Consider the following 57,671-nt stretch of genomic DNA (forward strand, 5'->3'; position numbering starts at 1 on the left):
CAACCTTTATTGGCGCGCCTTACTTCGTCTATTTGTTACGTAAACAGAGCAATTAAGCCTTTTATCAGGCGCAGAGAAGACTCGTGCTCTGCGCCAAGTCCTGCCATTTTATAGGGGTATTATACCCTCAGGAAATTATTCTAACCTGACGTAAATTCACCGTTGAAAACTCGGCTAACTCACCGTATTTATTCGTGATTTTCTGTCGCGATCGCATTTTGAAAAGCCTGTTAATAATTTATTTGTGAATGGAAATTATTTGTATTAGTGTTTACGCGTTTTTACACTCCGTCATAACTTCCTTCGCGGTACGCTAATGAAAAATAATCGTCAGAAGTTGTTCACAGAAACTGTTGTTATCGCCACGGCACTGCTGAGTGGCAGTGCTTATGCCGCCGCTGAGACTAACGCCGATACTATGGTGATCTCCGCCAGTCGCACTAATAAAACCGTGGCGAATATTGCCCAGACCACCTGGATTATCGATAACCAGCAGATCTCCGAGCAGGCCGGCGGCGGAAAAGATATCAAAGAAATTCTGGCGCAATTGGTACCGGGTATGGACGTCAGCAGTCAAGGGCGTACTAACTTCGGCATGAATATGCGTGGCCGCGAAATGATGGTGCTCATCGACGGAGTGAGGATGAATACCTCCCGTGCCGGTAGTCGTCAGTTGGATTCTATCGATCCCTTCAATATAGAACGCGTAGAAGTGCTTTCCGGCGCCAGCGCGCTGTACGGCGGCGGCAGTATTGGCGGTTTGGTCAATATCATTACCAAAAAAGGTAAGCCGGGTTCCGAGTTTGAATTCGCAACCGGCGCTAAAAGCGGTTTCAATAATAGCGATGATATGGATAACAACTTTGGCGCGGCGTGGAGCGGCGGCAATGAACATATTGACGGACGCCTTTCTGCTTCTTATCGTCGGTTTGGCGGCGGGTACGATGGCAAAGGCGATCCTATCACCATGGACATCACCCAGACCGGTTTACAGTATTCCGACCGTCTGGATCTGATGGCCAATGGCGGTATTAATCTGGATACTAATCGCCGTATCGAAGTGCTGGCGCAGTATTACAAAAGCGCCGGTGATGGCGATCACGCGCTGTATTTAGGGAAGGATTTCTCCGTTGTGACCGGCAAAGGCGGAAACGCAGAAAACCGCAGCGGTATGTATTCGGACCGCATTCCCGGCACGCAGCGTAACTTGCTGAATTTCACTTATACCGATAAAGATTTCTTCGGTCAGGAATTGTTGGCTCAAACTTATTATCGTAACGAAAAGCTGGATTTCCATCCCTTCCCGCGGCTGAGCGCCAATAAAACCCAAGTCGATAGTTATTCCACTTCGCAGCAAAATACCCGTCAATACGGTGCAACGGTAGCCATGACCAGTCAATTGACCGACAGGTGGAATCTGACTTACGGCGCGGATATTGATCGGGAGGAGTTTGATGCTAATCAGATGAGCTTCGATATGGCGAAAGCCAATGCCAGTGGCGGCATGAATATGAGCAGCATTTATCAGATTGGCCGCTATCCGGGCTACAGCGTGACTAATAGCGCACTGTTTATGCAAACGGACTATGCGTTAACGGAAATGTTCACGCTGAACGGCGGTGTGCGCTATCAATATGCGAAAAACACCATCAACGACTTTGTGGGAACCACTCAGCAGGAAGCCGTTGCCTCTGGTCAGGCTAAAAGCGCCGATGCTATTCCCGGCGGCACAACCAGCTACGATAATCTGTTATTCAACGCTGGCGTATTGGCACATTTGACTGAAAATCAGCAAATGTGGCTGAACTTCTCTCAGGCGTTCCAATTGCCAGACATCGGTAAATATTACGGTCAGGGCAACTACGTCAAAGTGGGCGACCACTATCAGCTAAAAGACAGCATTAACGTAGCGGATTCTCGCCTGCAAGGGATTAAAACCAACTCCTATGAGTTAGGCTGGCGCTACCTGGGCGATAACGTCACGACCCAATTGGCGGCCTATTACACGCAGTCGGATAAATCGATTAACTACAATAAATCCACGTTAAATATTGATGTGGTGGATAGCAAACGTCGTATTTACGGGATTGAAGGGCAAGTTGATTACAGTCTGCCAATGCCAGAATGGACTACCGGTGCCTCTTTCAACCTGATTCGCTCTGAAAACCAGACAAAAACGGGCTGGAGCAAAGTGACTATCACTGAAGCCAGCCCGTCAAAACTGACCGCTTATGTAGGCTGGACGCCGGGAGACTGGAATTTGCGAGTACAAACTCAGCAGGCGTTCGACGTGACCGACGGCGCGGGAATGAAACTGGATGGCTACAATACTGTGGATATGTTGGGTTCTTACAGTCTGCCGGTGGGCAAGGTTTCTTTCTCTATCGAAAATCTGCTGGATACGGAATACACCACGATTTGGGGCCAACGGGCGCAGGTCTTCTACAGCCCGCTTTATGGGCCGGCCTCGCTGTATGATTTCAAAGGGCGCGGACGAACCTTTAATCTCGGTTATTCTGTGACTTTCTGATAGCCCGCAGGGAATAAAAAAACCCGCTTAAAAGGCGGGTTTTTTTACGTTTAACGTCAGGTGAACATTACAGCTTGGCGAAACAGCGGCGAGCGGCATCCACGGTTTTCTGAATGTCTTCTGCGCTGTGCGCTACGGACATAAAGCCAGCCTCAAAGGCGGACGGCGCCAGATAAACCGCTTCTTCCAGCATCAGATGGAAGAAGCGTTTGAAACGTTCCACGTCGCAAGCCATGACGTCCTGATAGCAAGTCACTGATTTAGCGTCGGTAAAGAAAAAGCCGAACATGCCGCCAACGTGGTTAACCACCAGCGGGATATTCTCCTCTTTTGCCGCATGCAGCAGGCCCGCGGCCAGAGTGTCGGTCAGCTCGGTCAGAGTTTCATGTACGCCAACCTGCGATACTTCCGTCAGACAGGCATAACCGGCGGCCATGGCAATCGGGTTACCGGACAAAGTCCCCGCCTGATAAACCGGGCCGGTCGGCGCCAGCGCTTCCATGATTTCCTGACGGCCACCAAAGGCACCCACCGGCATACCGCCACCAATGATTTTACCCAGACAGGTCAGATCCGGCTCTACATTGTAATAGCTTTGCGCACCTGCCAATGCCACGCGGAAACCGGTCATGACTTCATCGATAATCAGCAGTGCGCCGAACTCGTCACACAGCGCGCGCAGGCCTGGCATGAATTCTGGCAGCGGCGGTACGCAGTTCATATTGCCGGCAACCGGCTCGACAATGATGCAGGCAATGTCCTGCGGATATTGTTCGAAAGCGGCGCGAACGGAGGCCAAATCGTTGTAAGTACAGGTCAGGGTGTGCTTGGCGAAATCAGCCGGAACGCCCGGAGAGTTAGGCTGCCCAAGGGTCAGAGCGCCGGAACCGGCTTTAACCAGAAGGCAATCGGCGTGACCGTGATAACACCCTTCAAACTTGATGATTTTGTCGCGATGAGTATAGCCGCGCGCCAGACGGATGGCACTCATGGTAGCCTCAGTACCGGAGTTAACCATCCGCACCATATCCATGGTTGGCACCAGATTGGTGACCAACTCAGCCATTTTCACTTCCATCTCTGTTGGAGCGCCGAAGCTCAGGCCGCGCTCAACCGCTTCAATCACTGCATTGCGCACCGCCGGATGATTATGGCCGAGCACCATTGGCCCCCAAGAACCAACATAATCGATATAGGCTTTGCCATCGACGTCGAAAAGGTAAGCGCCATCAGCCCGATGGATAAAGAGTGGTACGCCACCGACACCGGTAAATGCACGCACCGGAGAGTTAACCCCACCGGGGATCAACTGTTGCGCTTGGGCATACAAACTTTCGGACTTATTCATTAACTGGCTCCTGAATTGGGCTTGGCAAGGAATTAATCCGTTCATTCTAAAGTACTGACGGCGGTTATCAAATAATTGGGCATCTTTCGTGTAGGAATGCGGGCTATAAACTGCTTTCTCATTAAGGAAGAGAGATCGCCAATTAGCGGCATCCTGCGCCAGATCATGCGTCTTCGGATTTTATGCAGGCGAATAGATCGGTTGTGCGCTAAAATCTGCACACCGTCTATTTGTATTACTTATTGGTTCAACTGATAAATAACTTCACTATGACTGATTCAATGCAACAAACACCTAACGTTGGCGCCTTACGGATTAGACGTGGCCATTTCATTCGAACCCTGATTAATCGCGATAAAACGCCGATTGTTATTTTGGTCATGGCGGGCGTGGTTGGTGTCATTACCGGTTTGCTCGGCGTCGCTTTCGATCGTGGCGTCGATTGGGTCCAACAGCAACGCTTTGCGGCGATAGGGCAGGTTGCAGATTACGCCATTTTGGTGTGGCCGCTGGCTTTCATCCTATCTGCAGTGTTGGCAATGGTCGGTTACTTTTTGGTTCGCCGCTTTGCCCCAGAAGCCGGTGGCTCTGGCATTCCTGAAATCGAAGGCGCGCTGGAGGAAATGCGCCCGGTTCGCTGGTGGCGGGTGATTCCGGTAAAATTTATCGGTGGTCTGGGTACTTTGGGCGCTGGCATGGTGCTGGGGCGTGAAGGGCCAATGGTGCAGATGGGGGGCAACACCGGGCGAATGGTGGTGGATATTTTCCGACTCCGTAGCCCGGAAGCGAGACATTCTTTATTGGCAACCGGCGCCGCAGCCGGGTTATCCGCCGCGTTTAATGCACCGCTGGCGGGGATTCTGTTTGTTATCGAAGAGATGCGCTCTCAGTTCCGCTACAGCCTGGTTTCGATTAAGGCGGTATTTGTCGGCGTGATTATGTCGACCATTGTTTACCGCTATTTTAACGGTGAAAAGGCGCTGATAGACGTTGGCCGTCTCGGCGATGCGCCGTTGAATACCCTTTGGCTGTATCTGACACTGGGGGTTTTGTTTGGTGCGGTGGGTGTAGCGTTCAATGCTTTGGTATTCCGTACTCAGGATATGTTTATGCGTTTCCACGGCGGAGACTGGCGTAAACTGCTGATGATTGGCGGGCTACTGGGCGGTATGTGCGGGCTGCTGGGGGTCATTCAAGCTGAAACCGTCGGCGGCGGCTTCTCGCTAATTCCTATCGCGGCAGCGGGAAATTACACCATCGGTATGCTGCTGTTTATCTTTATCGCTCGAACGATCACCACTTTGTTGTGTTTCGGCTCTGGTGCGCCGGGCGGCATTTTCGCACCGATGCTAGCATTGGGCACCATGTTAGGTACCGCTTTTGGTCTATCTTGCGGCCACTTTTTCCCAGAATATAATATTGAAGCAGGGACTTTTGCTATCGCTGGAATGGGGGCATTATTTGCCGCATCCGTCCGTGCGCCCCTGACCGGCATCGTTTTGGTGTTGGAAATGACCGATAACTACCAACTTATTTTACCGATGATAGTGACCTGTCTGGGGGCGACGCTAATTGCCCAATTTATGGGCGGTAAGCCATTGTATTCTGCCATTTTAGCCCGTACCTTACAGCGTCAGGAACAGGCGGCAGAAGCGGCAAAAGCCAGTGAAACGGCGGTTGAAACAGGTAAATAAAATATATCATTTACCGTGAATACTTGAACCCATTACTCAGGTATTAGATAATTGCCACATAGATCAGGCTGCCATTGTAGTGACCTGCAACTCGAACACCGGTTGGGAGTACAGAGTATGAGCGACGAAACAGTATTGCCCCTGCAGTTTACCGAGGCAGCGGCAAAAAAAGTAAAACTGCTGATTTCAGATGAAGAAAATCCGAATATGAAACTGCGGGTCTACATTACCGGCGGTGGTTGTAGCGGATTCCAGTACGGTTTTACGTTCGACGACCAGATCAATGACGGCGATATGACCATTGAAAAAGAAGGGGTTGAGCTGGTGGTTGACCCAATGAGCCTGCAATATCTGGTGGGGGGCGCGGTGGATTACACCGAAGGTCTGGAAGGCTCACGTTTTATCGTGACTAACCCGAATGCCAAATCAACCTGCGGCTGCGGTTCTTCCTTTAGTATCTGATAGTTATCGCATCGATTTATTAATAGCGAAAAAAACCGCCTGCCTTTCGGTAAGCGGTTTTTTTATGTCCGACGTTCATCACTTTCGATTAGCGCTCTCTCGATCACCACTCTAACGTAATCAATTGAACAGGAATCTGCACATCGTTTGTGACCTCAGCATTCCGCAGTGTTACAGCGTCAGAACGCGTAATTTTGGGGGCATAACTGGCGTCTTTTGGGCAATTGACCTGCGGGTTTGGCCCGTCAGGGGTATGATTGGTCTCTGGTGAAATCTGGCATGCTGCGTACAGCTTCAGGCTGACAAAGATACTGCCATTCTGACTTTTTGCCAGTCCGGGCATAGCGAATAGCGCTAGCCAGGAAGTAAAAAAAAGTCGTTTCATAAAAAATTTATAGTTCGTTGGCCATCTTTTCGTTCAGACGGAAAGCACATTGAGTATCAGGTATCGGTCTGCTGCGAAGAAACTTGATGGCTGAAATCTGAATATAACTTAATCAGTGCTATGGGTCGTGATAATAAAAGCAGGTTAGGCAAAATCGTCGTAATGAAAAAGTAATATGTCATCACAGTATATGTTTAATTATCATGGTGTAAAAACCTGAAAAAACAAAGTGATAAATTAACCTAAAACGCTACGCGGAATACTATTTTTTATGACATGCCTGCATTTATCAGCCAAAGATTATAGCGCAATCGTAATATTAAAGCCCTATATAAATAAGCGTTGTAATGTAACTTTATCTCAAGTGATAGGAGGATATTATGAACATAGCTTTAACTATTGGTACACGTTCGGTTTTAGTTAGTGAAAGTCGCCTTGAACGAATGATTTCACAAGATAAAGACCATGCAACGCAGCTGGGATTATGGGATAAAATCATGGATTATTTCCGCCCAGAAAAAAAACAGGATGCAATGAATGAACTTTACAGGTTAACCCATGCTCATGGCACATCTGCCAGCATAACTCTACGAGATAGGGTAGAGATTTTTAATAAAATAAAATTGATGTCTGAGCCAGTATATAGAGATTTATTTAGAGTAGAGGACCACCCGAATAAAGATAATATTACTTTTTTTATTGGCGAGCAGGATATATATAGTCAAGACCGTCACTCTCTACTACTAGAAGAGCAACAGTTTCTTTCATATTTTAATATGAATAAAATCAATGCCGACCAGGATTTGAAAATAGATTTCATTGCAGCAATAAAAAGATATATTTCTGGTGATTTAAGAGTGCAGTGGAATAATGGTGGAGCTAAACAGATTTTTAAAGATATATGCAGAGGAACATATAATGTAGACGGGTTTAGAATGTCCGTTACTGATACCATTAGCTCAGAAGTAAAAGAAGCTCATCTGAAAAAATTTATTAATAAATTAACGGAAAAACAGGAAGAGGTTTTCAATATCGTGGGATCGCAAATTGGGCAAATTGCGCTGATTGATACCTTATTATCCTCTAAAAAACAGTTTTTTTTTCTTGGGAATCCGGACAAGCAAGCTGAGTTTCGCTTTGATGCAGAGAGTGGTGAGATTGAAGTCAGCCATCTTATTCAGCAGAATGTAAGTCATGAACATTTTATGGTGTTACGTGAACATTACTTTCAAGAAAACGCGCATTGGTATGATGGACTTAGTCTTAAAGCCACTTTTACTATTGCGGGGGATGGATCTGTCGATTGCACTAACTTCCATTTTTACAGTAAAGAATATGATGGAAACACTGATAGTCATCGTTCTGAGTAATCGGTCGAATATGCGTTTAAAAGCCACTGTATTTATGTGAGTTGATATGGTCAAAGTGGGAAGAGTATTTTCTGCCCTTTATGAGCCGGGGCAGGGGTAGATATTCGGAACTTTAAGACCGTTACTGCAAATGGAAGTCGTCCAGCATCAACGGGAGTTTTCGCGTGTTCTCGTTAATGCTGGGCTGAATGGATATTAATCTATTCAATCTCAAAGGTGGGCAATTTCAAGCGCCAGCGAATGGCAGCTAGCCGGATAGCCAGCGTGATCGCCATACCTAGCATCATAGCCTGTTGCAGCGGCATACCAAAAGTATGGTAGGCCGTGGCATGCGCAATGCCGCCAATAATACAGGCGGTGGCGTAGATTTCGGTGCGTAGAATCATCGGTATTTCCCGCGCCAATACATCGCGAATGATTCCTCCGCCCACGCCGGTAATCACGCCCATACAAATCGCCACCAGCGGACTGGCTCCGGCGGCAAAGGCTTTATTCACGCCGATGCCCACAAACACCGCCAATCCAATGGCATCCAGCACTGGTAGAATCCACTTTGGCGTCCGGCGCGGTTGGCGCACCAGCAAAATAGTCGCCAGACAGGTGATCATCGCTACCACCAGATCGGTGGGATCTTTTACCCAAAAAACCGGGCCATTAGCCAGCGCCATATCGCGAATGGTTCCGCCTCCGACAGCGGTCACCACGCCCAAGACCAATACGCCAAAAGGGTCCATCCGTAGTTTGCCCGCCAAGAGTACGCCGGATATGGCAAATACCGCCGTACCTAAAATATCCAGCCAGTAGACCAGCATTTGAGATTACTCCGCGACAGGGGATGAAATGCTGGCCAGTTGCTGGCACAGCTGTTGAGCGGCGAGCAGGATACGCGGGCTGGCGCGATTAAACCAGTCTTCATTGACGGCAATAACCGGGATATCGAGCTGCGGCTGCCAGAAGGCGCGAACCGACTTGATTTGCTCATCGCCACCGGCGATAACGATAGCCTTTGGCTGGCGGTTAAGTACCTGTTCACGGCTGATTTGCGGCCAGGGTACGCGGCTATCGGCAAAAATATTTTCGCCGCCGCACAACGCGACGACTTCACTTTGTAAGGTATGGCCGGACGTGGTGAACAGCGGCTGGGTGCCAAATTGCAGCAATACCTTCAGAGGCTGATTTTTTCCATAATGTTTTGCCAGCTCTGCTCTGCGTAGCCGAATTTGCTGCGCTGCCTGATGGGCTTTTTGCGGTTCAGGGCTGTATCCCGCCAGTTTATCCAGATCGTCGGCGATCTGCTCAATAGTGGTGGGATCGGAATAAAAAATGGGAATCCCGAATGATGCCAACTGGTCGAGCGGACGTTGGGCATTACCGCCGCGCCAGGCCAGAATCAGATCTGGCTTAAGCGCCAGTATTTTTTCAACATTAATCCCTTGCCAGGAAGCCACGTGCTCCAACTTTTTGGCCGCTTCAGGATAGTCGGAGTAATCGCTGACGGCGACCAGCTTATCTCCCAAACCGGCGGCGTAGGCCAGTTCGGTTGTGCTAGGAGCCAGACTGATGATCCGTTCGGCTCCCAAGGCGGGTATCGTCATTCCCAGGATCAAAAAGCCGCAGAATATGGCTCTGCGGCAGAATGTCGGTATTGAGCCTGATTTCATACTTACGCGCGCTGGGACAGCATTTTGAGCATAGCTTCAATCATCAGCGTCGATTGCTGAGCGGCTACCACCAAGAACTCATCGAAGCTCAGATGAGATTCTTTATCGGCAACGTCAGAAATCGCGCGCACCACTACAAATGGGATATTGAAGGCGTGACAAACGTGGCCGATAGCGGCGGCTTCCATTTCTACGGCAGCTACGCTCGGGAAGGTTTTACGGATACGAGCCAAAGGCTCTGCGCCATTGATAAAGGCATCGCCGCTGCAAATCAGACCGCGTACAGCATTAAGATTCAATTGCCTGATGCAGGTTTCAGCCAGTTCGATTAGGGCGTTATCTGCGGTAAAGGCCGCGGGGCAACCGGCCATTTGGCCAGCTTCATAGCCAAAGGCGGTGACGTCCGCGTCGTGGTAACGCACTTCTTCGGAAACCACAATGTCACCCACGTTCAGCGAGGCCGCCAGACCGCCAGCAGAGCCGGTATTAATGATGACGTCAGGCTGGCAATGTTCCAGCAATAATGTGGTGCCCATTGCCGCAGAGACTTTACCGATGCCGGATTTCAGCAGGGCAACCTCTACTCCATACAACTGGCCGGTGTAGATCTCACAGCCTGCGCGTGACAATGTCTGGCGGTTTTCGATCTTGTCGCGTAGCAGAGTAACCTCTTGTTCCATCGCGCCAATAATTCCTACTTTCATTTTGAATACTCGCTAATTTTTAAAAGGGGATAACCATGTTTTTCTCTGTCAGTAGGTTATCATTGTAGTGAGCTACAGGTAATGTGCAATGGCGTTGCGTCGCAGGTGAATGAAGGGTGCTACCGAAGGTGCAACCGTCAGGGGGAATGATGTCCGGGATCGACTTTAAGCAGAAAATCAGTTTTCAGCGTCCGTTTAGTCAAACGATTACCGCTGAAGATGAATATGACATTGTGCGCCAGTTTGAGAGCGATCGCGGGCGCATCGTCAATTCGGCAGCTATTCGGCGTTTACAGCAAAAGACCCAGGTTTTTCCGTTAGAACGTAATGCGGCGGTTCGCAGTCGCTTAACCCACTCGCTAGAGGTTCAGCAGGTTGGGCGGCACATTGCTAAAGAAATACTGAATCGCTTTAAACAAGATAAACGGATCGACGAATTAGGTCTGGATAAGCTACTCGATCCTTTTGAAAGTATTGTAGAAATGGCCTGCCTGATGCATGACATCGGCAACCCACCCTTTGGACATTTTGGCGAATCTGCAATCAATAATTGGTTTTCCCGCCGTATGGATCCCGCTAGCTGCGGATCAGAGCCGCAAACGCAGGATCGCTGCGAGGTTAGTTTTCTGCGATTGTCAGAAGGACAGCAGGAATTGAACCGGCTGCGCAGCCGTATTCGACAGGATCTCAGCCATTTTGAAGGTAATGCCCAAGCTATACGTTTGGTTTATACCTTGCTGAAGCTCAATCTGACTTACGCGCAGGTTGGCTGTATTTTGAAATATACCCGCCCGGCCTATTGGTCTGCGCCCTTGCCTCCCAGCCACAGCTATTTGATGAAAAAGCCCGGTTTCTATCTGGCGGAAGAAGACTATGTTGAGCGGCTGAGGCGAGAATTGAATATGGGAGAATTCGATCGCTTCCCGCTGACTTATATTATGGAAGCTGCCGATGATATTTCTTACTGTATTGCCGATCTGGAAGATGCGGTAGAAAAGAGCATCTTTACCGTGGAGCAGCTATTTGAACATTTGAAGAACGAATGGGGTGAGGTCGTACCCGGTGATTTGTTTGATAAAATAATTGGGAATGCGGCTCGTAAGATTGAACGAGTTCAAGGGCGAAGAAGTTCAGAAGATCAATTCTTTATGTATTTACGGGTATATACCGTCGGTAAATTGGTTCCTCACGCCGCTCAACGATTTATTGATAACTTATCTAGCGTATTTAATGGAACCTTTAATCAGGCATTATTAGAGGATTCAAGTCCAGCCTGCAAATTATTACAGATTTTCAAATCTGTAGCGGCAAAACATGTATTTAATCATCCGGAAGTTGAGCAACTGGAGCTACAAGGCTACCGGGTTATCAGTGGTTTACTGGATATCTACAGCCCGTTACTCTCTATGCCGCAGGCGGCTTTCGCGCAGTTGGTCGCGGAGGACAGTCATCGCGACTATCCAATTGAAACCCGCCTGTACCATAAACTTTCGATCAAGCACCGTTTAGCCTATGTTGAGGCGATAGAAGGTGTGAGTCATTTATCCGCCGAGCTGCGAGAGATTAGGGAATATTATTATCGGGCTAGATTGCTTCAGGATTACATCAGCGGTATGACCGATCTTTATGCCTATGATGAATATCGTCGTTTGATGGCGGCAGAATAAGTTTCTGCTGCCGTTCTATTATTTAATCTTTATTAGGTCGAGTTTTGTAAAGACGGTAAACAATTTTTACTATTACAGATTCAGTATTAATGAACTTAGGCTCTGACGACTACTCTTACTTTGCATGACTCGATTAGTTAGTCAAAACTATTAATTAACTTGTTATTTGTATATAGAGAGAAAGAGAACCGACCCATGAAAAAAACTACGTTAGTGTTAAGCGCATTGGCATTAAGCATTGGTTTCGCCATGGGGCCGGTCTCTGCCATTGCTGCAGAAACCGCCTCATCCAGCACCCAGCAGCTCCCTAGTCTGGCACCGATGCTAGAAAAGGTCATGCCATCGGTGGTCAGCATCAACGTGGAAGGCAGTGCTACGGTAAAAAGTGCCGGGATGCCAGACCAGTTCCAACAGTTCTTCGGCGGAAACTCGCCGTTATGTCAGGATGGTTCGCCTTTCCAGGGTTCACCGCTGTGTCAGGGCGGGCTGGGCGGTGGCGATGGTCAGCCAACTCAGAAAGAATTCCGAGGATTAGGCGCTGGCGTAGTGATTGATGCTGCGAAAGGCTATGTGGTGACCAATAACCACGTAGTAGAAAACGCGAATAAAATTCAGGTGCAGTTGAGCGATGGGCGTAAATTCGACGCCAAAGTGATCGGTAAAGATCCACGCACCGATATTGCCTTGATCCAGTTGAAAGACTTTAAAAATCTAACGGCGATCAAAATGGCCGATTCCGATCAACTGCGGGTGGGCGACTATACCGTGGCGATCGGTAACCCTTATGGATTAGGGGAAACGGCGACGTCCGGTATCGTTTCGGCGTTAGGGCGCAGTGGCCTGAACGTTGAAAACTACGAAAACTTTATCCAGACCGATGCTGCAATTAATCGTGGTAACTCCGGCGGCGCTCTGGTGAACCTGAATGGTGAACTGATCGGGATTAACACTGCTATTCTGGCTCCGGACGGTGGCAATATCGGTATTGGTTTTGCTATCCCAAGTAATATGGTGAAAAACCTGACGTCGCAAATGGTGGAGTTTGGCCAGGTGAAACGCGGCGAACTGGGGATTATGGGAACCGAACTGAACTCCGAATTGGCTAAAGCCATGAACGTGGACGCGCAGAAAGGTGCCTTTATCAGTCAGGTATTGCCGAAGTCTTCAGCGGCAAAAGCCGGTATTAAAGCCGGTGATGTGATTGTGACCATGAACGGAAAAGCCATCTCCAGCTTCGCCGCCTTCCGCGCTGAGATTGGCACACTGCCGGTGGGGAGCAAAATAGTGCTGGGCCTGCTGCGGGAAGGTAAACCGATTACTGTCGATGTCACGTTGGAGCAGGGTTCTCAGGCGCAGATCGCGTCTGGCAACATTTACACAGGGATTGAAGGCGCTGAACTGAGCAACTTTGATGCCGCAGGTAAGAAAGGCGTGAAGGTAGATAGCGTGAAAGAAGGTTCTGCCGCCGCGCGTATCGGCCTGAAAAAAGGCGATATTATTACCGGTGTAAACCAGAAACCGACGCTAAATCTCGGTGAGTTACGTAAAATTCTCGAGGCTAAGCCTTCAGTGCTGGCTTTGAGTATTCATCGTGGTGATACCGATATTTATCTGTTAGCACAGTAATTATCCGCGATTCGGGGCCAGAATATTTCGGCCCCGAATTTTACCTATCCCCGCTTAATTTTCCTTTGATTCAGGCGACGGCGGTTGGCCTATATGGCTTTTCGCAGCCTGAATGACATTCTCTATTTCATCGAGTAATTCCAGCCATTCTGGCAATAAATCCTGATTGTCAGCCTTCTGCCGTAGCTGTTGCTCAATATAGGAACACAGCCGTTTTAGTCTCGGGACGCCGCTGCACGCGCAGCTACCGTGCAATTTATGAATCAGATTCACGATATCCTCGTCGTCTGCGCCTTCCACAATGGCGTTGACCCGCTGTGTGACCTGTGGGAGAAACGCTAATAGCATGACCAACAGCTCCTGCGCCAAATCTTCTTTATTGGCGGCCTGACGAATAGCTAGCGGCCAGTTAATCGAATCTTCCCAGCCTGCAGGCCGCGGGGTCATTACCGTAGCAGATTTCTGAACGGTCGTTTGTTCATGCTGGTAAAAACGCGCCAGCGCCTGCGTCAGCCGGGTTTCATCAATAGGTTTAGCCAGATAATCAGCCATACCAAGCTTGAGAAACTGCTCCTGTTGGCCACTAATGGCGTGGGCGGTAACGGCAATTATTGGCGTATTAACATGATTAGGTAATTGATGAATTAACTCACTGGCGCGAATACCGTCCACTTCCGGCATCTGAATATCCATCAAAATCACGTCCAGAGCATGTTCGCGGGCGACGGCAATGGCTTTTTCAGCGCTTTCACACAGAATGGTTTCTTCAACCTGTTCTTCCAGCAGTGTGCCTATCAGTTTTAGATTCGCAGGATTGTCATCCACCGCCATTACACGCAGCGGCAGGCGCGGCTTTTTCGGTTCGTTTTCGTTTGGCGCGGGCAATGCTCGCGGATCTTCTTTCAACAACAGTGGCATCAGGCGATTGCTGGAAATCGGTTTCACCAGACAGGCTTTGGCACCTAACTGTTTTAACTGCTCTGCATCAACCTGAGACTGGCTTGGCAACGCCAGAATCACATGATCGGCAATTTTTAGCGCCGCTAACAGCTTATCCTGATGACCTGCCATATTCGTGCGGAAAGGAATCGGAACGCCGACTAGCAGGAAATCGTAGTATTTATCCGGGAGTTGGGCCAGCGTCGGGCTGTGAGTCACCCGCAGAGGCGTAATGCTCAACATATCCAACGTGGCCTGCGCTGCCGCCGGATTCCGTTCGATATAGGCTAAATGCTTGCCGGCGAGCTGTTCCATGGTTGGCTGGCGATAGACCATGCCTTCGTTGAGATCTAAAGTGATATGGAAACGGAAAGTTGAGCCACGATTTAACTCGCTACGGAAGCTAATATCGCCGTCCATTTCTTTGACCAGACGCTCGGTTATTACCAAGCCAAGCCCGGTACCACCGTGGCGGCGGGAAATGCTGGCATCGGCCTGGCGGAAAGCTTGAAACAGCTGAGACTGCTGCTGTTCGGAAATACCGATGCCGGTGTCCTGAATCTCCACCGCCAGCTTAATTTGTCGGGCGGTTTGCGATAGCAGACTTACGTGGATATCTACGTTACCATTTTCGGTAAACTTGATGGCATTGCCCAGCAGGTTGGTCATGACCTGCTGCAAGCGCATAGAGTCGCCTACCACCTGTTCTGGCACATCATTATTGACGTGCAGCGTCAGTTCCAGCCCTTTCTCATGTGCGGTGTGAGCCAGCAAAATAACGACTTCATCCAAGGTTTCACGCAGCGGGAATGGAATATGCTCCAACACCAGCTTTTCGGCCTCTAGCTTGGAGAAATCCAGTACGTCATTGATGATACACAGCAGATTATTGGCCGAGCGCTGGATGGTTTGCAGGTAATCTGTTTGAGTTGGCGTCAGGGAGGTTTTCAGCGTCTGGCGGGTGAACCCGATTACGCCATTAAGCGGCGTGCGTAATTCGTGGGACATATTGGCCAGAAACTCGGATTTAATTCGCGCCGCTTCCTGCGCCCGTTTCTTCGCCAGACCCAGTTCCACGTTCTGGATTTCCATCTGTTCCAGCGTTTCCCGCAGATCTGAAGTGGCCTGATCGATATTCTGCTGCATTTCCTCGTGGTAGGCCGCCAGCGACATCGCCATCGAGTTAATGCCGTTTTTCAGGATATTCAATTCTCCCAGCATGTGTCCTTCTACCCGACTATCCAACTGGCCGCGCCGAATCCGGTCTACGGTATTCACCATATTACGGATAGGGCCGGTCACATCGCGCATCAGACGATAGGCAAACAAAATGGCAATACACAGGCAGAACAACAGCAATAAAGTAGAGATAAACACTTCTTTATATTGCTGAAGTCGTACGGATTGTAAATCTAGATCGATGGCAATATAACCCAGCGGACGGTTGCTAATATTGGCTTCTGGTGGCCGGTCACTGGAGATATTATATTCCGAGACAATGGGCATTCTTAAGATTAACGAATCCCCTCGGTAGGTCAGCATCAAAGAACTGGGGATCGGAATATTATTCGTCAACCTTAATTGTGACGAGTTGTAATTATAGTTAGAAGTGACAAAAAGATTATTATCTGCGTCAAAAACGGTAATTGAACGCACAATATTTGAATGGCGGCGATGTAACAGATTAATTAACTGTCTGACGGTATCTCGATTACGGAACGTCATTCCATATTCACTGGCAACCGCCAGCGGTTCGATAATACTGGTTCCTGCGTTAACTACTTGGTTTTGCAGTTCATTATATCGATGCACCATAAAAGATGTACTGAGTAATAGCCCAAGCAGAAGCGTGGGAGCTAAGATTAGTATCATCATGCGCGCGCGAAGACTGTATTTGGTCATGGTATTCCAATGTGGGAGAATTAGCAGCTTACGAAAACCAACGCATACTCATCAATAATTATGGCGCAATTCTACTCTCCAAACCGCCGTGTTACGACCCGGCAAATGATAACCGTGACTGCTGACGACCTGGATCCTTTAGGGCAGGGCGTTGCACATTATCAAGGTAAGGCCATTTTTGTCCCCGGTATGCTACCCGGAGAGCAGGCCGAGATACAGTTAACTGAAGAAAAACGTCAGTTTTCCCGCGGAAAGCTTCAGCGTTTACTGAAGCCCTGCGCCGAGAGAGTCGCCCCCCTTTGCCCACATTTTGGGACCTGCGGTGGCTGCCAGCAGCAACATGCCGATACCCACTTACAGCAGAACAGCAAGGCGGCTCACCTGCAACGCCTAATTGCGCGAGAAACAGGCGTAACCGTAGAGCCAGAGTCTGTCATCTGCGGGACTGAATACGGTTATCGACGGCGAGCGCGTTTAGGGTTGTACTACCAACCTAAACAGCAGCGTTTGGTCATGGGTTTTCGCAAGGTCGCTTCCCACGATTTGGTGGCGATAAAAACCTGCCCGGTACTGCGACCAGAGCTCGAGCGCCTGTTAGCGCCGCTTTATCGCTGTTTGTCAGAATTGCGTGCCGTTAAACGCCTGGGACACGTAGAATTGGTGCTGGCCGATAATGGGCCGTTGCTGACGCTACGTCATCTTGATAGCTTGAGTACCGCCGATCGCGCCGCGTTACTGGCTTTTTCTCAGCGTGAGCAGGTCGCGATTTATCTGGCTCCCGACAGCGATCATATTGAGCGTTTAAGCGGCGAGGAGCCTTACTATCAGATAGAAGGTCTACGCTTAGCGTTTAATCCGCGCGATTTTATTCAGGTCAATGCCACGGTAAATGAGAAAATGGTGGCGCAGGCGCTGGAATGGTTGGATGTGCAACCGAATGAGCGCGTTTTGGATTTATTCTGCGGTATGGGTAATTTTACTTTGCCGTTAGCGCGTCATGCCCTACAAGTTGTGGGTATAGAAGGAGTTGCGACACTGGTGGCTAATGGGCAATATAATGCGCAGATTAATGGTTTAGCTAATGTTTCGTTCTTTCATGAGAATTTAGAGGACGAGATCGATAAACAGCCTTGGGCGAGCCAAGGTTTTGATAAAATATTGCTGGACCCGGCGCGGGCAGGTGCGGCCGGGGTCATGTTACATATAGTGAAGCTGGCGCCGAAACGGGTGGTATACGTGTCTTGTAATCCCACCACCTTGGCACGAGATAGCCACGTGCTGATCGACGCCGGTTACCGTCTTGCACGTGTGCGAATGTTAGATATGTTTCCGCACACGGGGCATCTTGAGTCAATGGCGCTGTTTATACAGCAGGAGCCACTGGCCGCTGAGTAGGGAGAAGTTATGGTTGCGGTAAGAAGTGCACATTTGAATCCAGCGGGCGAGTTTGCTCTCGACGATTGGATCGCCAGCTTGGGTCTTCCCAACCCGCAGTCATGTGAGCGATTAGCCGAAACCTGGCGTTATTGTGAACAACATACACAAGGTCATCCCGATGCCTCGCTACTGCTGTGGCGCGGCCTTGAAATGGTTGAAATCCTTTCCACCCTGAGTATGGATAACGACAGTATGCGCGCGGCGCTGCTGTTCCCATTGGTTGATGCCAATGTGGTTAACGAAGAAACCCTGACCGAACAGTTTGGCAAAGGCATTACCTATCTGGTGCACGGCGTGCGGGATATGGATGCCATTCGCCAGCTAAAGGCCACCACTAATGATTCGATGAGTTCAGAGCAGGTGGATAATGTCCGCCGTATGTTACTGGCAATGGTGGAAGATTTCCGCTGTGTGGTCATTAAACTGGCGGAACGTATCGCTCATCTACGGGAAGTTAAAGACGCACCGGAAGATGAACGCGTGCTGGCGGCCAAGGAATGTTCCAATATCTATGCGCCTTTGGCTAACCGCTTGGGTATTGGCCAGATTAAATGGGAGCTGGAAGATTTCTGTTTCCGTTATCTGCATCCTGATGAATACAAACAGATCGCCAAGTTGCTTCACGAGCGCCGCATCGATCGCGAACAGTTTATCGACGATTTTGTCGCTTCTTTACGTCAGGCCATGGCCGATGAAGGAATCAAAGCGGATATTTATGGCCGCCCTAAACATATCTACAGTATCTGGCGCAAAATGCAGAAGAAGTCGCTGGCGTTCGATGAGCTGTTTGACGTTCGCGCGGTGCGGGTGGTGGTTGAGCGTTTGCAGGATTGCTATGCCGCATTAGGTATTGTGCATACTCATTTCCGTCATTTGCCAGATGAATTCGACGACTACGTAGCCAACCCTAAGCCTAATGGTTATCAGTCGATCCACACCGTGGTGCTTGGCCCGCGTGGAAAAACGCTGGAGATTCAGATTCGAACCCGCCAGATGCATGAAGATGCGGAACTGGGTGTCGCCGCTCACTGGAAATACAAAGAAGGGGCGGTTGCGGCAGGGCGCTCAGGCTACGAAGGGCGTATTGCCTGGCTGCGCAAACTGATCGCGTGGCAGGAAGAAATGGCCGATTCTGGCGAGATGTTGGATGAAGTTCGTAGCCAAGTGTTCGACGATCGGGTGTATGTGTTTACGCCAAAAGGCGATGTAATTGATTTGCCAGCCGGCTCTACGCCGCTGGATTTTGCCTATCATATCCACAGCGACGTGGGTCACCGTTGTATCGGAGCCAAGATCGGCGGGCGCATTGTGCCCTTTACCTATCAGCTGCAAATGGGCGATCAGATCGAAATTATCACCCAGAAGCAGCCGAATCCAAGCCGTGACTGGTTGAACCCGAACCTCGGTTATGTCACCACCAGCCGCGGTCGTTCCAAAATTCATAACTGGTTCCGGAAACAGGATCGCGATAAAAATATCCTGGCTGGCCGTCAGATGCTGGACGACGAACTGGAACATATGGATATCAGCCTGAAAGAGGCCGAAAAGCTGCTGGTTCCACGCTATAACATGAATTCGCTGGATGAAGTGTTAGCGGCCATTGGTGGCGGTGATATTCGTCTCAATCAGATGGTGAACTTCCTGCAAGGGAAGCTTAACAAACCTACGGCGGAAGAAGCCGATCTGGAGGCGTTACGCCATCTGACCAACAAAACCCAGCAGCCGTCCCGCAATAGCAGTAAAGACAGCGGTCGCATCGTGGTGGAAGGCGTCGGTAATCTGATGCATCACATCGCACGTTGCTGTCAGCCGATTCCGGGTGATGAAATCGTTGGTTTTATTACTCAAGGACGGGGGATTTCCATTCACCGCGCCGATTGTGAACAACTGCTGGATCTGCAATCTCACGCGCCGGAACGCATTGTTGATGCGGTGTGGGGAGAAAGCTATTCCAGCGGGTATTCGCTGGTGGTTCGGGTCACAGCCAACGATCGCAGCGGCTTATTACGGGACATCACCACGATTTTGGCTAACGAAAAAGTCAACGTATTGGGCGTCGCCAGCCGTAGTGATACCAAAAAGATGCTGGCTACCATCGATATGGATATTGAAATCTATAACCTACAGGTATTAGGTCGGGTGTTAGCTAAGCTCAATCAGTTGCCGGATGTGATCGATGCCCGCCGCTTGCACGGCAATTAAATTAACGAGGATATCCGCGAGTGGGCGATCTGGGCTAGGCTTTGCCCTTTTAGCTCTGACCAGTGTTCGACTTTTGAGCCGAGCGCTGGTTAACATCAATTCTACTGCGCACATTACATCTTGATTATCATAAATAAAAGTGAAAAAACCGCTATGACGCCTACTGAAACCGCCGCTGATTCCACCGCTTCGGCCTTACAACGTCTGTTGGATATCATGTGCGCGTTGCGTGACCCGGAAAACGGCTGCCCGTGGGACCGTAAGCAGACTTTCGATACCATCGCGCCTTACACGCTGGAAGAAACCTACGAGGTGCTTGACGCGATTCAGCGGCAGGATTATCCCGACCTGCGTGATGAACTGGGCGATTTGCTGTTCCAAGTGGTTTTTTATGCCCAAATGGGGCAAGAACAGGGGTTATTTGCCTTCGATGATATTTGCAACGCCATCAGCGACAAACTGGTGCGCCGCCATCCTCACGTTTTCCCTGTTTCGGGTCAATCGGCCGAGGTGATGGATAGCGCAGAAATTATTGCCGGTTGGGAGCAACGCAAAGCCGGGGAACGGGCTGATAAGGCGCTGTACTCGGCGTTGGATGATATTCCAGACGCTTTACCGGCGTTGATGAAGGCGCATAAAATCCAGAAACGCTGTGCCGCCGTTGGTTTTGATTGGGATACGCTTGGCCCGGTGCTGGACAAAGTATACGAAGAAATCGACGAAGTGATGTTTGAAGCGAAACAGGCGGTGGTGGACGAGGAGAAACTGGGAGAGGAAATCGGCGATTTGCTATTTGCGACGGTGAATCTGTCCCGCCATTTGGGCCATAAAGCCGAAAATGCTTTGCAGGCGGCAAACCGTAAATTCGAGCGACGCTTTCGTCAGGTAGAACAGATAGTTACCGCCTCTGGCCGCAAGATGGAAGATGCCTCTTTAGCCGAAATGGAAGCCGCATGGCAGCAGGTTAAAAAGCAAGAAACTGAAATCTAACGTGTTTTAATTCATTTGATGGATGGTTGTTGAATTTCAATTACGTTAATATATTGAATTATAACGGATAGGAAGACGGTGTTCAGCGCGCTTTTCATGAGTAAAACTCTGCGAGGCGTTGAGATCATTTGTAGCGAAACCAAGGTTCGAGTATACTACTTTCCCGTCTTGGTTCTTCCATCGTCTTTAAACCTAAACTCTCAGGTTCAGCATGACAACTAATTATATTTTTGTGACCGGCGGGGTCGTATCCTCTCTGGGTAAAGGCATTGCCGCAGCCTCCTTGGCGGCTATTCTTGAAGCCCGTGGCCTCAACGTTACCATCATGAAACTGGACCCGTATATCAACGTGGATCCGGGCACCATGAGCCCGACACAACACGGGGAAGTTTTCGTCACCGAAGATGGTGCTGAAACCGATCTGGATTTAGGGCACTACGAGCGCTTCATTCGCACCAAAATGACCCGCCGCAATAACTTCACCACTGGCCGCATTTACTCAGAAGTGCTGCGTAAAGAGCGTCGTGGCGATTATCTGGGTGCAACTATCCAGGTTATTCCTCATATTACCAACGCTATCAAAGAACGTATCATCGAAGGCGGCGAAGGCCACGACGTGGTATTGGTCGAAATTGGTGGCACCGTAGGTGATATTGAATCTCTGCCGTTCTTGGAAGCGATTCGTCAGATGGCGGTAGATGTTGGCCGCGAGCATACTTTGTATATGCACCTGACGCTGGTTCCTTACCTGGCTGCGGCTGGCGAAGTGAAAACTAAGCCAACACAACATTCGGTTAAAGAGCTGCTTTCCATCGGTATTCAGCCTGATGTGCTGATTTGTCGTTCCGATCGCGCAGTTCCTGCTAACGAACGGGCGAAAATCGCTCTGTTCTGTAACGTGCCAGAAAAAGCTGTTATCTCTCTTAAAGACGTTGATTCCATTTATAAAATCCCAGGCCTCTTGAAATCACAGGGCCTTGACGATTATATTTGTAAACGATTCAGCTTAACTTGTCCTGAAGCAAATCTTGCCGAGTGGGAACAGGTAATATATGAAGAGTCCAATCCGGGTGGCGAAGTGACCATCGGGATGATCGGCAAATACGTTGAGCTGCCGGATGCCTACAAATCCGTGATCGAAGCCTTGAAACACGGCGGGTTGAAAAACCGTCTGACCGTTAACATCAAGCTGATCGATTCACAGGACGTAGAAACCCGCGGCGAAGAAATGCTGAAAGGGCTGGATGCTATTCTAATCCCAGGTGGCTTCGGCTATCGCGGTGTAGAAGGCAAGGTGACTGCGGCGCGTTATGCCCGTGAACACAATATTCCTTACCTGGGCATTTGCCTGGGTATGCAAGTTGCACTGATGGAGTTTGCCCGTAATGTCGCGGGTATGCAGAACGCCAACTCCACGGAATTTGTGCCAGACTGTAAGTACCCGGTGGTTGCATTGATCACCGAATGGCGTGATGAAGACGGCAACGTTGAAGTACGTACGGAAGAAAGCGATTTGGGCGGTACCATGCGTGTGGGTGGGCAGCAATGCAACCTTACCGATGGTAGCCTGGTACGTCAGATGTATGGCGAACCCACCATCGTTGAACGCCATCGTCATCGCTATGAAGTAAACAACATGTTGTTGAAGCAGATTGAAGCTGCCGGTCTACGCGTAGCCGGGCGCTCTGCTGATAACAAGCTGGTGGAAATCATCGAGTTGCCTAACCATCCTTGGTTTGTCGCTTGTCAGTTCCATCCAGAATTTACTTCGACGCCACGTGATGGTCACCCGTTGTTCGCCGGCTTTGTGAAAGCGGCTGGTGAGTATCAGAAGCGCCAGGTGAAATAAAATATTTGGTAGGTGGGGCGGCTTGAATGTCGCCCCATCTGTCTGGAGTTTTAGTTTAACTTGTACTGAGGAAAATCTAATGTCCAAAATCGTTAAAGTCATCGGTCGCGAAATCATCGACTCCCGTGGTAACCCAACTGTAGAAGCTGAAGTCCATCTGGAAGGCGGTTTCGTTGGTTTGGCTGCTGCACCATCAGGTGCTTCTACCGGTTCCCGTGAAGCACTGGAACTGCGTGACGGTGACAAGTCCCGTTTCCTGGGCAAAGGCGTTCTGAAAGCTGTTGCCGCTGTTAATGGCCCGATTGCTCAGGCTGTTATCGGTAAAGATGCCAAAGACCAGGCTAACATCGATAAAATCATGATCGATCTGGACGGTACCGAAAACAAATCTAAATTCGGTGCAAACGCAATTCTGGCTGTTTCTCTGGCTGCTGCCAAAGCGGCTGCTGCGTCTAAAGGCATGCCTTTGTACGAGCACATCGCTGAACTGAACGGCACCCCAGGCCAATTCTCTATGCCACTGCCTATGATGAATATCATCAACGGCGGCGAGCACGCAGACAACAACGTTGATATTCAAGAGTTTATGATTCAGCCTGTTGGCGCTAAAACTCTGAAAGAAGCGGTTCGTATCGGTTCTGAAGTGTTCCACAACCTGGCTAAAGTTCTGAAAGCTAAAGGTCTGAACACTGCTGTTGGTGACGAAGGTGGCTACGCGCCAAACCTGGAATCCAACGCTGCTGCACTGGCTGCAATCAAAGAAGCCGTAGAACAAGCGGGTTACGTGCTGGGTAAAGACATTACTCTGGCTATGGACTGTGCAGCTTCTGAGTTCTACAACAAAGAAACCGGTATGTATGAGCTGAAAGGCGAAGGCAAAACCTTCACTTCTCAAGAGTTCACTCATTACCTGGAAGGTCTGGCTAAACAATATCCAATCGTTTCTATCGAAGACGGTCTGGACGAGTCTGACTGGGATGGTTTCAAATACCAGACCGAAGTGCTGGGCGACAAACTGCAACTGGTTGGTGATGACCTGTTCGTAACCAACACCAAGATCCTGAAAGAAGGTATCGAAAAAGGTGTTGCTAACTCTATCCTGATCAAATTCAACCAGATCGGTTCTCTGACCGAAACTCTGGCTGCAATCAAGATGGCGAAAGACGCAGGCTACACCGCGGTGATCTCTCACCGTTCTGGTGAAACCGAAGATGCAACCATCGCAGATCTGGCTGTTGGTACCGCTGCCGGTCAAATCAAAACGGGTTCTATGAGCCGTTCTGACCGCGTTGCTAAATACAACCAACTGATCCGTATCGAAGAAGCGCTGGGCGACCGCGCAGTATTCAACGGTCTGAAAGAAGTTAAAGGTCAGTAATTTCTGCCCTGATACTTACCAGAAAAAACCCGCTTCGGCGGGTTTTTTTATATCTAAAGTTAATGAAATAGAAATTATTATTTTTTATTTATATGGTTATACAGGGAATAAATGAGATCTATCGGTGATTAATTGAATTGAAACCTGTTATTCAATTCAAAATTAACATTTCAACAAGTCATATCAATTTATATCTTAATTAAGGTTGTTTTTTTATATAAAAACAAAATAAGCTGGTTCATAATCTGCTTTGAATACTACACTGAAGTATAAATATAGTAATAATATTATTACTATTTGGTTTGACTAGCCGGATCGCTAAATATTTAACTGCTGATTACGCTTTTTCTAAAAGCCATTATTACCTGTTTGAGGTTCTGTATCCATGAAATATAGAGTTGTTATCGTCGGTGGTGGTACCGGGGAGACAATCCTTGCGATTTTGTTGGCAGGTAAACTGCAAAGGGATATTGTTTCAAAGAAAGTCGAACTTATCTTACTGTCTGATTCTCTCATGCATTATTATAAACCTGCGTTTATGTATGTAGCATTTAATTTATTTCTTAAACAGGAATTAGAGAGACCACAAAAAATCCTATTGAGACCAGAAATAGTATTTATTATAGATAGGTCCGAAGGGTTTGATTTAAATAAATTATCTTTACCCGCAAAGGTGAAAAATACGGTTATGATTTTTTAGTTTTTGCGTCCGGCTGCGTACCTCGACTTGAATGAATAGAGGGGTTGGTAGAAAGTGGCGATCATTTTTATCCGTATGAAGCGTCCGGCCTGTTAGCTAAAAAGCTAGCCAAAATAGAAAAGGGCGAATTTTTATCATCGTCTCTTTCCCAGAGACATCTAACGTTCACCACCCGTGCGGAGTTGCTCCACTAGAAATGACGTTAATGCCAGATGACTATTTACGACAGCGGGGAGCGGGTAGTGCGATAGAAATTATTTATACCTATCCGAGGGTAGCGCAGCTATTGCGTAACTGTCTCTTTTTACAGCGTCCTAGCGGAGATATTTTACCTAACGTCTTTGCTGCCAGAGATATTAAATATCAGAGAGGCTTCACACTGAGCAAAGTCGATCCGAATAAAAAATTGCCTATTCCGCAGAAGGCGAGGCTCAACCCTTCGATATTTTGATGGCGACTCCACCTATTAGCGCTGTTGATGCGGTGCGAAATTCGGGGCTGAGTGAATGGGATAACAAAGGAGGCGGGTTGCCAACCGACCCACAAACGCTCCAGGTTTATGGGCAGCAGGGCGTTTATGTTATCGGTGGTACCGTTTCTCCCTATCCGTAAAGCGGGTGGTGCCTGCCATAACCAGGCTCCTATAGTTGCAGATAATGTTTTTTCCGAAATGATATTGGGTTATCCCGCGCGTGACTACGATAGGAAAGTACAGGCTATCGCCCAAATGGGGCTGAATGCCGGAATGCCGCTTTGTTATGGCTATCGGAATGATCTCTTGCCCAGGCTACCGACAAAGGTAGGCGTTTGCTACGCAGCGGCTTTAACCGCGGTCTTTATTGGGCAATGGTGCGTGGCTTAATATAAATATTAGGATAAATACTCGCGCCAAAGCGCGAAACCTTGAGATATATGCTCTGTGAAGGCAAAGTTATCAATGATAAATTCGGGCTCTCATGAGGGTGGGTTTTTATAATGATGAGCTGATATAGCGATGAATTCTATAATAAAGGATTTTACAACAAAGAGTTTTTATAACAAAAAGTCGTTGGGTTCTAGCATATTGATTCCGTTTATCTCTCATGGTGATATTTTCTATGAACTCTTGCCTGCCAGTAAATGGCGTTGCTTAAGAGTTTGGCTAATCAGAATCAATAAGTATTTAATCACTATCAATCAATATTAAGGAAAAGAAAGATATGAAGCTAAGCACCTTCTTGTTACCCCTTATATTTTGCTCTGGCGCAGCTTTGGCAGCGGATTTGACCGTGACTATGAATGAATCATTACCGCAGGGAAATGGCCGGGCGCTTGGCAAGATAGTCGTAACGGAAACGCCCTATGGACTGCTATTTAGCCCTCAGTTAGCTGGATTGACACCGGGCATTCATGGTTTCCACCTGCATGAAAATGCCAGTTGCGCGTCCGCAGAAAAGGACGGAAAAATGGTACCCGCGTTAGCGGCGGGCGGGCATTTCGATCCGAAAAAAACTTCAGCGCATCTGGGGCCTTATAGTGATAAAGGACATTTGGGGGATTTGCCTGGATTGGTCGTTAACGCCGATGGTTCAGCCAACTATCAAGTCTTGGCTCCACGCCTAAAATCCTTATCGGAACTTAAACATCACGCCCTAATGATTCATGCCGGCGGCGATAACTATGCCGATCATCCTATGCCGTTGGGCGGTGGCGGAGCGAGAATGGCCTGCGGTGTGATTGAGTAACCCCCTGATACAAAGAAAGCTGGCCGCCAGCAGGCGGTCGGTTTGGTGACAGCGTCAGAATCTGCGATAATCCCCCATTACCCGCTTTCATATAGAGATACTGATGCTGTACCTGATTAATGAGATGTTCCAGACTTTGCAAGGTGAGGGCTTTTTCACCGGCGTACCGGCGATATTTGTCCGTTTACAAGGCTGCCCGGTAGGGTGCAGCTGGTGTGACACCAAACATACCTGGGAGAAAAACGTCGATCGGGAAGTCGATGTGCAGCGTATTTTGGTGAAAACCGAGGAAAGCGACGCTTGGGGCAACGCCAGCGAACAACAGTTATTAACCCTTCTTCGCCAACAAGGCTATACGGCGCGCCACGTGGTAATTACCGGCGGTGAACCTTGTATTTACGATTTATTGCCGCTAACCACTCTGCTGGAGCAGGAAGGCTTTAGCTGTCAGATCGAAACCAGTGGCACTTATGAAGTCCAATGCTCGGAAAAAACCTGGGTTACCGTTTCACCTAAAGTGAATATGCGCGGCGGGTTAAAAGTATTAGAACAGGCTTTAACTCGGGCAGATGAAGTGAAGCACCCGGTTGGGCGAATGAGAGATATTGAAGCGTTGGAGGCATTATTGGCCACGTTGCACGATAATAAACAACGAATTATCGCGCTACAGCCGATCAGTCAGAAAGAAGAGGCCACGCGACTTTGTATTGAAACCTGTATCGCCCGCAATTGGCGATTATCTATGCAGACCCACAAATATTTAAATATTGCCTGATAGTGAGAGGCGCAGGGCTGAGGGATGCTCTCCAGCCCTGACCTAGCCAGATTAACCGCGGTAGACGCAGCCTGCGGAGCAGGTTTCTTTTACCATGACTGCGCTCAGCTCCGGTAATTGCGGTTTCAACTGCTGCCAAATCCAAGCCGCTAAAACTTCACTGGTTGGGTTCTCCAAACCGGGGATATCGTTTAGATAATGATGATCCAAACGCTCCCAAATAGGCTGAAAAGCTGCTTTCAGCTCGGCGAAATCCATAACCCAACCGCTATGAGCATCAACTTCCCCGGTCACTTCCAGGCGAACCATAAATGAATGGCCGTGCAAACGACCACATTTGTGGCCTTCTGCCACGTTAGGTAACCGGTGTGCGGCTTCAAACTGAAAATCTTTAAATAATGTGGTGCTCATCATCCTGGCCTTATTGACTCAAAAACCGCCGCATAGTACCGGAAACTGGGCGCGCAAGCTACGTTTGCCGGTCTTGGTGCGCCATCCGATTTACTATAATAACTATAATTTAGCAGCCTATGCTTTTGATTTAAAACCTTCCGCTTGGTCGATTATTGGATTTTCGGATCACAGAAATTTTTCCTAATAAGTTGAACACTTTGACTCGTATGTCATAGCGAAAAAACCGCTTAGTTGTTTTAGTTATTAATTATTTCTATCACTTCTTTAATTGTTATTATCCGGATGGTTAACCTTACAAACCTAAAGATTTATTTGCCGACAAGATATCGGACTGACACTGGCTAAAGCACAAGGGAATTCGTACCGCGATGACGACTCAGGCTCCTCCAACTTCATTACTCCCGCTTTCGCCGGAGCAACTGGCCCGCTTACAGGCGGCGGTCGGCGAGTTTTCGCCAACGCAAATGGCGTGGCTGTCCGGGTATTTTTGGGGCAGGGTCAATCAACAGCCGAACGTGCCTGCTCATGGGGTTGCAGAGCCGGAAACGCCGTGTATTACTCTGATTTCTGCGTCTCAAACCGGTAATGCGCGTCGTTTGGCCGAACAGTTGCGTGACGATCTGTTGGCAGCAAAACTAAAGGTTAATCTGGTTAATGCGGGCGACTACAAGTTTAAACAGATTGCTCAGGAGCGCCTGTTAGTCATTGTCGCCTCGACTCAAGGAGAAGGTGAGCCCGCGGAAGAAGCGGTAGCGCTGCACAAATTTCTGCTATCCAAAAAGGCGCCTAAACTGACGGAAACCGCGTTTGCGGTCTTTGGATTGGGCGATACCTCTTACGAGTATTTCTGCAAGGCGGGTAAGGATTTTGATACGCGTCTGGCCGAATTAGGCGCAGAACGTTTGTTGGAACGTGTGGATGCCGATGTGGAATATCAGGCGCAGGCTGAACAGTGGCGGCAGCAGGTGGTGACTGTTTTACAAGCTCGCGCTCCGGCACAATCTGCCAGCGCAGCGGCGCAGACGCTAAGCGGTGCTGTGGATGAAATGACCAGCAGCCCGTACAGCAAAACTACGCCACTTACCGCACAGTTGGCGATGAACCAGAAAATCACCGGGCGAGATTCGGAAAAAGACGTACGCCATATAGAAATAGATTTAGGTGAATCCGGTTTGCGCTACCAGCCGGGGGACGCACTGGGCGTGTGGTATGAAAACGATCCGGCGTTGGTGGACGAGCTAGTCGAGTTACTGTGGCTAAAAGGCGATGAGCCGGTCACGGTGGAGGGGCAAACTTTGCCACTGGCGCAGGCGCTGCGCTTGCACTTTGAACTGACGCAAAATACCACGGTGATTGTTGATAAATATGCCGCGCTTTCTCGCGATGAGAAACTGATTGCTCTGTTGGCGGATAAAAGCAAGTTACAGCATTACGCTCATAGCACGCCGATCGTCGATATGGTGCGTCAGGCACCGGCGGATCTGAACGCCGATCAGCTGATTGCTTTGTTACGTCCACTCACCCCACGTTTGTATTCCATAGCTTCATCTCAGGTGGAAAATGAAACCGAAGTGCATATCACCGTTGGAGTCGTGCGCTATGACATCGATGGTCGTCCACGCAGCGGCGGTGCGTCTGGCTTCCTGGCCGATCGCTTGGAAATCGATGGCGATATTCGGGTCTTTATCGAACATAACGATAATTTCCGTTTGCCCGCTAACCCAGAAACGCCAGTCATTATGATTGGGCCGGGCACCGGTATCGCGCCTTTCCGCGCATTTATGCAACAGCGCGATGCCGAAGGTGCCAGTGGGAAAAACTGGTTGTTCTTTGGCAATCCACACTTTACCGATGATTTTCTCTATCAGGTCGAGTGGCAGCGTTATGTCAAAGAAGGTTTGCTTACCCATATCGATCTGGCCTGGTCGCGGGATCAATCGGAAAAAATATACGTACAAGACAAACTGCGCGAAAAAGGTGCAGAACTGTGGTGCTGGATACAACAAGGTGCTCATATTTACGTCTGCGGCGATGCCAATCGCATGGCTAAAGACGTCGAGAAAACTTTACTGGACGTGGTGGCTGAGCACGGTGCGATGGATGCCGAGCAAGCTGACGAATTTTTAAGTGAGCTGCGCTTTGCGCGCCGTTATCAGCGAGATGTGTACTGATGAATGATAAACACCCTGGACCATTGGTTGTGACTGGTCAATTGTCTGACGGCGAGCGGATGAAATCCCAGAGCAATTACCTGCGTGGCACTATTGCCGAGGATTTACATAACGGTCTGACCGGTGGTTTTTCCGGCGATAACTTCCTGTTAATTCGTTTTCATGGAATGTATCAGCAGGATGATCGTGATATTCGCGCTGAGCGAGCGGAGCAAAAATTGGAACCTCGCCATGCCATGATGCTACGTTGCCGCCTGCCGGGGGGGATTATCACGCCACAGCAATGGCTGGGCATTGATAAATTCGCGACGGACAACACGCTGTACGGCAGCATTCGTATTACCAACCGTCAGACTTTTCAGTTTCACGGTATTCTGAAAGGAAACGTTAAACCGGCTCATCAGCTATTGAATCAGTTAGGTTTAGATGCATTGGCGACGGCCAACGATGTAAACCGCAACGTACTCTGTACCTCTAATCCGGTAGAGTCTGAACTGCATCAGGAGGCCTACGAGTGGGCGAAAAGGATTTCCGAGCATTTATTGCCACGTACTCGAGCCTACGCCGAGATTTGGCTGGATGCGGAGAAAGTGGCAACCACCGATGAAGAGCCGATTCTGGGTGCAACTTATTTGCCGAGAAAATTTAAAACCACGGTAGTTATTCCTCCGCAAAATGATGTTGATTTGCATGCTAACGATTTGAACTTCGTTGCGGTGGCGGATAAAGGTAAATTAATCGGTTTTAACGTGTTGGTTGGTGGCGGACTGTCCATTGCGCACGGTGATAAAAATACTTACCCACGTAAAGCCAGCGATTTTGGTTTTATCCCGTTGGCGCACACGCTGGCGGTAGCTGAAGCCGTGGTAACCACCCAGCGGGATTGGGGGAATCGTACCGATCGTAAAAATGCGAAAACCAAATATACGCTAGAGCGCGTCGGCGTGGATGTGTTTAAGGCAGAAGTGGAAAAACGCGCTGGAATTAGCTTTGCACCGACCAAACCCTATGAATTTACGGGTCGGGGCGATCGCATCGGCTGGGTGAAAGGCATTGATAAAAAGTGGCATTTGACGCTGTTTATTGAGAATGGTCGCCTGCTGGATTATCCAGATCGTAGCCTGAAAACCGGCGTGGCTGAGATCGCTAAAATTCATCAGGGAGATTTTCGCTTAACCGCTAATCAAAACCTGATTGTAGCGGGCGTACCGGAGAAAGAAAAAGATCGCATTGAGGCGCTGGCACGTCAGCATGGGCTGATGGATAGCAACGTTAGCCGCCAACGAGAAAACTCGATGGCCTGCGTTTCATTCCCTACCTGTCCGTTGGCGATGGCGGAAGCAGAACGTTTCATGCCGGAGTTTGTCACGAAAATTGAAGGCATTCTGCACAAACATCATTTATCTGATGAATATATCGTGATGCGCGTCACCGGCTGCCCAAATGGTTGCGGTCGCGCTCTACTGGCAGAAATCGGATTAGTGGGTAAAGCGGTAGGCCGCTATAACCTGCATTTGGGCGGCAATCGTGAAGGTACGCGTATTCCGCGCATGTATCGTGAAAACATTACCGCCGATGAGATTCTGGCAATTACCGATGAATTAGTTGGCCGTTGGGCCAAAGAGCGTGATACCAACGAAGGCTTCGGGGATTTTATTATTCGCGCTGGTGTAATAAAGCCGGTTATTGATTCAGCCCGTGACTTTTACGAATGGCAGGGGGCGGTGTGAGCCAGTTTAATCTCAATGAATTAAATGCCTTACCCAAGGCCGAGCAGGCAGCGGCACTCGCGCTGGTTAACGGTCAGTTGGAAGTGCTTTCCGCACAGGACCGCGTGAGTTGGGCATTGGAGAATTTACCGGGTGAATACGTTTTGTCATCCAGTTTTGGTATTCAAGCGGCGGTATGCCTGCATTTGGTGACGCGCCAGCGGCCAGATATTCCGGTTATTCTGACGGACACAGGCTACCTGTTTCCCGAAACCTATCGGTTTATTGACGAATTAGCCGAGAAACTGCAGCTCAATCTGCAGGTATTTCGTGCTGAACACAGCCCAGCGTGGCAGGAAGCGCGCTATGGCAAACTGTGGGAGCAGGGCGTAGAAGGTATTGAGCGTTACAATGAGTTGAATAAAGTGGAGCCGATGAATCGCGCGTTGGAAACGCTGGGAGCGCAAACCTGGTTTGCAGGCCTACGGCGCGAGCAGTCAGGCAGTCGGGCCAAATTACCGGTATTGGCCTTACAGCGTGGAGTATTCAAGCTACTGCCGATTATCGACTGGGATAATCGCCGTATTTATCAATATCTGACCGAGCATGGCCTGAATTACCACCCGTTATGGGAACAGGGCTATTTATCCGTTGGAGATACTCATACAACCCGTAAATGGGAACCCGGCATGAGTGAAGAAGAAACGCGCTTTTTCGGTTTGAAACGGGAATGCGGGCTTCACGAAAGCTAGAACCAGCTTTTTCCTCTGCAATCGCATTGGGAGCCTTGGTGCTCCCAATGTCTTGGTGGCTAACCAGTTAAATGCAATGGTTAGCAGCGTAGCTTATTTAAATATAACGTCATTTTTTCATTAACATTTTCGTCGACGTTCGTTCCAGACGATTATTCACTCTGCTTATCTAATTAACCGCTGATTTTCTCTCTGGCTAACGCTGCCAGAAAGTGGCTGCGATTTTTATAGTTATGGCTGATTTAATAAATTTATCGATTGTCGTCAGCAAATTTTGCGGCATGGTCAAATTGAACTATACCGCTTTGCTTTCGTATTGTGTCGGCTCGATTTCGATGAAACCTAATACGTCGCCGCTCTAGGTTAAACGCGAATCTTTAATATAGCGCTGCGGATTTTTGGGGGGTGTAGGTAAGGGAAAGCCATCATCCATCAAGGCTTCAACTTGAATTGCAAAGGTTTTTTCCGCGTTGGCGGTTGTCATACCCCTAAACAGCCTTTCCTTAGATGGTATACCCAGAACGAATTTATACGCGGGGAATACAAAAAGGGCGCTCATAATGAGCACCCCGTTGGTACTTATCGGACTTTTTAATCAGATTGCGAATGACTTCCCACTAAAATGATTATTTATTTGCTCCGGCTAGCTCTTTTACCAGCGGCAGCAGGATTTTGACGCTATCCCGCGAACGTTTGGCAATCCTGCCGGGCAAGTGATGATCGAGATAATTCAGATTATCCCACTGACTCTGGTGGCGGGTTTCCCCCAATGGAAAATGGGGGCTGATAGCACGTTGTTGGCAACCGTCTTTTTTGCCTAACTGATAGTTGGTGGCTTCGACGGAAAGCACTGAAATGCCCGATTTATCAAAGGCATTCTGATCGGCGCGACAGTGAGGCTCTGGCGTGTTTTCCGGGCGACTCGCCGCTGGGATTCCGGCATTGCGCGCTAACGTCAGGGCGCGATCGCGGCTTTTCGCTGCGAAGCCTTTAGCATCATGCTGGCCGGGGTTGAAATACAAGCGATCGCCGGTAATCAAACTGTCTAAGGTGATGACCAGCAAGGTGTTTTCTTTTTCCTCTGCGCTCATGCGTTTCAGATAGTTTGCTGCACCCTGAGCGCCGACTTCTTCAGCGCTTAAAGCGACAAAACGCAAGCTATAACGGGTCGGAATGTCTTTCAACCGCTCCGCCAGTTCAAGCATCACACCGACGCCAGAGGCATTGTCATCCACGCCTTGCAGCGTCAGGCCGCCTAGGTTTTTATCCAAATCCTGATCGCTATGAGGCGTGTAAGTATCAAAGTGGGCCATGATCACCACTTGCTGCGGCTCGCGACCACCGTGGGCGGCAATGACCGAAGTGGCACTGAGGTTGCGCCAACTCTGCTTGCCGTTTTTACTGGTGTAAAGATAGCGGGTATTGAAAACCCGCAAATTGGTCTGGTAACCCATGGTTTCAAATTGCTGGTTAAGATAATCGGCGGCGAGCAATTCGGCAGGGCTACCGGCCATACGTCCAGGGAAGTAGGTGGCAATATGGCGAGTTTGTTGCTCGGCTATTTTCCCTAACGGCTCACTTTTAGCCGCTGCGGCCGCCGCATTCAGTGGGAATACAGTGCTAAAACAAAGCGTAACAATCGCCAGTTTCAGGTGAAGGCGGGAAAACATACCTAAATATCCTTTTATAGAGTCGTAATCGCGCAGTTTGGCATGGATAACGCTGCGCTATGCGGGGCTTAGTATGAGACTGTCCGCGCGATTAGACAATTTGTATGGTTCCTAATTATCAGAATTTTTTATGTCTAAATCAGGAATGTCATTCGACGCTATAAGTGAGCTTGCCTCTGCAAGGCCGATTGCATCGGCTTTATATCATTACGGAACTTGTAATTACTTTTCGTCATTTCATAAGGTCATACCCCGCCCCTATAGTCACCTTACGCTTTATCATGTAATCGAAGGCCGCTGTGGACTATCTACCAATATTTGCCGACTTGAAACAACGCCCGGTTCTGGTCGTTGGCGGCGGCGAAATCGCTGCGCGAAAAATAGATTTGCTTCATCGCGCGGGCGCTCAGATCCGGGTAGTGGCGCAGGCGCTTTCTTCCGAACTTCAGCAACAGCATGACGCGGGAAAAATTTGCTGGGTGGCAGATATTTTTGCGCCAGAACAGCTGGACGAGGTTTTTCTGGTGATTGCCGCCACTAATGACAACGCTTTGAATGCGGCGGTATTCGCTGCTGCGGATCAGCGGCGGATTCTGGCTAATGTGGTGGACGATCAGCCGCGTTGTTCGTTTATTTTTCCTTCTATTGTCGATCGTTCTCCGTTGGTGGTGGCTATTTCATCCAGCGGTCAGGCGCCGGTTCTGGCACGAATACTACGCGAACAGCTGGAAGCCCTGCTGCCCGCGAGTCTGGGTGACATGGCTGCCGTGGCGGGTCGCTGGCGTGCGAGAGTTAAACAGCGGCTCACGTCGATGAGCGCACGTCGTCGTTTTTGGGAAAAGGCTTTTACCGGTCGGTTTGCCAGCCTGATGGCCAGTGGACAATCGACGCTGGCAGAAAGTGAGCTGGAGCTCTCCCTGATAGAGCCGCAAAGGGAAAGCGGCGAAGTGGCGTTGGTTGGCGCAGGCCCCGGTGATGCGGGTTTACTCACCTTACGTGGTCTGCAGGTTATTCAGCAGGCGGATGTCGTGCTATATGACCATTTAGTCAGCCCCGAAGTGCTGGACTTAGTTCGGCGCGATGCGGATCGCATTTGCGTGGGTAAACGGGCGGGCGCTCACTCCGTAGCGCAGGAGGAAACCAATCGCTTGCTGGTGGAACTCGCTCAGCAGGGCAAACGGGTTGTGCGTTTGAAAGGCGGCGATCCCTTTATTTTTGGCCGCGGGGGCGAAGAACTTCAGGTAGTCGCCGCCGCCGGTATTCCGTTTCAGGTTGTACCGGGAGTAACGGCCGCGGCCGGAGCAACGGCTTACGCGGGGATTCCGTTAACCCATAGGGATCACGCCCAAAGTGTCACTTTTATTACCGGTCATTGTCGGGTAGACGGTGACGGGCTGGATTGGTCAACGCTGGCGCGTGGGCGTCAGACTTTGGCTATTTATATGGGAACGGTCAAAGCAGCTGAAATCAGTCAGCAATTGATCGCACACGGTCGGTCGGCGCAGACGCCGGTAGCGGTTATTGGCCGTGGAACCCGCGCTGACCAACAGGTATTGATTGGCACGTTGGATCAACTGGACACATTAGCGCATCAGGCTCCGGCGCCAGCATTGTTGGTGATTGGAGAAGTGGTGGATTTACACCACCAGATAGCCTGGTTTGGGCAACAACCGCAGACTGAACGGCCGCTTAGGTCGTCAATCGTGAATTTGGCATAAAGGATCTGTTATGGACGAAAAACGACTCACTCACTTGCGGCAATTGGAGGCGGAGAGCATCCATATCATCCGTGAAGTGGCCGCCGAATTCGGGAATCCGGTGATGCTTTATTCCATCGGTAAAGATTCCTCGGTGATGTTGCATCTGGCGCGCAAAGCCTTCTTCCCCGGTAATTTGCCTTTCCCACTGCTACATGTCGATACCGGCTGGAAATTCCGCGAGATGTATGAATTTCGCGATCGCACCGCCAAAGATTTTGGCTGCGAGTTGTTGGTGCATAAAAACCCGGAAGGGGTGGCGATGGGGATAAATCCCTTTGTTCACGGCAGTGCCAAGCACACCGACATGATGAAAACCGAAGGGTTAAAGCAGGCTCTTAACCAATATGGCTTTGATGCCGCTTTCGGCGGGGCGCGCCGTGACGAGGAGAAATCCCGAGCTAAAGAGCGTATTTATTCGTTCCGCGACCGTTTCCATCGCTGGGACCCTAAAAACCAGCGCCCTGAGCTGTGGCATAACTATAACGGCCAGATTAATAAGGGTGAAAGCATTCGCGTTTTCCCACTATCCAACTGGACTGAACTGGATATCTGGCAGTATATCTTTTTGGAAAACATCGACATTGTGCCACTGTATCTGGCGAAGCCTCGCCCGGTTATCGAGCGGGATGGCATGTTGCTGATGGTGGATGACGATCGTATCGATCTGCAACCGGGTGAAATGATCGCGCAGAAAATGGTGCGCTTCCGCACGTTGGGCTGCTGGCCGTTGACTGGTGCGGTGGAATCGCAGGCGGAAACATTGCCGGCGATTATTGAAGAAATGTTGATATCAACTACCAGCGAACGTCAGGGTCGAATGATCGACCGCGATCAATCCGGCTCCATGGAGCTTAAAAAGCGTCAGGGATATTTCTAAGGAGCGGCCCGATGAGCAACATGATTCTACAAAATAGGGCGATGGCACAACAAATTGCCGATGAAGGCGGCGTAGAGGCCTATTTGCACGCGCAGCAGCATAAAACTCTACTGCGTTTCCTGACCTGCGGCAGCGTGGACGACGGGAAAAGTACCCTGATAGGTCGTTTGCTACACGATACTCGTCAGATTTATGAAGACCAATTAACGACGCTGCATACCGATAGCAAGCGCATTGGTACGCAGGGTGAAAAACTGGATCTGGCGCTGCTGGTTGATGGTTTACAGGCCGAACGGGAGCAGGGCATTACTATTGATGTGGCTTACCGCTATTTCTCGACGGAAAAACGGAAGTTTATTATCGCGGATACGCCGGGGCATGAGCAGTACACCCGTAATATGGCGACCGGCGCATCAACCTGCAATCTGGCGATTTTGCTGATCGATGCGCGTAAAGGCGTATTGGATCAAACTCGTCGTCACAGTTTTATCGCCACTCTGTTGGGGATCCGTCATTTGGTGGTGGCGGTGAATAAAATGGATTTGGTGGATTATCAGCAGTCGGTTTTCGAGCAATTCAAAAACGATTACCTGAGTTTTGCCGAACAATTGCCGACGGATCTGAATATCAAATTTGTTCCGCTGTCAGCATTGGACGGCGATAACGTAGCGACGCCAAGTGAGAAAATGGCCTGGTACACCGGCCCCACGCTGCTGGACGTATTAGAAACCGTGGATGTGGTGAACGCCAGTCGCCAGCAGCCTCTGCGTTTTCCGGTGCAGTATGTGAATCGCCCTAATCTGGATTTTCGCGGTTATTCCGGCACCTTGTCCGCCGGTGTGGTGCGCGTGGGTCAGAAAATCAAAGTGTTGCCTTCTGGAGTTGAATCCACAGTAGCCAGAATTGTGACTTTCGATGGCGATTTGCAGCAGGGCATTCCCGGCGAAGCTATCACACTGGTTTTGGCTGACGAAGTGGATATTAGCCGTGGCGATTTACTGGTGGATGCCGATGAAACGCTAAAACCGGCGCAGAATGCGCTGGTAGACGTGGTCTGGATGGCGGAGCAGCCTCTGGTGGTCGGGCAAAGTTACGACATCAAAGTGGCGGGCAAAAAAACGCGTGCTCGGGTGGAGAATATTCAGTATCAGGTGGAAATTAACAGCCTGACTCAGCGAGTGGTAGAAAGTCTGCCTCTAAACGGGATAGGGCTGGTTGAACTGGCCTTTGACGAACCGTTGGTGTTGGATAGCTATCAGCGCAACCGCGATACCGGGGGAATGATATTTATCGATCGGTTGAGTAACGTCACGGTTGGCGCAGGGCTGATTCGGGAAACGCTGGAGTCGGTTTATCAGGAAACCAGTCAGTTTAGCGCTTTTGAGCTGGAATTAAATGCTCTGGTACGTCGCCACTACCCTCACTGGGGTGCGCGCGATCTATTGGGAGGAAAGTAGTTTGCCTGCTCATTCTTTGCATTCTGATAACCAGCACACTTTGCCTGCGGATGTGCCAGCGGATGAGAATGTCGTCTGGCATTCCCATGCGGTAACCCGGCAGGATCGCGAAAGGAAAAATGGTCACCGAGGCGCGGTGCTGTGGTTTACCGGTTTATCCGGTTCGGGTAAATCGACGTTGGCTGGTGCGCTGGAACAGGAGTTGTTCCGGCGTGGGATCCGCACCTATTTATTGGACGGCGATAATGTTCGTCATGGGTTATGTCGGGATTTAGGTTTTTCCGATACCGATCGACGGGAAAACATTCGGCGTGTTGGTGAAGTGGCAAAGCTGATGGTTGACGCTGGGCTGGTGGTCTTGTCCGCCTTTATTTCGCCTCATCGCGCAGAACGGCAAATGGTGCAGGAAATGTTAGACAACGGCCAGTTCATCGAGGTTTTTGTCGATACGCCTCTTGCCATTTGTGAGGCTCGCGATCCAAAAGGGTTATACAAAAAGGCTCGCGCCGGTGAGCTGAAAAACTTTACCGGAATAGATTCAGTTTATGAATCTCCAATGGCACCTGATATTCATCTGAAAGGAGATCGGCCTTTGGCGCAGTTAGTTGAGCAATTACTGGAACAACTTTCGGTAAAAGCCATTATCAGCTAAGCAACGAAGGTTTATTGGCAGGAAAGGGGCGACTTTGCAGGCCCCTTTTATCAATCTTTTTATCGCCTGTTACCCCCGGATTAGGCAGAAACGCTAAGCAGCTCGCTTTTCATCATGGCATTCAGGTGACGCAGGATTTCATCCTCGGAGAAATGAAGCTCCGGAAATTGTGTCATTCCATCCAAACCGCACACCAGACCTATTAATCGCCAGGCAATATTGCCGCTGTCATCACCCGAACGAAACTCACCGCTCTCTCGGCCGCTATTAATGACGGCTACCGTGGCTTGATGCCAATTGGACATCGATTGGGTATAGGCGAGCCGGATGGCATCGTCGCGCTCGGCCAGCAGACTCACCTCATTCCACAGCCGGGTTTCTCTTTTTCCCGCGTCATCTTGCGGATAACCCAGCACCAGCAGCAAGCGCTCAACCGCCGGATGATTTTGGCAGGCTATAGCAAAGGTGGCGAGTGATTGCTGAACCAGCAGCAGGAAAGCATCGGCTCGCAGTTGAGAGACAGACGCAAAATGGTGGTGAACCTGACCTACCGCCACCTCGGCTTCATTTGCTACGCGGCGCACCGTGGTAGCGGCCATTCCTTCTGCCATGGCCACCCGCACGGCAGCATTCAAAATACTGCTATGCCGCTCTTCGCGATTCAAATATGCCAAGGATGCTCCTTTGCTCTCATTCTGAGATGAATTAACAGTTTGGTATGTAGGGGAATTATGCAGAGAATTGGACTGATGTTCAACATTTCGCTACAATCGCATATTGAACGCGTGTTCAACATTAAATTCTGCCTTATTTGAGTCTCTCATTATGTCTAAGAAATGGACTATTTTTTGCGTTATCATTTTGATGTACCTCCCGATTTCTATTGATGCCACCGTCTTGCATGTGGCTGCGCCTCGCCTTGGATTGGCTTTGTCGGCAACGGGGAGTGAATTGCTGTGGATTATCGATATCTATTCTTTGGTGATGGCTTGTTTGCTGTTACCTATGGGGGCTTTGGGCGACCGCATCGGTTTTAAACGGCTGGCTCTGATTGGCTCCGTGCTATTTGGACTATCGTCGCTGGCCGCTGCCTTGGCCGATTCGGTGGGAACGCTGATCGCTGCTCGCGCCTCTTTGGCTATTGGGGCCGCCATGATTCTGCCCGCCACTTTATCTGCGGTTCGGCATATTTTCACCGATGAGCGCGAGCGAGCGCTGGCATTGGGAATCTGGGTGGCGGTAGGTACCGCTGGTGCCGCTATGGGACCATTAGTGGGCGGAGTGCTGCTGGAATACTTCTATTGGGGCTCGGTCTTTATGATTAACGTGCCGATAGTCGCGGTGGTGGTATTGGCGACCTGTTTCCTGATCCCAGACCAGCCTGGTCGCAGAACGCAAAGCTGGACGTTGGCACCGGCCTTGGTATTGACCACGGCAATATTATTACTGGTTTATGCGGCTAAAAGCGGGCTGCGCGGCAATGGCGATTTACTCGGCACCTCGCTAACCGCAGCGATTGGTGGCGTTATCCTGTACGGTTTTATCCGGCATCAGCTTTCATCACCTTCGCCGATGATTGATTTTCGACTGATTGGCCAGAGGGTGATTGCCGTCGGTATGATTATGGCGCTGACCGCGATGATCACCTTGGTTGGTTTCGAATTGTTACTGACGCAGGAACTGCAATTTGTATTAGGGAAAACGCCGCTCGAAGCCGGTCTTTTCCTGTTGCCGCTGATGATTGCAAGTGGCCTAAGCGGCCCTCTGGCCGGTTGGCTGGTGGCAACGTTAGGTTTGCGTTTAGTCGCCACTCTGGGCATAGCCTTAAGTGCCGTTAGCTTCTTTGGATTGGCAATGACGGATTTCTCCTACCAAATCTATCAGGCGTGGGGCTGGATGGCGTTGCTCGGTTGCAGTATTGAAATCTCGTTGCTGGCTTCTACTGCCGCTATCATGAGCGCTGCGCCGCCGGAAAAAGCCGGTGCCGCCGGAGCGGTTGAAGGCATGGCATATGAGCTGGGCGCGGGTTTAGGCGTCGCGCTATTTGGTCTTTTGTTATCGCGGTTGTATATGGCTTCGGTGGTATTGCCGGAAGATTTGCCTGCGAATCTGGCAGAGCAGGCCAGCGCTTCTATTAGCGAAGCGATGCAGGTTATCAGCGAACTGGGTGGGGAGCAGGGCGAGCGAATGTTTGCCAGCGCCAGTCAGGCATTTTCGACCTCGCATAGTCTGGTATTAAGCATCGCTAGCGGCATCTTGATTTTACTCACCGCAGTGGTCTGGTACAGCATGCCGAGAAAAGAATCCGAGGCTAAATTGATAAATATATCAAAACACTAATGATAGAAAGAGGCGAAGATATCGCCTCTTTTTTTGCCCGTAGGCTACTGATGTCTTCGTTGTTCCCCGCGCTCCAACACTGCTATTGACTATTCGCTTGAATGACGAACAATTAGTAACATATTTGATTGAACAATTGTTAGACGTACTGCGTGAGAGAGCTATTATCAAATCCTGAATGTACCCTCGGCCAAGCGCCTACAGAGCGCGCCGTTAAAGAATACCCTTAGGGATTTTTATGCAGAATGTCACCCAAATTATTGTGAGCAAACAGCGAGAAAGGGAGGAACCGTCGCACTCCTTTCTCGGCGGAACCGCCGGTTTTACCTTTTACTGGCTAGCTTTCGCCATTCCATTTCTAGTCTACGGGCCAAACACCGTTTTCTTCCTGCTTTATACTTGGCCGTTTTTTCTGGCGTTAATGCCGGTTTCGGTATTAATCGGCATCGCCTTAAGTATGTTGCTGCGCGGTAATGTGCTATTTACCCTCGGTGGGACGGGCATTGCGGTGATATGCCTGTTTTGGATGCTGTTCTCTTTCCTCACCGGATGGTAAAACGACTGGCGGGTGCTCGCGGCGAAAATTATCGCCAGAATGCCCCTATGGCCTTTTTAATCCTAAGCTTCCATTGTGTTTTTCCTCTTGCTTTCCTCGCTTATTACCCGTTATTTTTACGCACTTTTTCCCTTTTCCCTCGCGGAAAAGTAGGTGTAAAGGTAAGGCAAAATGAAAAGTAAAAGCCGATTTAGCAGTTTTTCCGGCTAAGAAACTCACGGAGGAAAGGGAATCTATGACGACTGTCGCTAGTGTAGCGTCCCAATAATTGCCGTTGTTTTGCAGATTTGCGTGGTATTTTTGCCAGAAATCGTCCTTAATCTTAAACTCTGGGGCATTTTCCCACTCAGAGTGGAGTCCGACGAAAAGTTGTGGGATGATTAGTCAGTTTTTCAGGGGGCGGAGATGGGAAAACTTACGCTACTATTGTTGGTTTTGCTTGGCTGGTTACAGTATTCGCTGTGGCTGGGTAAGAATGGTGTTCATGATTTTGTCCGCGTGCAAAATGACGTTGCGGCCCAAGAGGGTAACAACGGCAAACTAAAGGCGCGGAACGATCAGCTATTTGCTGAAATTGATGATTTAAACGGTGGTCAAGAGGCGATCGAAGAACGCGCACGTAACGAGTTGGGCATGATTAAGCCCGGTGAAAGTTTCTATCGTTTGGTTCCTGACCAATCCAGACGTAATGCGGGTATCCCTTCGACACAAAATAACGCGCAACAATAAATAATGAGTAACTTCGCAGGTTCCCTTCCTGAAGTCATTGCTGTATTGCCGGCTGCTGGAATAGGCAGTCGTATGCAAGCCGATTGCCCTAAGCAATATTTAACCGTGGGCGGCAAAACAATACTAGAACACGCTATTGATGCCTTGCTGCGCCATCCGCTAATTCAGCGGATTATTGTAGTAATAAGCCCAAATGATGAACAGTTCGATCGGTTGCCGATTGCCAATGACTCTCGCGTTAGCCGGGTTTATGGCGGCGCGCAGCGTGCCGATTCGGTTCTGGCTGGCCTGATGAGCGCCGGAACGCCTGACTGGGTGCTGGTTCACGATGCTGCCCGCCCTTGCCTGCATCAGGACGATTTAAGCAATCTTTTGGCAATTATTGGTCACACTAAAATCGGTGGATTGCTGGCGACCCCGGTGCGAGACACCATGAAGCGCGGTGAATGCGGGATTGACGCAGTGGCACATACGGTCGATCGTCAGGATCTCTGGCACGCGCTAACGCCGCAGCTGTTTCCATTCGAATTGCTGAAAACCTGCCTGAGCCATGCGTTACGTGAAGGTGCAACGGTAACTGATGAAGCCTCCGCTCTGGAGCACTGTGGCTATCACCCGTTACTGGTGAGTGGCCGTTCAGATAATATTAAAGTCACGCGCCCGGAAGATCTGGCGCTGGCCGAGTTTTACATTACCCGGCTCTATAATAAGGAATGCACATAATGCGAATTGGTCATGGTTTTGATGTACATAAATTCGGCGGTGAAGGCCCGATAATCATCGGTGGCGTGCGCATTCCTTATCCGCAGGGCCTGCTGGCTCATTCCGATGGTGATGTCGCTCTCCATGCTGCAACTGATGCACTGTTAGGCGCTGCCGCATTGGGTGATATCGGCAAACTCTTTCCTGATACCGATCCCGCCTTTAAAGGTGCTGACAGCCGAGCTCTGTTGCGTGAAGCTTACCGCCGCATCCTTGAAAAAGGCTATCAGCTTGGCAATCTGGATATCACCATTATTGCCCAGTCCCCGAAAATGGCTCCCCATATTCCGCAAATGCGCGTGAATTTGGCGGAAGATCTGCAATGCCATATGGATGACGTTAATGTGAAAGCCACCACCACGGAAAAACTGGGTTTCACCGGTCGCGGTGAGGGAATTGCCTGTGAAGCCGTGGCGCTGTTGGTAAAGAGAGAAAAGCAGTAATGGACATGGAAAATCTAACATGGCTGCACGGCCAACCTAAAGCCTGCGGCGTGTTGAAAGCAAATCCTGAAGATTTCGTGGTGGTAGAGGATTTAGGGTTCGAACCCGACGGTGAAGGTGAGCATCTGTTGGTGCGTATTCGTAAAAACGGCTGTAATACCCAATTTGTTGCCGATTATTTATCCCGTTTCGCCGGTATTCATCCGCGTTTAGTGAGCTATGCTGGCTTAAAAGACCGTCATGCGGTGACCGAGCAATGGTTCTGCCTGCACTTGCCAGGTAAAGAAACGCCGAATATGCAGGATTTTCAGCTGGAAGGCTGCGAAGTGTTGGAAGCGGTGCGTCAAAAGCGAAAATTGCGCATCGGTTCTCTCAAAGGTAACGCTTTCACTCTGGTGTTACGCGATATCAGCGACCAGCAGGACGTTGAGGCTCGCTTAAATCTGATTGCTGCTCAGGGCGTTCCCAATTACTTTGGTAGTCAACGCTTTGGCCGCGGTGGCAATAATCTGGTGCAGGCTCGCCGTTGGTCGAATAATGAAATTCGGGTAAAAGAACGCAGTAAGCGTAGCTTTTATCTGTCTGCTAGTCGCAGTGCCATGTTTAATCTGATTGCCAGCACGCGTTTGGCTCAAAACAGCGCCATGCAGGTGCTGGAGGGGGATGCATTGCAGCTGAGCGGCCGTGGTAGCTGGTTTGTCGCACAGGCGGAGGAGCTGGAGTCTTTGCAGCAGCGTTTGGATGCCGGAGAGCTAAATGTCACTGCGCCGCTGCCGGGAGACGGCGATTTAGGCACTCAAGGCGCAGCTTTGGCCTTTGAGCAAAACTGTTTGGCGGATCAAACCGAACTGCTTTCGCTGTTGAAACGTGAACGTGTGGAAGGTGCGCGCCGCGCCATCTTGCTGCGTCCACAGGAAATGAGTTGGGACTGGTGGGATGAGGTTACCCTTGAGCTGCGCTTCTGGCTGCCTGCCGGTAGTTTTGCTACCAGCGTAGTCAGAGAAATCATGAATCTGGATAACGGCGATGCTGCGGATCTTACTGAGTAACGACGATGGCATTGCTGCTCCGGGGATTCAAACGCTGGCTGCGGCATTGCGTGAGTTTGCTCAAGTGCAGATTGTTGCACCGGATCGCAATCGCAGCGGTGCCTCTAACTCGCTGACGCTGGATTCCGCGTTGCGAACGACCACATTGTCAAACGGCGATATTGCTGTACAACACGGTACGCCGACGGATTGTGTTTATCTTGGCGTGAATGCACTGATGCGACCGCGTCCGGATATCGTAGTTTCAGGTATCAATGCTGGCCCGAATTTAGGGGATGACGTGATTTATTCCGGAACCGTTGCGGCGGCGATGGAAGGACGGCATTTGGGTTTTCCTGCGTTGGCAGTTTCGCTAAACGGCCATCAGCATTATGATACAGCGGCGGCGGTAACCTGCCGCTTGCTGCGCGCTTTACAGAGCGCTCCACTGCGTACCGGCAAAATTCTTAATGTGAATGTGCCTGATTTACCGTTAAATGAAATTAAAGGTATCAAGGTCACTCGCTGCGGCAGTCGGCACCCAGCCGAAACAGTCATTTGCCAGCAAGACCCAAGAGGGCAAGATATTTATTGGATTGGGCCGCCGGGTGACAAATGTGATGCAGGGCCGGATACTGATTTTAGCGCTGTGGAACAGGGATATGTTTCAGTGACGCCGCTTCAGGTTGATTTAACCGCCTATGCGGCTCAAGACGTAGTCAAAACCTGGTTAGCCAGGACTGAGGTTGACGGGGAATGGTAAATAAATCCATGCAAACCTTACTGCTACAGTTACAACAGCAAGGTATTCGTGATGAGCGCCTGTTACAGGCGATTGAAGCTGTACCACGGGAGCGCTTTGTGGACGAAGCGCTCGCGCATAAGGCCTATGAGAATACCGCTCTGCCAATTGGTTCAGGGCAAACCATTTCTCAACCTTATATGGTGGCGCGGATGACAGAATTGCTGCAACTGACGCCAACATCGAAAGTATTAGAGATTGGTACCGGTTCGGGTTATCAAACTGCAATTCTAGCGCATTTGGTTGAACACGTGTGCTCAGTTGAACGAATCAAAGGGCTACAATGGCAGGCTAAGCGCCGCCTAAAGTTGTTGGATCTGCACAATGTTTCTACCCGCCACGGCGACGGTTGGCAGGGATGGGCATCGCGCGGGCCATTTGATGCGATCATTGTGACGGCGGCACCGCCAGAGATTCCAGAAGCATTATTGCAGCAGCTTGAAAACGGTGGGAGATTAGTTCTGCCCGTCGGTGAACAGGCGCAAACGTTAAAATATGTGCAGCGTAGGGATCACGAGTTCTTTATTGAAACGGTGGAGGCAGTTCGTTTTGTTCCGTTGGTGAAAGGGGAACTGGCCTGACAATTTTTTAAATCGCGTATTTAATCCCAGCCTATTTATTCCGGCCGGGAACCCATTGGGTTAGCGCGATATGTAAATTATACGAGATTACGGTAGGGCAGAGGTGGTGCAATTTGTACCCAAGGTGCTGCATCTTATTTCTTCTGCGTTTGACCTTATTATTCAAGGCGCGCAGAGGAACCTTTCATCATTAGAAAAATGAGTGAAACATTGACACTCAGCTAGGATGTAAAGGGTATTTGGAAATATCGCTTAATATTGCTGTCATGGGGGAAGCATGAGCACGGGAAGCCCAATGATTACTTTACGCCGGATTGCGGCGTGTACGGTTGTGAGTTTGTGGTTGGCTGGTTGTACTAATGATGCATCAACGTCTGCGCCAATATCGACCGTGGGTGGTAAAACATCCGGTTCGATGATGAGTGGAAGTAATGCATCAGGCGATCGTATTGTTTATAACCGTAGTTACAATTCTATCCCTAAAGGGAGTTACAACGGCAGCACCTATACGGTTAAACGGGGGGATACCCTGTTTTATATTGCCTGGATTACTGGCAATGATTTCCGTGATTTAGCGAATAAAAACGCCATTCCCGAGCCTTATAGCCTGAACGTGGGCCAGACAATCCAGCTGGGTAACGGTTCCGGCGGCGGTATGATGGCGGCAACTGACGCTACCTCTAATGGGGTATCAAAACCGCCTTCAAACATCCAAAACACAGCTTCAGCGGTTGATTCTCAATCAACTAACGCGTATTCTGGTAACTCGGGTAAACAGAATGTTGGTAAAATGTTGCCAGCATCAGGAGCCGTTGCATCAACAACAGCACCTGTTACCGCACCGGGCACTCCCGTTGGCATCCCTACCAGTAATGGTGGTCCAGTTAGTAGCTGGAAATGGCCAACCGACGGGAAAACCATTGATAGCTTCTCTGCTTCCGAAGGGGGCAATAAAGGGATTGATATCGCTGGTTCGCGTGGGCAGCCTATCTTCGCCACTGCTAATGGGCGGGTAGTGTATGCCGGTAACGCGCTGCGTGGTTACGGTAATCTGATAATCATCAAACATAATGATGACTACCTGAGCGCCTATGCTCATAACGATACAATGCTGGTCCGGGAACAACAAGAAGTGAAGGCGGGACAAAAAATAGCGACTATGGGTAGCACCGGAACCAGTTCAGTTAGATTGCATTTTGAAATTCGTTACAAGGGGAAATCCGTAAACCCGCTGCGTTATCTTCCGCAGCGATAGATTGGGCAGAATACGCTGTATTCTGCTCGCGGTATCACGGGTAGGAGCAGCTTATGAGCCAAAATACGCTGAAAGTTAACGAGTTAAACGAAGATGCAGATTTCGACGAAAACAGTACGGAAACTGAAATTTTTGATGAAAAAGCATTAGTAGAAGATGAACCTTCTGAAAGTGAATTAGCAGAGGATGAGCTGCTGGCCCAGGGCGTTACCCAACGCGTGCTGGATGCTACGCAGCTCTATCTTGGTGAGATTGGCTATTCACCGCTGCTGACCGCAGAGGAAGAGGTTTATTTTGCTCGACGTGCACTGCGCGGGGATGTGCCGTCACGTCGACGTATGATTGAAAGCAACTTACGGCTGGTGGTGAAGATCGCTCGTCGTTACAGTAACCGCGGTTTGGCGCTGTTAGATTTGATCGAGGAAGGCAATCTTGGTCTGATTCGCGCAGTGGAAAAATTTGATCCAGAACGCGGTTTTCGTTTCTCTACTTACGCAACATGGTGGATTCGTCAGACGATTGAACGGGCGATTATGAACCAAACCCGTACCATCCGTTTGCCAATCCATATTGTCAAAGAGCTGAATGTCTATTTGCGCACCGCGCGCGAGCTTTCTCATAAATTAGATCACGAACCGAGTGCGGAAGAGATTGCCGAGCAACTCGACAAGCCGGTCGATGACGTGAGCCGTATGTTACGCCTGAATGAACGTATCACTTCTGTTGATACACCGTTAGGCGGCGACTCAGAGAAGGCATTGCTGGATATTCTTTCCGACGAAAATGAAAACGGGCCGGAAGACACCACGCAAGATGATGATATGAAACAAAGTATCGTCAAATGGCTGTTCGAATTGAACGCTAAACAGCGTGAGGTATTGGCTCGTCGTTTTGGTCTGTTAGGCTACGAAGCTGCAACCCTTGAGGATGTAGGTCGGGAAATCGGCTTAACCCGTGAACGTGTTCGTCAAATTCAGGTTGAGGGCTTACGCCGTCTGCGTGAAATTTTGCAAACACAAGGTTTGAGTATTGAAGCTCTGTTTCGCGAGTAAAAAGCTTATCGGCAGCCTGAATTAAGGCAATAGATAAGAGAGCGAAAACAGATTCAGTATTCGCTAAATCGAAGCAGTGTTACTTCACGATTTATTGATGATAGAAGTAAATTCTGTTGCTGGGTTAAATAAAAACGGTGGACATCTCGTCCACCGTTTTTTTTCGACTGAAACCGGCCCTTTAAGAAGATGGTTTCTTATTATCAAGCAATTTGGCCTAAGGCACTGACTGATTCAGCGCCAAAAGAGCCGGCTAGAAAAATAGCTTTAATCGCAAAAATCCTAACCGATAACTCCATATTACCTTACACCATACTTTTCAGGCGATAGAGCCATTCCAAGGCCTGACGAGGGCTAAGCGTATCGGGATCTAAGGTTTCCAGTGCTTCCACTGCAGGAGAAACTTCTTCATTCAGCAGAGTAAGCTGGGAGCCATCAATATTGCTACCCGCTGCATTGTTGGAGAGTGACTCAAGCTCCCGTAGCTTTTGTCTCGCTCGTTTGATGACGTCACGGGGTACACCGGCTAACGCGGCCACGGCCAAACCATAACTTTTACTGGCCGCCCCGTCCTGTACGGTATGCATAAAGGCGATAGTATCCCCATGCTCAATGGCATCCAGATGCACGTTAACCACGCCTTCCATTTTTTCCGGCAAGGTGGTTAATTCGAAATAATGGGTAGCAAATAGCGTCATTGCTTTGATGCGGCTGGCCAGATTTTCAGCGCAGGCCCAGGCCAGAGATAAACCATCGTAGGTTGATGTACCACGACCAATTTCATCCATTAAGACCAGGCTTTGTTCTGTTGCATTGTGCAGAATATTGGCCGTCTCGGTCATTTCCACCATAAAGGTAGAGCGGCCAGAGGCAAGATCGTCCGCGGCTCCTACACGGGTGAAAATACGGTCGACTGGCCCGATAGTCGCCTGTTCGGCAGGAACAAAACTTCCCATATGAGCCAGCAACACGATTAAGGCCGTCTGACGCATATAGGTACTTTTACCGCCCATATTCGGGCCAGTGATGATAAGCATCCGGCGCTGTGGTGAAAGTGATAACGGGTTCGCAATAAAAGGATCTCGTAGCACCTGTTCCACCACGGGATGACGACCTGCAACAATCTTAATGCCCGGTTTGTCGCTGAGCGTGGGGCACGTGTAGTTTAACGTTTCTGCCCGTTCGGCCAGATTGGTTAATACATCAAGCTCAGCTAGCGCGTTCGCACTCAGCTGTAGGTCGGATAGATGGGGTAATAGTAGATCGAAAATTTCTTCATAAAGGCCTTTTTCAATCGCTAGCGCCTTACCTTTGGAGGTCAGAACTTTATCTTCATATTCTTTAAGTTCTGGAATGATATAGCGTTCCGCATTTTTCAGCGTTTGGCGACGTACATAGTGAATTGGCACCAAATGGCTTTGGCCACGGCTCACCTGAATGAAATAGCCGTGGACACCGTTAAATCCAACTTTGAGCGTATCCAGCCCCAGTTTTTCCCGCTCGCGAATTTCCAGTCGGTCGAGGTAATCGGTAGCTCCATCGGCAAGGCTACGCCATTCATCTAACTCAGCATTGTAGCCTGAGGCAATAACGCCGCCATCTCGTACTAATACAGGAGGAGATTCAACGATAGCGCGTTCTAGCAGATCCAAGAGTTCTTGAAATTTACCTACCTGCGATAGCAGGTTCTGAACGTGGGGAGCCTCAACGGAACTAAGCAATTGGTGAATTTCAGGCAATTGCTGAAATGCATGGCGCATCCGGGCCAAATCGCGCGGTCGAGCGGTGCGCAAAGCCAATCGTGCCAAAATACGTTCTAAATCACCAACCTGCCGCAGTGGCTGCTGCAGTTCCGCAGTGATATTTTGCAAACCACTGATTGCCTGCTGACGATGATTGAGCACATTAATGTCGCGAATAGGCATATGTAACCAGCGTTTTAACATCCGACTGCCCATCGGTGTTACACACTGATCTAAAATTGCCGCGAGAGTATTATCACTTCCTCCGGATAAACTTTGAGTCAATTCAAGATTTCGACGCGTAGCAGCATCCATAATAATGCCGTCTTGTTGCCGTTCCATCGTTAACCCGCGAATATGTGGCAATGAGGTACGTTGAGTATCTTTAACATATTGCAGTAAACAGCCGGCGGCACGCAGGGCTTGATGGGCTTGTTCTACGCCAAAACCGATAAGATCGCGGGTGCCAAACTGTAAGTTTAATTGCTGGCGGGCGGTATCCAGCTCAAACTCCCACAAAGGTCGACGGCGCAGCCCGTGTCGCTGTTCAATCAACGACATCTGTTCGAAGGTTTCTGGATACAATAATTCAGCTGGATTGGTCCGCTGTAATTCGGCCGCCATAGTTTCTGTATCAGCGGGTTCGGAAACGCGAAAGCGGCCAGAGCTGATATCTAGAGTGGCATAACCAAACCCACGGGCGTCCTGCCAGATTGCGGCTAGTAGGTTATCCTGGCGCTCATTTAACAAGGCTTCATCACTCACTGTGCCAGGTGTCACAATGCGAACCACTTTCCGTTCTACCGGCCCTTTACTGGTTGCCGGGTCGCCTATTTGCTCACAAATTGCGGCAGACTCCCCCATTTGGACGAGCTTAGCCAGATAGTTTTCAATCGCATGATGAGGAACACCGGCCATTGGAATTGGCTCACCGGCAGAAGCACCACGTTTGGTTAGCGAGATATCAAGCAATTGCGATGCACGTTTGGCATCATCATAGAACAGCTCGTAAAAATCGCCCATACGATAAAACAGCAGAATTTCCGGATGCTGGGCTTTTAATCGTAGATACTGCTGCATCATCGGGGTGTGAGCGTCGATTTTGTCGGTATTATTCATGCGTATATATTTCTAATCCATTGAAATTAAAGTTAATTGTGATTTTAATTGTTATCGTTAATTATCACGGTAATTCAGCATAGGTAAATACTACGTGAATGTGGCCTAAGAGCACAGCAGCTCTGATCACGCAGGGGGCGGTAACCTCGCATCGGCTCTTGGGACATATTATCCCAGCAACTAGCAAACTGACACGGGTAAAAGCTGGAGGCATCTCGCAAAGTTATCCTGCAGTGATAGGACAACAAGCGTAGTCGTGCAGTACGCACTAGGTTGCCGCTATCTCTGATCTGTCTGTGGTAAAGAAATTTTACAGATAATTATTTTCTGCAACTCATTCGCAGTGCAGATCAATTTTAATCATAAAATACCGATCTGTGCTCAACAATAATCTTATAACTTTTTTGCCGCAGCTATATATGTTGTGCAGCGGGCCATGGAATCTTTGTAATATTCATTAGATAGATGAAAAAATAAAAAAATAATAACTTATAAATAACATTAGAATGTTTTGGCGAAAAAATTTTCACGGCATGAAATAATGTAGTCGTCAAATATCTTTAATTATTCGTTCAACTAAAGTTAAGATTGTGTCACGGTTAGTAATAGTCCAGTTATTTTCCTTCCTTCCAACATGTGTTTATCGATCTGTATAGCTACGATTTTATCACTCATCATAATTGACTCATCATCATATTCTACTCTGACACTAAACTGGATGTGTTTTTCATTTGTTAGAAGGTTTTCAGCTATTTTCATACGAAAGGGATGATTTCTTTTCATTTTTTTTGTTAGGAACGTAAATTCCTGAATTACTCTGTCTTTAGTTGTTTCTGGATTCATGTTGCTTACAGTGATTATTATCCGTGAGTTTTCCGGTATTTCCTGTATTGATGAAGAAACGTTCCCTTCAATAGAAAACGAGGAGTGAAAATAATGGGTGCTCATACTACAACCAGTTAGACTAATCCATATGGCTACAAATAGTGGAATAAATAAACGATAATTTTTAAAAATAAAAAACATATATAGCTCATTAAATGCTAATAAAAGCGTAGGAGAATAAAATTGCGGCAATAATAAAAAAAGAAGATGCTATTTTTAATTTAATATCTTTAATTATGTTAAGAATCTTTGTTTTTGATGGTGTTGTAGGAATGAATTCTTCTTGTGTGCCGACGAATCTAACGCCAATGCGTGGAAGAGTCATTATTGGATCTTCATTTTCACCTATCATTACAAATGATTGGCGAAGTTGCTTGATAAGTTTGTAGTAGCTACTGTCCGTAACAATGACACCACGCGATTCCCAAATGGTATATAGTATTTCTCTTTTCTCACAGGTTTTTTCTAAGAGCATTTGCAAAAGACGTGACTCATTCTCAGATAATCTTATTTTTTTTTCATCATTAACCAAGCTTCGTTGTAATGTATCAAACACGATGCTGCCATTCAGTCGTATGGTTTTCCCTTTGTGCATATAATCGTTTCCTTATATCAATTCATTTACACAGACTATTCTGATGTTCGTGAATCATTAAACGATATAAATTAGGATAAGTCTAATATTCTTGGTTCACTAAATGGTTGTTATAACTTATTACAAGATGGTTATTGATAATAAATATGAATAAACAAAACTCGAAACATATGAATTAAGTTGTAAAGGTAATTAAATTACAGATGGATATAAGATATTTAAACTATTTTTAATGATAAGATGGTTTGTGAGTTGTAACACATATTAATTTACTATAACTATATTTAAGGTGTGTTAGCTAACACTTGAGATTTTGTCTCTGACAAATCGGCATCTGAATATACTTTTTCCATTATGAGTTTGGCATATTTATCCCTAAATCTGGGGGTTTCAGAGTGATAGGCTCCTACAGCTTTCCAGCTATAACCATATTTTTTAAACTTGAGACTAAGCAAATAAGCCCCAGCCTGAATGTTAATACATGGAGATTTCAACATATTTGCGTTATCAATAATACCAGCCGATTGCAGTAATGAGATATTAATTGAATTTATCTGCATCAAGCCAATGTCATGACTGCCATTCTCGTTTTTATTCTTCGCATTGATTTTCCAGGATGACTCCTGAGAAATAATAGATTCAAGAATAACAGAGGGTACATTCCATTTTTCGGCGGCAGAGTTTAGACATGTCGAATGGGCTGATCCAACAGAGAAAAGCAAATAATATATAATCGGTGTTAAATTAGAAAATGTCTTCCTCATCATCACTCTCAATGTAACTAAGTTGATTGTTTAATATACTGCTAGTGAACTCTTTAAGGGTTTTATTAATGATGGATTCGTTTATTAAAAATGGAATGATAATGTTGGACGAAAGCTCTTTATCTTCTTTACTTTCGCTTGACTGTAGTAAAGTATTAGCATGAACAATAATACTAGATTTTGTATTATTATCATTGCCATTAAGCTTTTCTGAAATCACTTTATAGGCCTCTTTCAGGTTTTTTAATTGGTTGATTTTTATATTATTAACAAGTTCATAAGCCAATTTCTCAGAAGCATCATTTTTTAATGAGTGAATGTTAATTTTGTTCATTTCTATTCTCTTGGCATTTCCGGTATTAGCTATAACTTTATTCAGGTTGCTCGTTATTTTCATTTTCTTCTCGCTGGTTGCATGTGGTCAATCTTATTATTTCTCTGGTTTTTTTTAAGTTAACAATTCCGTTAATGTTCAATATGTGTTTTTTTATTGGTGGAAATATTTCTTGCAAGAATTCAGGACGGTCTTTATTTGGATCAAATACTATGATTTCATCACCTACCTTGAGAATTATATTTTCCTGATTACTTTCTATGACATAAGATTCATTCTTCAGGTTTTCTATTATTTTAGCGTAATGAATTTTGGGAATGTGTAGTTCAATATTTGGTGATGATATTGAAAAGCCATGAAAATGCTCAGAAACCAATTCGATAAATCTCGTATCTCCAAATATTTCCTGTAATTTATTTTTAAGTCTCACCTCAATATTGGCAATATTTTTGTTGCATATTTCTTGATAGAGGCTTATTGCTGAAATGACAGTGTCAATAAATAAAAAAATCCCGCTCTTGAAGCCAAAATTATGTGCTTGATCAGTTATATGTTTGATTTCAACTTCAGCTTTAGACAACCTTTTTTTTGCTTCTTTCTTTGCGTATTCGATTATGCGTACTTGATAAGCATTAGAACTAATACAGCACCTCTTGATAAGTACTTTTTCATTTGATATTTCATGCAAGGGTGTTTTTTTTACTTTTAACATGATAACAAACCATTTCTATCAAATTGAAGGGTAGTCTCGCACATTGCAATGTGCGCATGATGTTCATCACACGTTGGCTAAATACGCGTTCAGCTCTGCTTTTCAATGTTGTATCGAAAAAAATAATCGTTTCAACAAGTTGTAGTGCGCCAAAAGCCATTATATAATTTGGGGTAACATATTTTTCTTTATACTTTTGTAATATGTATTTGAACTTAGGTAGCATATTGTTTCTTAACTCTATATCATCATCGGTTAATAAATATGGATGATGTTTTGTATCAACTCCAAGTATTCCTAATCTCCAGGCTATATCTGGTAAGTTACCCCACGATTCCTTAATCACCTTAGGAATGCAGAGTGACAGCTTGCGTGGAATAGGTAGTTGATATTTAGCAATTAAATAATTATTTTGGAAAGCCTGAAGATAAATTGGTGAGTTATTATGCTCCATTATTCTGTGATCAGAATGAAAGTAGCTTCCAGGTGATAGCAATATTTTTAAATGATCCATTAAATTCTCCTATTGGGTATTGATCTTTTTGGATGAACCACTTCTTTTTTCCATAAAACGTGCGGAATTACGAAAATAGAAGAGCATGAAAATAATTAAGTTAGTGATTAGGATGATTATCAAAATATAATATGGATTAAAAGTATTATATTTACTATCTAGTGATACACTACGTTGAATAATCGGACGTTCAACAATAACTACAGAGACATTGTCATATGAACTGTCTGAAAAACTATTTTTTAAAAAAAGTTTTATTTTAGTCATCAATTGGTTTGGATCTTCACTACCAGCATAAGTCACTAAACAGGATATATTTTGCTGCTGAGTAGTCCTGCTATTATTTAATAGAGGATAACTCACATGCACTCTGGCATTGACAACTCCTGGTATGGTCAAAACAGATTGTTCAAGCCGCTGTTCAATCAGTGAAAGTAATCTGGCTCGTTCTGCATGAGGTGAGGCAACTAAAGAATCACTGGGAAATGCCTGAATAATTTCTACGGATTCTTTAGAAGGCAAGTTATATTGCTTGAGTAAATCTACCGCCGCAATAAAATCATTTTTAGAAACATGAATGGAGTAACCCAACTTGCCATTTGCCTTTTTTTTACCCTGAATACCGTATTGTTGTAAGGTCGCCAAGACTTCATTGCTTTGACGCTGATCTAGCTCGGTTAGTAAATCTTGGCGATCGCAGCCAGTCAAAAATAGGGCAATGGCTGCACATAATATAAACCGGCTTATTCGCATCATTATTGAGATTTTATCGTAGTTTCTACAGCTGAAATAGCTTTACGAACCAATGTATTCGCCAGTGATACAACTTCAGCATGTTTTCCCAATCGTATCTGACCGACTCTGATTAATTCTGCGGAATCAGTTATATTTCCATGCTCGATTAAATTAACTATTGCAGCTTTCTCCTGACTGGTTGCGGCAGCTTGCTGGCTGAACAATTTTTTTATTATCCCTTCGAGCTGGCCTGCTCCGTCGAAAACGGATTCACCAATATCAGGGAGCTGATTTTTAAATGAAATTAAACTGGTTAAATGACTCATGTGCAATGCTCTAATTTATATTATATAGTTCTAAATATTACGAATAATCCCGGATGTAAGGTCGAGGAGTTTCTTTGCAACGTTAGATTGTGCTTGCCTAAGTGCAGAATATTGACCTAGATACAATGTATAATCTATTAACTTAATTGGGTTAGAGATATCTTCTATAGCACTTTTTTGCGCCGCCTCGATTTTATTCATTAGGTCTTTTGTGGGCTCAGTGAATTTTCCAGCAATATCATAAGCAAAGTTTGCTGTTTGCCCGGATAGTGGTGTCGTGTTTTCAAAGTTCTTAACGGTATAGTTTGGCGTGGATAATGTTGTCGTTGGCATGATTAATTTCTCTTTATTTTCTTAGTAAGAATGTTGTTTAAAATCCCAATGATTGTTATTGATTTTTATATTTTCATTTATATCATTAATAAACACTCCTTCATATAATTCATTATCACTAAGTGAAATAGAGAATTGAATGTAATTACTCCCCCATTCACTAATGAATTTTTTGACAAAATTCATGGTTGATATCAGTTGATTGTCACTAAGATTTGAGCTTACAACCACAATAGGTTTTTTTTCATCTTCTATAATTCTGAATGGCACATTACTTGCTTTTATTCCTCTTATTGCATCATCAAAAATTGCTTTTTTATGATAAAACTTAACTTCTATCTCGTTAGCACAGCTAACTCTAGATTTTATCGTTTCATTTATTTTTTCTACTTCTGATAAGTAATCCGAGCTTTTCAATAACTTAACAATAGGTGAGCAAGGATAACTCATATCAATATTTAAAACTGACGATGAAAAGGGGGTGATTAAGGACATTAGCTCTTTCTCTAACTCGCTAACTAAAATAATGTCAACTAAGCCAGCATAGTTTGACGTGAGCAATTGCTGAGATACCCAGTCTGCATCGCGGCGGCTATTTACAATGACTTGATCTTTCCCTCTTCCTTCTGCTTGCAGAATAATGGTGAAATGAATTGATGATTCACCTAAAAGTTTAGATATGTTGCTTGTAATGATTTTATCTACTTGCACATTAGAATTATGATTGTTAGTCATGACTGTTAATAAAATCAAGCCAACAGTTAACATTGAAATAAATATAATAATTAAATGCTTAGATGTTCCTCTCTTTATCAAACTTCCATTTTTCTGTGGTAGAGAAGAGTCCATTGTATCTTTTTGTCCTAGCTCATCGAAGGATTCATAATTCCATGAATCATCGATCGACTTAACCAGTATAGGAAACGTATCGGGGAATAAGACCGTTTGTAATATGACATCGGTAGTCAGTTTAGGTGTGTCTTTTTCATTATCTAAATCTTCAAAAATGACTGATAGTTTAGCATCTGATTTGTTTGCTTCATTGGTATAGGATGAAAAAAAAGTTAACTTATAATTGCCAGTATCAATAGGAAAAAAGTAACTGATTAAGTCATTCTCTTCATCAGTCACAACGTTATAGTCTGTCTCTGTGTTCGCAAATATCAGGCAACCTTTAGATTTAAACAATAATTCGGTGCCAGTCATTCGACCAGAGGCTATTTTTATTATATAAAAATCGGCGTTATTATTCATAGCAA

50 protein-coding genes and 3 pseudogenes (1 of these 53 running past the window's edge) are annotated in these 57,671 nt (G+C 47.8%); 33 read left to right on the forward strand and 20 right to left on the reverse strand.

The window, feature by feature from the left end; genetic code table 11:
- Positions 1–56 carry the 3' end of a Fe(3+)-hydroxamate ABC transporter permease FhuB gene (gene fhuB, locus ACQ4OC_RS08065; protein WP_064516495.1) on the forward strand. 1,942 nt of this gene lie to the left of the window's left edge, so 56 of the gene's 1,998 nt are visible here — the last part of the coding sequence; its start codon lies off the left edge, out of view; the stop codon is at positions 54–56.
- A gap of 260 nt (positions 57–316) precedes the next feature.
- Positions 317–2,530: a TonB-dependent siderophore receptor gene (locus tag ACQ4OC_RS08070; protein WP_064516496.1), complete on the forward strand. Its 2,214-nt coding sequence runs from the start codon at positions 317–319 to the stop codon at positions 2,528–2,530.
- A 67-nt stretch (positions 2,531–2,597) separates the two neighbouring features.
- Here ACQ4OC_RS08070 and hemL read toward each other — a convergent pair whose 3' ends face one another.
- Entirely contained in the window at positions 2,598–3,878 is a 1,281-nt protein-coding gene (gene hemL / locus ACQ4OC_RS08075; protein WP_430971073.1) for a glutamate-1-semialdehyde 2,1-aminomutase, read from the reverse strand.
- A gap of 269 nt (positions 3,879–4,147) precedes the next feature.
- On the opposite strand from hemL, the gene clcA reads away from it, so the two are divergent.
- Both clcA and erpA read left to right on the forward strand, forming a co-directional pair.
- The gene (gene clcA, locus ACQ4OC_RS08080) at positions 4,148–5,572 is read left to right on the forward strand and encodes a H(+)/Cl(-) exchange transporter ClcA (protein ID WP_064516500.1); all 1,425 of its coding nucleotides are present in this window, start codon (positions 4,148–4,150) and stop codon (positions 5,570–5,572) included.
- 117 nt (positions 5,573–5,689) lie between these two features.
- Entirely contained in the window at positions 5,690–6,034 is a 345-nt protein-coding gene (erpA, locus tag ACQ4OC_RS08085; protein ID WP_049601291.1) for an iron-sulfur cluster insertion protein ErpA, read from the forward strand.
- A gap of 103 nt (positions 6,035–6,137) precedes the next feature.
- Here the strand turns inward: erpA and ACQ4OC_RS08090 are convergent, their stop codons facing one another.
- Positions 6,138–6,419, reverse strand: coding sequence for a hypothetical protein (locus ACQ4OC_RS08090; protein WP_064516502.1), 282 nt, complete (start codon positions 6,417–6,419; stop codon positions 6,138–6,140).
- Between the two features lie 380 nt (positions 6,420–6,799).
- Between ACQ4OC_RS08090 and ACQ4OC_RS08095 the strand changes: the two genes are divergently transcribed.
- Positions 6,800–7,789 carry a hypothetical protein gene (locus ACQ4OC_RS08095; protein WP_120805258.1) on the forward strand — a complete coding sequence of 330 codons (990 nt, stop codon included), beginning with the start codon at positions 6,800–6,802 and terminating at the stop codon, positions 7,787–7,789.
- 200 nt (positions 7,790–7,989) lie between these two features.
- Here the strand turns inward: ACQ4OC_RS08095 and ACQ4OC_RS08100 are convergent, their stop codons facing one another.
- From ACQ4OC_RS08100 to mtnN, 3 genes are read right to left on the reverse strand one after another with little or no spacing between them, the layout of a single operon-like run.
- Positions 7,990–8,601, reverse strand: a complete 612-nt coding sequence (locus tag ACQ4OC_RS08100; protein WP_064516506.1) for a TRIC cation channel family protein — start codon at positions 8,599–8,601, stop codon at positions 7,990–7,992.
- A gap of 6 nt (positions 8,602–8,607) precedes the next feature.
- Positions 8,608–9,450 (reverse strand): vitamin B12 ABC transporter substrate-binding protein BtuF, encoded by an 843-nt coding sequence (gene btuF / locus ACQ4OC_RS08105; protein WP_064516508.1) that lies wholly within the window; start codon positions 9,448–9,450, stop codon positions 8,608–8,610.
- Between the two features lie 2 nt (positions 9,451–9,452).
- Positions 9,453–10,154: a 5'-methylthioadenosine/S-adenosylhomocysteine nucleosidase gene (mtnN, locus tag ACQ4OC_RS08110; protein WP_064516510.1), complete on the reverse strand. Its 702-nt coding sequence runs from the start codon at positions 10,152–10,154 to the stop codon at positions 9,453–9,455.
- Between the two features lie 149 nt (positions 10,155–10,303).
- Here mtnN and dgt point away from each other — a divergent pair, with 149 nt between their 5' ends.
- Together dgt and degP are read left to right on the forward strand one after the other, a co-directional pair.
- Positions 10,304–11,821, forward strand: a complete 1,518-nt coding sequence (dgt, locus tag ACQ4OC_RS08115) for a dGTPase (RefSeq protein WP_064516512.1) — start codon at positions 10,304–10,306, stop codon at positions 11,819–11,821.
- Positions 11,822–12,016: 195 nt separating this feature from the next.
- Positions 12,017–13,447 carry a serine endoprotease DegP gene (degP, locus tag ACQ4OC_RS08120; RefSeq protein WP_064516514.1) on the forward strand — a complete coding sequence of 477 codons (1,431 nt, stop codon included), beginning with the start codon at positions 12,017–12,019 and terminating at the stop codon, positions 13,445–13,447.
- Positions 13,448–13,501: 54 nt separating this feature from the next.
- Here degP and barA read toward each other — a convergent pair whose 3' ends face one another.
- Positions 13,502–16,288, reverse strand: a complete 2,787-nt coding sequence (barA, locus tag ACQ4OC_RS08125; RefSeq protein WP_064516516.1) for a two-component sensor histidine kinase BarA — start codon at positions 16,286–16,288, stop codon at positions 13,502–13,504.
- A gap of 60 nt (positions 16,289–16,348) precedes the next feature.
- Here barA and rlmD point away from each other — a divergent pair, with 60 nt between their 5' ends.
- From rlmD to queE, 8 genes and pseudogenes are all read left to right on the forward strand, one after another.
- Positions 16,349–17,683: a 23S rRNA (uracil(1939)-C(5))-methyltransferase RlmD gene (rlmD, locus tag ACQ4OC_RS08130; protein WP_064516518.1), complete on the forward strand. Its 1,335-nt coding sequence runs from the start codon at positions 16,349–16,351 to the stop codon at positions 17,681–17,683.
- A gap of 9 nt (positions 17,684–17,692) precedes the next feature.
- A complete protein-coding gene (gene relA / locus ACQ4OC_RS08135) occupies positions 17,693–19,927 on the forward strand; it encodes a GTP diphosphokinase (protein WP_049601266.1) in 2,235 nt (744 codons plus the stop codon).
- Positions 19,928–20,080: 153 nt separating this feature from the next.
- On the forward strand, positions 20,081–20,917 hold the full coding sequence (gene mazG, locus ACQ4OC_RS08140) for a nucleoside triphosphate pyrophosphohydrolase (protein WP_430971074.1): 837 nt from the start codon (positions 20,081–20,083) through the stop codon (positions 20,915–20,917).
- 211 nt (positions 20,918–21,128) lie between these two features.
- Positions 21,129–22,766, forward strand: coding sequence for a glutamine hydrolyzing CTP synthase (pyrG, locus tag ACQ4OC_RS08145; RefSeq protein WP_064516522.1), 1,638 nt, complete (start codon positions 21,129–21,131; stop codon positions 22,764–22,766).
- A gap of 79 nt (positions 22,767–22,845) precedes the next feature.
- Positions 22,846–24,144, forward strand: a complete 1,299-nt coding sequence (eno, locus tag ACQ4OC_RS08150; RefSeq protein WP_064516524.1) for a phosphopyruvate hydratase — start codon at positions 22,846–22,848, stop codon at positions 24,142–24,144.
- A gap of 385 nt (positions 24,145–24,529) precedes the next feature.
- Positions 24,530–25,711, forward strand: a pseudogene (locus tag ACQ4OC_RS08155) (NAD(P)/FAD-dependent oxidoreductase).
- 332 nt (positions 25,712–26,043) lie between these two features.
- Entirely contained in the window at positions 26,044–26,568 is a 525-nt protein-coding gene (gene sodC, locus ACQ4OC_RS08160) for a superoxide dismutase family protein (protein WP_064516526.1), read from the forward strand.
- Between the two features lie 103 nt (positions 26,569–26,671).
- On the forward strand, positions 26,672–27,343 hold the full coding sequence (gene queE / locus ACQ4OC_RS08165) for a 7-carboxy-7-deazaguanine synthase QueE (RefSeq protein WP_430971075.1): 672 nt from the start codon (positions 26,672–26,674) through the stop codon (positions 27,341–27,343).
- A gap of 51 nt (positions 27,344–27,394) precedes the next feature.
- Here the strand turns inward: queE and queD are convergent, their stop codons facing one another.
- A complete protein-coding gene (gene queD, locus ACQ4OC_RS08170; RefSeq protein WP_049601247.1) occupies positions 27,395–27,754 on the reverse strand; it encodes a 6-carboxytetrahydropterin synthase QueD in 360 nt (119 codons plus the stop codon).
- Between the two features lie 371 nt (positions 27,755–28,125).
- Here queD and cysJ point away from each other — a divergent pair, with 371 nt between their 5' ends.
- From cysJ to ACQ4OC_RS08185, 3 genes are read left to right on the forward strand one after another with little or no spacing between them, the layout of a single operon-like run.
- Entirely contained in the window at positions 28,126–29,928 is a 1,803-nt protein-coding gene (gene cysJ, locus ACQ4OC_RS08175) for an NADPH-dependent assimilatory sulfite reductase flavoprotein subunit (protein WP_430971076.1), read from the forward strand.
- The gene (cysI, locus tag ACQ4OC_RS08180) at positions 29,928–31,658 is read left to right on the forward strand and encodes an assimilatory sulfite reductase (NADPH) hemoprotein subunit (RefSeq protein WP_064516534.1); all 1,731 of its coding nucleotides are present in this window, start codon (positions 29,928–29,930) and stop codon (positions 31,656–31,658) included. The genes cysJ and cysI overlap by 1 nt, the downstream gene beginning before the upstream one ends.
- Positions 31,655–32,389, forward strand: coding sequence for a phosphoadenylyl-sulfate reductase (locus ACQ4OC_RS08185; RefSeq protein ID WP_064516536.1), 735 nt, complete (start codon positions 31,655–31,657; stop codon positions 32,387–32,389). Before cysI ends, ACQ4OC_RS08185 begins: the two co-directional genes overlap by 4 nt.
- A gap of 173 nt (positions 32,390–32,562) precedes the next feature.
- Here ACQ4OC_RS08185 and ACQ4OC_RS08190 read toward each other — a convergent pair.
- Together ACQ4OC_RS08190 and ACQ4OC_RS08195 are read right to left on the reverse strand one after the other, a co-directional pair.
- A pseudogene (locus ACQ4OC_RS08190) lies at positions 32,563–32,882 on the reverse strand (type II toxin-antitoxin system HicB family antitoxin); the annotation flags it as partial.
- A 133-nt stretch (positions 32,883–33,015) separates the two neighbouring features.
- The gene (locus tag ACQ4OC_RS08195; protein ID WP_430971077.1) at positions 33,016–34,059 is read right to left on the reverse strand and encodes an aminopeptidase; all 1,044 of its coding nucleotides are present in this window, start codon (positions 34,057–34,059) and stop codon (positions 33,016–33,018) included.
- 299 nt (positions 34,060–34,358) lie between these two features.
- Here ACQ4OC_RS08195 and cysG point away from each other — a divergent pair, with 299 nt between their 5' ends.
- The 4 genes from cysG to cysC are packed head-to-tail and all read left to right on the forward strand — an operon-like array spanning position 34,359 to position 38,805.
- Positions 34,359–35,777 (forward strand): siroheme synthase CysG, encoded by a 1,419-nt coding sequence (gene cysG, locus ACQ4OC_RS08200; RefSeq protein WP_064516540.1) that lies wholly within the window; start codon positions 34,359–34,361, stop codon positions 35,775–35,777.
- A gap of 10 nt (positions 35,778–35,787) precedes the next feature.
- Positions 35,788–36,696 carry a sulfate adenylyltransferase subunit CysD gene (cysD, locus tag ACQ4OC_RS08205; protein ID WP_064516542.1) on the forward strand — a complete coding sequence of 303 codons (909 nt, stop codon included), beginning with the start codon at positions 35,788–35,790 and terminating at the stop codon, positions 36,694–36,696.
- A gap of 20 nt (positions 36,697–36,716) precedes the next feature.
- Complete coding sequence (gene cysN, locus ACQ4OC_RS08210; RefSeq protein WP_430971096.1) at positions 36,717–38,153, forward strand: sulfate adenylyltransferase subunit CysN; 1,437 nt, start codon at positions 36,717–36,719, stop codon at positions 38,151–38,153.
- A gap of 1 nt (position 38,154) precedes the next feature.
- Positions 38,155–38,805 carry an adenylyl-sulfate kinase gene (gene cysC / locus ACQ4OC_RS08215; RefSeq protein WP_064516546.1) on the forward strand — a complete coding sequence of 217 codons (651 nt, stop codon included), beginning with the start codon at positions 38,155–38,157 and terminating at the stop codon, positions 38,803–38,805.
- Positions 38,806–38,885: 80 nt separating this feature from the next.
- Here the strand turns inward: cysC and ACQ4OC_RS08220 are convergent, their stop codons facing one another.
- Positions 38,886–39,479, reverse strand: a complete 594-nt coding sequence (locus ACQ4OC_RS08220) for a TetR family transcriptional regulator (RefSeq protein WP_064516548.1) — start codon at positions 39,477–39,479, stop codon at positions 38,886–38,888.
- A 151-nt stretch (positions 39,480–39,630) separates the two neighbouring features.
- Between ACQ4OC_RS08220 and ACQ4OC_RS08225 the strand changes: the two genes are divergently transcribed.
- The 11 genes and pseudogenes from ACQ4OC_RS08225 (at position 39,631) to rpoS (ending at position 48,353) form a co-directional block, all read left to right on the forward strand.
- Complete coding sequence (locus tag ACQ4OC_RS08225; protein WP_064516550.1) at positions 39,631–41,145, forward strand: MFS transporter; 1,515 nt, start codon at positions 39,631–39,633, stop codon at positions 41,143–41,145.
- Between the two features lie 52 nt (positions 41,146–41,197).
- Positions 41,198–41,323, forward strand: a pseudogene (locus ACQ4OC_RS08230) (adenylyl-sulfate kinase); the annotation flags it as partial.
- A gap of 60 nt (positions 41,324–41,383) precedes the next feature.
- Positions 41,384–41,701: a DUF3561 family protein gene (locus ACQ4OC_RS08235; RefSeq protein WP_120805275.1), complete on the forward strand. Its 318-nt coding sequence runs from the start codon at positions 41,384–41,386 to the stop codon at positions 41,699–41,701.
- 405 nt (positions 41,702–42,106) lie between these two features.
- Positions 42,107–42,430, forward strand: a complete 324-nt coding sequence (gene ftsB / locus ACQ4OC_RS08240) for a cell division protein FtsB (RefSeq protein ID WP_049601218.1) — start codon at positions 42,107–42,109, stop codon at positions 42,428–42,430.
- Positions 42,431–42,433: 3 nt separating this feature from the next.
- The gene (gene ispD / locus ACQ4OC_RS08245) at positions 42,434–43,153 is read left to right on the forward strand and encodes a 2-C-methyl-D-erythritol 4-phosphate cytidylyltransferase (protein ID WP_430971078.1); all 720 of its coding nucleotides are present in this window, start codon (positions 42,434–42,436) and stop codon (positions 43,151–43,153) included.
- The gene (gene ispF / locus ACQ4OC_RS08250; protein WP_049601213.1) at positions 43,153–43,635 is read left to right on the forward strand and encodes a 2-C-methyl-D-erythritol 2,4-cyclodiphosphate synthase; all 483 of its coding nucleotides are present in this window, start codon (positions 43,153–43,155) and stop codon (positions 43,633–43,635) included. The genes ispD and ispF overlap by 1 nt, the downstream gene beginning before the upstream one ends.
- Positions 43,635–44,684 (forward strand): tRNA pseudouridine(13) synthase TruD, encoded by a 1,050-nt coding sequence (gene truD, locus ACQ4OC_RS08255; RefSeq protein ID WP_064516558.1) that lies wholly within the window; start codon positions 43,635–43,637, stop codon positions 44,682–44,684. Before ispF ends, truD begins: the two co-directional genes overlap by 1 nt.
- Complete coding sequence (gene surE, locus ACQ4OC_RS08260) at positions 44,662–45,426, forward strand: 5'/3'-nucleotidase SurE (RefSeq protein ID WP_064516560.1); 765 nt, start codon at positions 44,662–44,664, stop codon at positions 45,424–45,426. Before truD ends, surE begins: the two co-directional genes overlap by 23 nt.
- Positions 45,420–46,046, forward strand: coding sequence for a protein-L-isoaspartate(D-aspartate) O-methyltransferase (locus ACQ4OC_RS08265; protein WP_064516562.1), 627 nt, complete (start codon positions 45,420–45,422; stop codon positions 46,044–46,046). The genes surE and ACQ4OC_RS08265 overlap by 7 nt, the downstream gene beginning before the upstream one ends.
- Positions 46,047–46,341: 295 nt before the next feature.
- Positions 46,342–47,301: a murein hydrolase activator NlpD gene (gene nlpD / locus ACQ4OC_RS08270; RefSeq protein ID WP_064516564.1), complete on the forward strand. Its 960-nt coding sequence runs from the start codon at positions 46,342–46,344 to the stop codon at positions 47,299–47,301.
- Positions 47,302–47,354: 53 nt separating this feature from the next.
- Positions 47,355–48,353 carry an RNA polymerase sigma factor RpoS gene (rpoS, locus tag ACQ4OC_RS08275; protein WP_004719154.1) on the forward strand — a complete coding sequence of 333 codons (999 nt, stop codon included), beginning with the start codon at positions 47,355–47,357 and terminating at the stop codon, positions 48,351–48,353.
- Between the two features lie 305 nt (positions 48,354–48,658).
- Here the strand turns inward: rpoS and mutS are convergent, their stop codons facing one another.
- The 10 genes from mutS to ACQ4OC_RS08325 form a co-directional block, all read right to left on the reverse strand.
- Positions 48,659–51,214, reverse strand: coding sequence for a DNA mismatch repair protein MutS (mutS, locus tag ACQ4OC_RS08280; RefSeq protein ID WP_430971079.1), 2,556 nt, complete (start codon positions 51,212–51,214; stop codon positions 48,659–48,661).
- Between the two features lie 1,036 nt (positions 51,215–52,250).
- Complete coding sequence (locus ACQ4OC_RS08285; RefSeq protein WP_064516569.1) at positions 52,251–52,694, reverse strand: winged helix-turn-helix domain-containing protein; 444 nt, start codon at positions 52,692–52,694, stop codon at positions 52,251–52,253.
- A 284-nt stretch (positions 52,695–52,978) separates the two neighbouring features.
- Positions 52,979–53,461 (reverse strand): lytic transglycosylase domain-containing protein, encoded by a 483-nt coding sequence (locus ACQ4OC_RS08290; protein WP_240442675.1) that lies wholly within the window; start codon positions 53,459–53,461, stop codon positions 52,979–52,981.
- Entirely contained in the window at positions 53,439–53,792 is a 354-nt protein-coding gene (locus tag ACQ4OC_RS08295; protein ID WP_430971080.1) for a hypothetical protein, read from the reverse strand. Before ACQ4OC_RS08295 ends, ACQ4OC_RS08290 begins: the two co-directional genes overlap by 23 nt.
- A gap of 37 nt (positions 53,793–53,829) precedes the next feature.
- Complete coding sequence (locus tag ACQ4OC_RS08300; protein WP_120805287.1) at positions 53,830–54,504, reverse strand: hypothetical protein; 675 nt, start codon at positions 54,502–54,504, stop codon at positions 53,830–53,832.
- Positions 54,473–55,018 carry a hypothetical protein gene (locus ACQ4OC_RS08305; RefSeq protein ID WP_064516575.1) on the reverse strand — a complete coding sequence of 182 codons (546 nt, stop codon included), beginning with the start codon at positions 55,016–55,018 and terminating at the stop codon, positions 54,473–54,475. Before ACQ4OC_RS08305 ends, ACQ4OC_RS08300 begins: the two co-directional genes overlap by 32 nt.
- Before the next feature lie 9 nt (positions 55,019–55,027).
- Positions 55,028–55,774 carry a type III secretion system inner membrane ring lipoprotein SctJ gene (gene sctJ, locus ACQ4OC_RS08310; RefSeq protein WP_430971081.1) on the reverse strand — a complete coding sequence of 249 codons (747 nt, stop codon included), beginning with the start codon at positions 55,772–55,774 and terminating at the stop codon, positions 55,028–55,030.
- A complete protein-coding gene (gene sctI, locus ACQ4OC_RS08315) occupies positions 55,774–56,079 on the reverse strand; it encodes a type III secretion system inner rod subunit SctI (RefSeq protein ID WP_120805291.1) in 306 nt (101 codons plus the stop codon). The genes sctJ and sctI overlap by 1 nt, the downstream gene beginning before the upstream one ends.
- Positions 56,080–56,109: 30 nt before the next feature.
- Complete coding sequence (locus ACQ4OC_RS08320) at positions 56,110–56,412, reverse strand: EscF/YscF/HrpA family type III secretion system needle major subunit (RefSeq protein ID WP_064516581.1); 303 nt, start codon at positions 56,410–56,412, stop codon at positions 56,110–56,112.
- Between the two features lie 21 nt (positions 56,413–56,433).
- Positions 56,434–57,666, reverse strand: coding sequence for a PrgH/EprH family type III secretion apparatus protein (locus ACQ4OC_RS08325; protein ID WP_158513769.1), 1,233 nt, complete (start codon positions 57,664–57,666; stop codon positions 56,434–56,436).
- Between the last annotated feature and the right edge of the window lie 5 nt (positions 57,667–57,671).

The organism is Yersinia sp. J1 (assembly GCF_050586585.1).
In the GTDB taxonomy this organism is placed as follows: Bacteria; Pseudomonadota; Gammaproteobacteria; order Enterobacterales; family Enterobacteriaceae; genus Yersinia; species Yersinia entomophaga.

Coding starts and splice junctions, on each gene's coding strand:
- ACQ4OC_RS08070 (WP_064516496.1), top strand. CDS start 317: ATGAAAAATAATCGTCAGAAGTTGTTCACAGAAACTGTTGTTATCGCC.
- mtnN (WP_064516510.1), bottom strand. CDS start 10,154: ATGAAAGTAGGAATTATTGGCGCGATGGAACAAGAGGTTACTCTGCTA.
- ACQ4OC_RS08290 (WP_240442675.1), bottom strand. CDS start 53,461: ATGATGAGGAAGACATTTTCTAATTTAACACCGATTATATATTATTTG.
- pyrG (WP_064516522.1), top strand. CDS start 21,129: ATGACAACTAATTATATTTTTGTGACCGGCGGGGTCGTATCCTCTCTG.
- rpoS (WP_004719154.1), top strand. CDS start 47,355: ATGAGCCAAAATACGCTGAAAGTTAACGAGTTAAACGAAGATGCAGAT.
- ftsB (WP_049601218.1), top strand. CDS start 42,107: ATGGGAAAACTTACGCTACTATTGTTGGTTTTGCTTGGCTGGTTACAG.
- cysJ (WP_430971076.1), top strand. CDS start 28,126: ATGACGACTCAGGCTCCTCCAACTTCATTACTCCCGCTTTCGCCGGAG.
- ACQ4OC_RS08305 (WP_064516575.1), bottom strand. CDS start 55,018: ATGGATCATTTAAAAATATTGCTATCACCTGGAAGCTACTTTCATTCT.
- ACQ4OC_RS08095 (WP_120805258.1), top strand. CDS start 6,800: ATGAACATAGCTTTAACTATTGGTACACGTTCGGTTTTAGTTAGTGAA.
- rlmD (WP_064516518.1), top strand. CDS start 16,349: ATGGCGCAATTCTACTCTCCAAACCGCCGTGTTACGACCCGGCAAATG.
- eno (WP_064516524.1), top strand. CDS start 22,846: ATGTCCAAAATCGTTAAAGTCATCGGTCGCGAAATCATCGACTCCCGT.
- ispF (WP_049601213.1), top strand. CDS start 43,153: ATGCGAATTGGTCATGGTTTTGATGTACATAAATTCGGCGGTGAAGGC.
- ACQ4OC_RS08225 (WP_064516550.1), top strand. CDS start 39,631: ATGTCTAAGAAATGGACTATTTTTTGCGTTATCATTTTGATGTACCTC.
- ACQ4OC_RS08195 (WP_430971077.1), bottom strand. CDS start 34,059: ATGTTTTCCCGCCTTCACCTGAAACTGGCGATTGTTACGCTTTGTTTT.
- cysD (WP_064516542.1), top strand. CDS start 35,788: ATGGACGAAAAACGACTCACTCACTTGCGGCAATTGGAGGCGGAGAGC.
- truD (WP_064516558.1), top strand. CDS start 43,635: ATGGACATGGAAAATCTAACATGGCTGCACGGCCAACCTAAAGCCTGC.
- queD (WP_049601247.1), bottom strand. CDS start 27,754: ATGAGCACCACATTATTTAAAGATTTTCAGTTTGAAGCCGCACACCGG.
- ACQ4OC_RS08295 (WP_430971080.1), bottom strand. CDS start 53,792: ATGAACAAAATTAACATTCACTCATTAAAAAATGATGCTTCTGAGAAA.
- mutS (WP_430971079.1), bottom strand. CDS start 51,214: ATGAATAATACCGACAAAATCGACGCTCACACCCCGATGATGCAGCAG.
- ACQ4OC_RS08320 (WP_064516581.1), bottom strand. CDS start 56,412: ATGCCAACGACAACATTATCCACGCCAAACTATACCGTTAAGAACTTT.
- ispD (WP_430971078.1), top strand. CDS start 42,434: ATGAGTAACTTCGCAGGTTCCCTTCCTGAAGTCATTGCTGTATTGCCG.
- btuF (WP_064516508.1), bottom strand. CDS start 9,450: ATGAAATCAGGCTCAATACCGACATTCTGCCGCAGAGCCATATTCTGC.
- degP (WP_064516514.1), top strand. CDS start 12,017: ATGAAAAAAACTACGTTAGTGTTAAGCGCATTGGCATTAAGCATTGGT.
- sctI (WP_120805291.1), bottom strand. CDS start 56,079: ATGAGTCATTTAACCAGTTTAATTTCATTTAAAAATCAGCTCCCTGAT.
- cysN (WP_430971096.1), top strand. CDS start 36,717: ATGATTCTACAAAATAGGGCGATGGCACAACAAATTGCCGATGAAGGC.
- clcA (WP_064516500.1), top strand. CDS start 4,148: ATGACTGATTCAATGCAACAAACACCTAACGTTGGCGCCTTACGGATT.
- queE (WP_430971075.1), top strand. CDS start 26,672: ATGCTGTACCTGATTAATGAGATGTTCCAGACTTTGCAAGGTGAGGGC.
- ACQ4OC_RS08090 (WP_064516502.1), bottom strand. CDS start 6,419: ATGAAACGACTTTTTTTTACTTCCTGGCTAGCGCTATTCGCTATGCCC.
- relA (WP_049601266.1), top strand. CDS start 17,693: ATGGTTGCGGTAAGAAGTGCACATTTGAATCCAGCGGGCGAGTTTGCT.
- hemL (WP_430971073.1), bottom strand. CDS start 3,878: ATGAATAAGTCCGAAAGTTTGTATGCCCAAGCGCAACAGTTGATCCCC.
- ACQ4OC_RS08300 (WP_120805287.1), bottom strand. CDS start 54,504: ATGTTAAAAGTAAAAAAAACACCCTTGCATGAAATATCAAATGAAAAA.
- ACQ4OC_RS08235 (WP_120805275.1), top strand. CDS start 41,384: ATGCAGAATGTCACCCAAATTATTGTGAGCAAACAGCGAGAAAGGGAG.
- surE (WP_064516560.1), top strand. CDS start 44,662: ATGCTGCGGATCTTACTGAGTAACGACGATGGCATTGCTGCTCCGGGG.
- dgt (WP_064516512.1), top strand. CDS start 10,304: ATGTCCGGGATCGACTTTAAGCAGAAAATCAGTTTTCAGCGTCCGTTT.
- sctJ (WP_430971081.1), bottom strand. CDS start 55,774: ATGATGCGAATAAGCCGGTTTATATTATGTGCAGCCATTGCCCTATTT.
- erpA (WP_049601291.1), top strand. CDS start 5,690: ATGAGCGACGAAACAGTATTGCCCCTGCAGTTTACCGAGGCAGCGGCA.
- barA (WP_064516516.1), bottom strand. CDS start 16,288: ATGACCAAATACAGTCTTCGCGCGCGCATGATGATACTAATCTTAGCT.
- ACQ4OC_RS08265 (WP_064516562.1), top strand. CDS start 45,420: ATGGTAAATAAATCCATGCAAACCTTACTGCTACAGTTACAACAGCAA.
- mazG (WP_430971074.1), top strand. CDS start 20,081: ATGACGCCTACTGAAACCGCCGCTGATTCCACCGCTTCGGCCTTACAA.
- sodC (WP_064516526.1), top strand. CDS start 26,044: ATGAAGCTAAGCACCTTCTTGTTACCCCTTATATTTTGCTCTGGCGCA.
- ACQ4OC_RS08285 (WP_064516569.1), bottom strand. CDS start 52,694: ATGCACAAAGGGAAAACCATACGACTGAATGGCAGCATCGTGTTTGAT.
- cysI (WP_064516534.1), top strand. CDS start 29,928: ATGAATGATAAACACCCTGGACCATTGGTTGTGACTGGTCAATTGTCT.
- nlpD (WP_064516564.1), top strand. CDS start 46,342: ATGATTACTTTACGCCGGATTGCGGCGTGTACGGTTGTGAGTTTGTGG.
- ACQ4OC_RS08100 (WP_064516506.1), bottom strand. CDS start 8,601: ATGCTGGTCTACTGGCTGGATATTTTAGGTACGGCGGTATTTGCCATA.
- ACQ4OC_RS08325 (WP_158513769.1), bottom strand. CDS start 57,666: ATGAATAATAACGCCGATTTTTATATAATAAAAATAGCCTCTGGTCGA.